This window comes from Streptomyces sp. BHT-5-2 (assembly GCF_019774615.1).
Lineage (GTDB): Bacteria > Actinomycetota > Actinomycetes > Streptomycetales > Streptomycetaceae > Streptomyces.
In genome coordinates, this window is the sequence record NZ_CP081497.1 from 2,520,518 (window position 1) to 2,575,482 (window position 54,965).

At 69.6% G+C, this 54,965-nt stretch carries 60 protein-coding genes and 1 pseudogene (2 of these 61 running past the window's edge); 27 read left to right on the forward strand and 34 right to left on the reverse strand.

Annotation, left to right across the window (positions count from 1 at the left end):
* The 8 genes from K2224_RS38810 to K2224_RS38840 form a co-directional block, all read right to left on the reverse strand.
* Positions 1-740, reverse strand: the 5' portion of a protein-coding gene (locus tag K2224_RS38810) for an NAD(P)/FAD-dependent oxidoreductase (RefSeq protein ID WP_221911783.1). It extends 709 nt beyond the left edge of the window; 740 of the gene's 1,449 nt are visible here — the first part of the coding sequence; it begins with the start codon at positions 738-740; the stop codon falls past the left edge of the window.
* The gene (locus tag K2224_RS38815; RefSeq protein ID WP_221911784.1) at positions 737-2,437 is read right to left on the reverse strand and encodes an ABC transporter ATP-binding protein; all 1,701 of its coding nucleotides are present in this window, start codon (positions 2,435-2,437) and stop codon (positions 737-739) included. The genes K2224_RS38810 and K2224_RS38815 overlap by 4 nt, the downstream gene beginning before the upstream one ends.
* Entirely contained in the window at positions 2,434-3,225 is a 792-nt protein-coding gene (locus K2224_RS38820) for a trans-aconitate 2-methyltransferase (protein WP_260693818.1), read from the reverse strand. Before K2224_RS38820 ends, K2224_RS38815 begins: the two co-directional genes overlap by 4 nt.
* Positions 3,222-3,383 carry a hypothetical protein gene (locus K2224_RS41250; protein ID WP_235094866.1) on the reverse strand — a complete coding sequence of 54 codons (162 nt, stop codon included), beginning with the start codon at positions 3,381-3,383 and terminating at the stop codon, positions 3,222-3,224. The genes K2224_RS38820 and K2224_RS41250 overlap by 4 nt, the downstream gene beginning before the upstream one ends.
* Positions 3,384-3,523: 140 nt before the next feature.
* On the reverse strand, positions 3,524-4,135 hold the full coding sequence (locus K2224_RS38825; protein ID WP_221911786.1) for a hypothetical protein: 612 nt from the start codon (positions 4,133-4,135) through the stop codon (positions 3,524-3,526).
* On the reverse strand, positions 4,132-6,021 hold the full coding sequence (locus K2224_RS38830; RefSeq protein ID WP_221911787.1) for an alpha/beta fold hydrolase: 1,890 nt from the start codon (positions 6,019-6,021) through the stop codon (positions 4,132-4,134). The genes K2224_RS38825 and K2224_RS38830 overlap by 4 nt, the downstream gene beginning before the upstream one ends.
* A gap of 136 nt (positions 6,022-6,157) precedes the next feature.
* A complete protein-coding gene (locus tag K2224_RS38835) occupies positions 6,158-6,319 on the reverse strand; it encodes a hypothetical protein (RefSeq protein WP_221911788.1) in 162 nt (53 codons plus the stop codon).
* A 114-nt stretch (positions 6,320-6,433) separates the two neighbouring features.
* Positions 6,434-6,634, reverse strand: a complete 201-nt coding sequence (locus K2224_RS38840) for a hypothetical protein (protein WP_205369096.1) — start codon at positions 6,632-6,634, stop codon at positions 6,434-6,436.
* 239 nt (positions 6,635-6,873) lie between these two features.
* Between K2224_RS38840 and K2224_RS38845 the strand changes: the two genes are divergently transcribed.
* Genes K2224_RS38845 through K2224_RS38860 form a run of 4 tightly spaced genes read left to right on the forward strand, consistent with a single transcriptional unit; the run spans position 6,874 to position 10,401 of the window.
* Positions 6,874-7,827, forward strand: coding sequence for an ABC transporter ATP-binding protein (locus K2224_RS38845; RefSeq protein WP_221911789.1), 954 nt, complete (start codon positions 6,874-6,876; stop codon positions 7,825-7,827).
* Positions 7,824-8,591, forward strand: a complete 768-nt coding sequence (locus K2224_RS38850; RefSeq protein ID WP_221911790.1) for an ABC transporter permease — start codon at positions 7,824-7,826, stop codon at positions 8,589-8,591. The genes K2224_RS38845 and K2224_RS38850 overlap by 4 nt, the downstream gene beginning before the upstream one ends.
* Positions 8,588-9,799 carry a sensor histidine kinase gene (locus tag K2224_RS38855; RefSeq protein WP_221911791.1) on the forward strand — a complete coding sequence of 404 codons (1,212 nt, stop codon included), beginning with the start codon at positions 8,588-8,590 and terminating at the stop codon, positions 9,797-9,799. The genes K2224_RS38850 and K2224_RS38855 overlap by 4 nt, the downstream gene beginning before the upstream one ends.
* Positions 9,796-10,401, forward strand: a complete 606-nt coding sequence (locus K2224_RS38860; RefSeq protein WP_221911792.1) for a DNA-binding response regulator — start codon at positions 9,796-9,798, stop codon at positions 10,399-10,401. The genes K2224_RS38855 and K2224_RS38860 overlap by 4 nt, the downstream gene beginning before the upstream one ends.
* A 692-nt stretch (positions 10,402-11,093) precedes the next feature.
* On the opposite strand, the gene K2224_RS38865 is transcribed toward K2224_RS38860, so the two are convergent.
* Entirely contained in the window at positions 11,094-12,017 is a 924-nt protein-coding gene (locus K2224_RS38865) for a serine hydrolase (protein WP_221912252.1), read from the reverse strand.
* A gap of 571 nt (positions 12,018-12,588) precedes the next feature.
* On the opposite strand from K2224_RS38865, the gene K2224_RS38870 reads away from it, so the two are divergent.
* The 4 genes from K2224_RS38870 (at position 12,589) to K2224_RS38885 (ending at position 14,680) form a co-directional block, all read left to right on the forward strand.
* Positions 12,589-13,071, forward strand: coding sequence for a hypothetical protein (locus K2224_RS38870; RefSeq protein ID WP_221911793.1), 483 nt, complete (start codon positions 12,589-12,591; stop codon positions 13,069-13,071).
* 147 nt (positions 13,072-13,218) lie between these two features.
* Positions 13,219-13,473 carry a hypothetical protein gene (locus tag K2224_RS38875; RefSeq protein WP_221911794.1) on the forward strand — a complete coding sequence of 85 codons (255 nt, stop codon included), beginning with the start codon at positions 13,219-13,221 and terminating at the stop codon, positions 13,471-13,473.
* A 387-nt stretch (positions 13,474-13,860) separates the two neighbouring features.
* Entirely contained in the window at positions 13,861-14,028 is a 168-nt protein-coding gene (locus tag K2224_RS38880) for a hypothetical protein (protein WP_221911795.1), read from the forward strand.
* 88 nt (positions 14,029-14,116) lie between these two features.
* Positions 14,117-14,680 (forward strand): hypothetical protein, encoded by a 564-nt coding sequence (locus tag K2224_RS38885; protein ID WP_221911796.1) that lies wholly within the window; start codon positions 14,117-14,119, stop codon positions 14,678-14,680.
* A gap of 31 nt (positions 14,681-14,711) precedes the next feature.
* On the opposite strand, the gene K2224_RS38890 is transcribed toward K2224_RS38885, so the two are convergent.
* Entirely contained in the window at positions 14,712-15,584 is an 873-nt protein-coding gene (locus K2224_RS38890; RefSeq protein WP_260693821.1) for a hypothetical protein, read from the reverse strand.
* Positions 15,585-15,698: 114 nt separating this feature from the next.
* Here K2224_RS38890 and K2224_RS38895 point away from each other — a divergent pair, with 114 nt between their 5' ends.
* From K2224_RS38895 to K2224_RS38920, 6 genes are all read left to right on the forward strand, one after another.
* Positions 15,699-16,748 carry a hypothetical protein gene (locus tag K2224_RS38895; protein ID WP_221911797.1) on the forward strand — a complete coding sequence of 350 codons (1,050 nt, stop codon included), beginning with the start codon at positions 15,699-15,701 and terminating at the stop codon, positions 16,746-16,748.
* Complete coding sequence (locus K2224_RS38900; protein WP_399021176.1) at positions 16,739-18,070, forward strand: sensor histidine kinase; 1,332 nt, start codon at positions 16,739-16,741, stop codon at positions 18,068-18,070. The genes K2224_RS38895 and K2224_RS38900 overlap by 10 nt, the downstream gene beginning before the upstream one ends.
* Complete coding sequence (locus tag K2224_RS38905; RefSeq protein WP_221911798.1) at positions 18,067-18,723, forward strand: response regulator transcription factor; 657 nt, start codon at positions 18,067-18,069, stop codon at positions 18,721-18,723. Before K2224_RS38900 ends, K2224_RS38905 begins: the two co-directional genes overlap by 4 nt.
* A gap of 404 nt (positions 18,724-19,127) precedes the next feature.
* Positions 19,128-19,421, forward strand: coding sequence for a hypothetical protein (locus tag K2224_RS38910; protein WP_260693822.1), 294 nt, complete (start codon positions 19,128-19,130; stop codon positions 19,419-19,421).
* Positions 19,422-19,892: 471 nt separating this feature from the next.
* Complete coding sequence (locus K2224_RS38915; protein WP_221912258.1) at positions 19,893-20,555, forward strand: DUF4097 family beta strand repeat-containing protein; 663 nt, start codon at positions 19,893-19,895, stop codon at positions 20,553-20,555.
* 117 nt (positions 20,556-20,672) lie between these two features.
* Entirely contained in the window at positions 20,673-21,917 is a 1,245-nt protein-coding gene (locus K2224_RS38920; RefSeq protein ID WP_221911799.1) for a serine hydrolase, read from the forward strand.
* Positions 21,918-22,151: 234 nt separating this feature from the next.
* Here K2224_RS38920 and K2224_RS38925 read toward each other — a convergent pair whose 3' ends face one another.
* Positions 22,152-23,303 (reverse strand): hydrolase, encoded by a 1,152-nt coding sequence (locus tag K2224_RS38925; protein ID WP_260693823.1) that lies wholly within the window; start codon positions 23,301-23,303, stop codon positions 22,152-22,154.
* 625 nt (positions 23,304-23,928) lie between these two features.
* A complete protein-coding gene (locus K2224_RS38930) occupies positions 23,929-24,072 on the reverse strand; it encodes a hypothetical protein (protein ID WP_221911800.1) in 144 nt (47 codons plus the stop codon).
* A 520-nt stretch (positions 24,073-24,592) separates the two neighbouring features.
* On the opposite strand from K2224_RS38930, the gene K2224_RS38935 reads away from it, so the two are divergent.
* Both K2224_RS38935 and K2224_RS38940 read left to right on the forward strand, forming a co-directional pair.
* Entirely contained in the window at positions 24,593-25,438 is an 846-nt protein-coding gene (locus K2224_RS38935; protein WP_260693825.1) for a papain-like cysteine protease family protein, read from the forward strand.
* A 164-nt stretch (positions 25,439-25,602) separates the two neighbouring features.
* Entirely contained in the window at positions 25,603-26,358 is a 756-nt protein-coding gene (locus K2224_RS38940; RefSeq protein ID WP_221911801.1) for a hypothetical protein, read from the forward strand.
* 349 nt (positions 26,359-26,707) lie between these two features.
* Here K2224_RS38940 and K2224_RS38945 read toward each other — a convergent pair whose 3' ends face one another.
* The 3 genes from K2224_RS38945 to K2224_RS38955 form a co-directional block, all read right to left on the reverse strand.
* Entirely contained in the window at positions 26,708-27,151 is a 444-nt protein-coding gene (locus tag K2224_RS38945) for a DUF2267 domain-containing protein (protein ID WP_221911802.1), read from the reverse strand.
* Between the two features lie 59 nt (positions 27,152-27,210).
* The gene (locus K2224_RS38950) at positions 27,211-27,606 is read right to left on the reverse strand and encodes a DUF2267 domain-containing protein (protein ID WP_221911803.1); all 396 of its coding nucleotides are present in this window, start codon (positions 27,604-27,606) and stop codon (positions 27,211-27,213) included.
* Between the two features lie 98 nt (positions 27,607-27,704).
* Positions 27,705-28,136, reverse strand: coding sequence for an Hsp20/alpha crystallin family protein (locus tag K2224_RS38955; RefSeq protein WP_221911804.1), 432 nt, complete (start codon positions 28,134-28,136; stop codon positions 27,705-27,707).
* Positions 28,137-28,264: 128 nt separating this feature from the next.
* On the opposite strand from K2224_RS38955, the gene K2224_RS38960 reads away from it, so the two are divergent.
* Positions 28,265-28,897, forward strand: coding sequence for a type III effector protein (locus K2224_RS38960; protein WP_221911805.1), 633 nt, complete (start codon positions 28,265-28,267; stop codon positions 28,895-28,897).
* Positions 28,898-29,258: 361 nt separating this feature from the next.
* On the opposite strand, the gene K2224_RS38965 is transcribed toward K2224_RS38960, so the two are convergent.
* From K2224_RS38965 to K2224_RS38990, 6 genes are all read right to left on the reverse strand, one after another.
* Positions 29,259-29,510, reverse strand: a complete 252-nt coding sequence (locus tag K2224_RS38965; RefSeq protein ID WP_221912262.1) for a type VII secretion system-associated protein — start codon at positions 29,508-29,510, stop codon at positions 29,259-29,261.
* 92 nt (positions 29,511-29,602) lie between these two features.
* Positions 29,603-30,013 (reverse strand): hypothetical protein, encoded by a 411-nt coding sequence (locus K2224_RS38970; protein ID WP_221911806.1) that lies wholly within the window; start codon positions 30,011-30,013, stop codon positions 29,603-29,605.
* Positions 30,010-30,276, reverse strand: a complete 267-nt coding sequence (locus K2224_RS38975; protein ID WP_221911807.1) for a hypothetical protein — start codon at positions 30,274-30,276, stop codon at positions 30,010-30,012. The genes K2224_RS38970 and K2224_RS38975 overlap by 4 nt, the downstream gene beginning before the upstream one ends.
* Before the next feature lie 154 nt (positions 30,277-30,430).
* Positions 30,431-30,790, reverse strand: coding sequence for a hypothetical protein (locus K2224_RS38980; RefSeq protein WP_221911808.1), 360 nt, complete (start codon positions 30,788-30,790; stop codon positions 30,431-30,433).
* 106 nt (positions 30,791-30,896) lie between these two features.
* Positions 30,897-32,807 carry an ATP-binding protein gene (locus K2224_RS38985; protein ID WP_221911809.1) on the reverse strand — a complete coding sequence of 637 codons (1,911 nt, stop codon included), beginning with the start codon at positions 32,805-32,807 and terminating at the stop codon, positions 30,897-30,899.
* Positions 32,808-32,887: 80 nt separating this feature from the next.
* A complete protein-coding gene (locus tag K2224_RS38990) occupies positions 32,888-33,304 on the reverse strand; it encodes a hypothetical protein (RefSeq protein ID WP_260693826.1) in 417 nt (138 codons plus the stop codon).
* Between the two features lie 442 nt (positions 33,305-33,746).
* On the opposite strand from K2224_RS38990, the gene K2224_RS38995 reads away from it, so the two are divergent.
* The gene (locus K2224_RS38995) at positions 33,747-35,465 is read left to right on the forward strand and encodes a sensor histidine kinase (protein WP_221912265.1); all 1,719 of its coding nucleotides are present in this window, start codon (positions 33,747-33,749) and stop codon (positions 35,463-35,465) included.
* A gap of 57 nt (positions 35,466-35,522) precedes the next feature.
* Here the strand turns inward: K2224_RS38995 and K2224_RS39000 are convergent, their stop codons facing one another.
* The 5 genes from K2224_RS39000 to K2224_RS39020 form a co-directional block, all read right to left on the reverse strand.
* Positions 35,523-35,927: a peptidase inhibitor family I36 protein gene (locus tag K2224_RS39000; RefSeq protein ID WP_260693827.1), complete on the reverse strand. Its 405-nt coding sequence runs from the start codon at positions 35,925-35,927 to the stop codon at positions 35,523-35,525.
* Positions 35,924-36,439 carry a hypothetical protein gene (locus tag K2224_RS39005; protein WP_260693828.1) on the reverse strand — a complete coding sequence of 172 codons (516 nt, stop codon included), beginning with the start codon at positions 36,437-36,439 and terminating at the stop codon, positions 35,924-35,926. Before K2224_RS39005 ends, K2224_RS39000 begins: the two co-directional genes overlap by 4 nt.
* 45 nt (positions 36,440-36,484) lie before the next feature.
* Positions 36,485-36,862 (reverse strand): hypothetical protein, encoded by a 378-nt coding sequence (locus tag K2224_RS39010; protein ID WP_221911811.1) that lies wholly within the window; start codon positions 36,860-36,862, stop codon positions 36,485-36,487.
* Between the two features lie 376 nt (positions 36,863-37,238).
* Entirely contained in the window at positions 37,239-39,953 is a 2,715-nt protein-coding gene (locus K2224_RS39015) for a SpoIIE family protein phosphatase (RefSeq protein WP_260693829.1), read from the reverse strand.
* Between the two features lie 283 nt (positions 39,954-40,236).
* Positions 40,237-41,211 (reverse strand): aldo/keto reductase, encoded by a 975-nt coding sequence (locus tag K2224_RS39020; protein WP_221911813.1) that lies wholly within the window; start codon positions 41,209-41,211, stop codon positions 40,237-40,239.
* 90 nt (positions 41,212-41,301) lie between these two features.
* Between K2224_RS39020 and K2224_RS39025 the strand changes: the two genes are divergently transcribed.
* The 5 genes from K2224_RS39025 to K2224_RS39045 all read left to right on the forward strand — a co-directional run bounded on the left by K2224_RS39025 (position 41,302) and on the right by K2224_RS39045 (position 45,650).
* Complete coding sequence (locus K2224_RS39025; protein WP_221911814.1) at positions 41,302-42,204, forward strand: TauD/TfdA family dioxygenase; 903 nt, start codon at positions 41,302-41,304, stop codon at positions 42,202-42,204.
* 50 nt (positions 42,205-42,254) lie between these two features.
* Complete coding sequence (locus K2224_RS39030; RefSeq protein WP_221911815.1) at positions 42,255-42,521, forward strand: GNAT family N-acetyltransferase; 267 nt, start codon at positions 42,255-42,257, stop codon at positions 42,519-42,521.
* A 480-nt stretch (positions 42,522-43,001) separates the two neighbouring features.
* Complete coding sequence (locus K2224_RS39035) at positions 43,002-43,943, forward strand: ferritin family protein (protein WP_221911816.1); 942 nt, start codon at positions 43,002-43,004, stop codon at positions 43,941-43,943.
* Positions 43,944-44,184: 241 nt separating this feature from the next.
* The gene (locus tag K2224_RS39040; protein WP_221911817.1) at positions 44,185-44,865 is read left to right on the forward strand and encodes an ATP-binding cassette domain-containing protein; all 681 of its coding nucleotides are present in this window, start codon (positions 44,185-44,187) and stop codon (positions 44,863-44,865) included.
* Positions 44,862-45,650, forward strand: a complete 789-nt coding sequence (locus K2224_RS39045; RefSeq protein ID WP_221911818.1) for an ABC transporter permease — start codon at positions 44,862-44,864, stop codon at positions 45,648-45,650. Before K2224_RS39040 ends, K2224_RS39045 begins: the two co-directional genes overlap by 4 nt.
* Positions 45,651-45,764: 114 nt before the next feature.
* Here the strand turns inward: K2224_RS39045 and K2224_RS39050 are convergent, their stop codons facing one another.
* Positions 45,765-46,511, reverse strand: coding sequence for a phosphotransferase family protein (locus K2224_RS39050; protein WP_221911819.1), 747 nt, complete (start codon positions 46,509-46,511; stop codon positions 45,765-45,767).
* Positions 46,512-47,000: 489 nt separating this feature from the next.
* On the opposite strand from K2224_RS39050, the gene K2224_RS39055 reads away from it, so the two are divergent.
* Positions 47,001-47,540, forward strand: coding sequence for a hypothetical protein (locus K2224_RS39055; RefSeq protein WP_221911820.1), 540 nt, complete (start codon positions 47,001-47,003; stop codon positions 47,538-47,540).
* 49 nt (positions 47,541-47,589) lie between these two features.
* Positions 47,590-47,838 (forward strand): hypothetical protein, encoded by a 249-nt coding sequence (locus tag K2224_RS39060; protein WP_221911821.1) that lies wholly within the window; start codon positions 47,590-47,592, stop codon positions 47,836-47,838.
* A 158-nt stretch (positions 47,839-47,996) separates the two neighbouring features.
* On the opposite strand, the gene K2224_RS39065 is transcribed toward K2224_RS39060, so the two are convergent.
* The 3 genes from K2224_RS39065 to K2224_RS39075 form a co-directional block, all read right to left on the reverse strand.
* Positions 47,997-48,662 (reverse strand): nitroreductase, encoded by a 666-nt coding sequence (locus K2224_RS39065; protein ID WP_221911822.1) that lies wholly within the window; start codon positions 48,660-48,662, stop codon positions 47,997-47,999.
* Between the two features lie 158 nt (positions 48,663-48,820).
* The gene (locus tag K2224_RS39070) at positions 48,821-50,041 is read right to left on the reverse strand and encodes a M20 family metallopeptidase (RefSeq protein ID WP_221911823.1); all 1,221 of its coding nucleotides are present in this window, start codon (positions 50,039-50,041) and stop codon (positions 48,821-48,823) included.
* Complete coding sequence (locus tag K2224_RS39075) at positions 50,038-51,015, reverse strand: RimK family alpha-L-glutamate ligase (protein WP_221911824.1); 978 nt, start codon at positions 51,013-51,015, stop codon at positions 50,038-50,040. The genes K2224_RS39070 and K2224_RS39075 overlap by 4 nt, the downstream gene beginning before the upstream one ends.
* Before the next feature lie 231 nt (positions 51,016-51,246).
* Between K2224_RS39075 and K2224_RS39080 the strand changes: the two are divergent.
* Positions 51,247-51,462, forward strand: a pseudogene (locus K2224_RS39080) (IS5/IS1182 family transposase); the annotation flags it as partial.
* An 18-nt stretch (positions 51,463-51,480) separates the two neighbouring features.
* Here the strand turns inward: K2224_RS39080 and K2224_RS39085 are convergent.
* Positions 51,481-52,338: an MBL fold metallo-hydrolase gene (locus tag K2224_RS39085; RefSeq protein ID WP_221911825.1), complete on the reverse strand. Its 858-nt coding sequence runs from the start codon at positions 52,336-52,338 to the stop codon at positions 51,481-51,483.
* A 162-nt stretch (positions 52,339-52,500) separates the two neighbouring features.
* Between K2224_RS39085 and K2224_RS39090 the strand changes: the two genes are divergently transcribed.
* Complete coding sequence (locus tag K2224_RS39090) at positions 52,501-52,827, forward strand: helix-turn-helix domain-containing protein (protein WP_260693830.1); 327 nt, start codon at positions 52,501-52,503, stop codon at positions 52,825-52,827.
* Here the strand turns inward: K2224_RS39090 and K2224_RS39095 are convergent.
* The 3 genes from K2224_RS39095 to K2224_RS39105 form a co-directional block, all read right to left on the reverse strand.
* A complete protein-coding gene (locus tag K2224_RS39095) occupies positions 52,824-53,012 on the reverse strand; it encodes a GntR family transcriptional regulator (protein ID WP_260693831.1) in 189 nt (62 codons plus the stop codon). The two genes, K2224_RS39090 and K2224_RS39095, sit on opposite strands and share 4 nt — an antisense overlap.
* Before the next feature lie 228 nt (positions 53,013-53,240).
* Entirely contained in the window at positions 53,241-54,287 is a 1,047-nt protein-coding gene (locus K2224_RS39100) for an NAD-dependent epimerase/dehydratase family protein (protein ID WP_313904832.1), read from the reverse strand.
* Between the two features lie 155 nt (positions 54,288-54,442).
* A protein-coding gene (locus K2224_RS39105) for a thioesterase II family protein (protein ID WP_221911828.1) crosses the window boundary here: on the reverse strand, positions 54,443-54,965 show its 3' portion. The gene runs 185 nt beyond the window's last position; the window shows 523 of its 708 coding nt (coding positions 186-708); the start codon falls outside the window, past its right edge; its stop codon occupies positions 54,443-54,445.

Sequence of the window (54,965 nt, forward strand, 5' to 3'; positions counted from 1 at the left end):
AGTTCACGCAGGTCCACGATGTGCCGGCCGGTGTGGAACACCCCGCCGTGGGCGGTGATGTCGGCAGCGAGGGCATCGGCGATCCGTGCGCTGCCACCGCGCGGGAGCGGCCAGCCGGTGGTGTGTGCCAGATGGCCCAGGAGCAGGGCGACGGTGGCGCCGGCCAGGGTGGGGAGCCGGCCGACCGCGTGGGCTGCGACGCCGGCGAGGAGGGCGCGGGCGGGTTCGTCGGTGAACTGGCGGGTGGCCAGCGGGGTGCCGTGCGCGAGGAGGCGGGGCGCGAGACGGAGCGCGGTCGCCGCCGCTCCCGGCAGGGCCCGTGGCCCGGAGAGGATCAGATCGACCAACTCGCCGCTGTGGTCGAGCAGTGGCCGCATGAGGGACCGCCAGCGGGTCCCGTCCGGGCCGAGTGCCGCGCAGGTGCGTTCGACGTCGTGGTAGGCGATGGCGCTGCGGCCGCCGGGGAGGGGGTGGGCGTAGCCGGCCTCGGCACGCAGGAGGTCCACGTCCCGGCCGGTCAGGTCGAACTCGGTGAAGAAGGGGGATGCGGCGGCCATCGGGTGCACCGCGGCACAGATGTCGTGGTGGATGTCGCTGTCGAAGAGGGGCTCGGTGCGCAGCCCGCCGCCGATGGTGCCGTGTGCTTCGTACAGCTCCACCCTGAGTCCGGCGCGGGCGAGGGTCACGCCTGCCGCGAGCCCGTTGGGGCCGGTGCCCACGATGATGGCGTCGGGTGTCATGCCGGGGCCTCCTGGACTTCGGCGAGTCTGCGGTAGAGGCCGTTGCCCGCGTGGAGTTCGGCGTGGGTGCCGCTGGCCTGCACGCTGCCGCCGTCCAGGACAATGATCTTCTCGGCCTGGGAGATGGTGGAGAAGCGGTGGGCGATGGCGACGACGGCGCAGTGGCGGGCGATGATGTCGATGCTGTCGCGCAGCGCCGCCTCCGATTCCCCGTCGAGACTGGCGGTCGCTTCGTCCAGCAGGACGATCCTGGGCCGTTGCAGCAGTGCACGGGCGATGGCCAGGCGCTGGCGCTGCCCGCCGGACAGGCCCGCGCCGCGTTCGCCGAGCTCGGTGTCCAGGCCGTCGGGAAGGGCCGCGATCACGTCGGTGAGATGGGCCTTGTCGAGGGCGTCGGCGATCTCGCGGGCGGTGGCGTCGGGGGCGGCGTAGGTCAGGTTCTCGCGTACGGTGCCGCGCAGCAGGGTGTGGTCCTGGTCGACGTAACCGACGAGGGAGCGCAGCCGGCCGAGCGGCAGGGAGGCGATGTCGATGCCGCCCATGCGGATGGTGCCGGACGTCGGCGCGTAAAGGCGCTCGATCAGTTGGAACACCGTGCTCTTGCCCGCGCCGGAGGGGCCGACGACGGCGGTGAGTCCGCGCTCGGGGACGGTGAAGGACACGCTGTCGAGGACGGTGGTGTCGCTGCCCGGGTAGGCGAAGGACACCTTCTCGAAGCTGATGCGGTGCCCGTCGAGGGCCATGTCGGAGCCGGGGCCGGTGTCCTCCTGGTCGAGCGTGCCGAGCTCGGCGATCCGGTCGATGGAGGCCCTGCCCTGCTGGAACTGGGCGACGGACATGAACAGCATCACCAGCGGGGACACCAGGTAGAAGAGGTACATCATGAAGGCCGTCAGGTCGGCGGGTGCCATGTCGCCGGTGGCGACACGCGCCATGCCCCAGGCGATGACGACGGTCAGCGCGATCTGCGTGCCCACGTTCATGGCCGGGGTGAGCATCGCCGACAGGGCGGAGACCCGGATGCCGGAGCGCCGGGCCTGCCGGGCGAGGGCGGAGACGTGGTCGCTCTCGCGCCCCTCCGCGCGTGACGCCTTGACGGTCGGCAGGGCTCCCAGGACCCGCAGGAGGGCGGAGCCGAAGGCACTGGTGTCCTCGCGGTTGGTCACCGACACCCGGCGGACCTGGCGGGCGAGGAGCAGGGAGATCACACTCGCGAGGCCGAGACAGCCGAGGGTCGTGACGAGCAGCAGCGGATCGAGCCGGCCCATCATCGTGATCCCGCCCAGGACCATGAAGGCACTGGTGACGATCTGGGCCAGCGCCTGCGTCAGGCAGACCCGGGCCAGGGAGGTGTCGGTGACCATCCGGGTGAACACGTCGCCCTGGTCCCAACGGCGGTACGACTGAAGCCTGGAGCGCAGCAGCCGGGCGGCGAGGGTGTGCCGGATGTCGTAGACGACGTTCTCGCCGGCGCGGCCGATGGCGTAGGCGTGGGCGGTGGCGAGGGCCGCGTCGGTGGCGAACAGGGCGACGGCCAGGAGGACGGGTCCGGTCAGCGGCAGATCCGCCGCCACGGACTTGATCATCTCGCCGATGACCAGTGGCTGGGCGAGGGTCGCCGCCGCACCCGCGACGCCGAGGACCGTCCCGGTCAGCAGCAGGGCGGCGTGTCCGCGGGCGATCTCCCAGACGTTCACACCGCTGCCTTGACGTAGGTGGTGACGAACATGGGGGATTGTTCGGTGTACGGGGTCCCGTGCCAGTCGGCGCTGCGGTTCTCGGGCCGCAGGCCGGCGGCCCGGGCGTAGCCGTCGACCTCGTCCGGGGTGGTGAGCCGGGAGAGTTCGGTGCCGACGCGGGTGCGGCCGTCGGACTCGTACCAGATGTGCGAGCAGTGCCACAGGCTGCCCTCGGTCAGCAGGACGGAATGGGTCTGGAGACCGGTGCCGGGTTCCGGGTACGGGGTGAAGTAGGTGGTGCGGGCGCGGCCTTCGTGCAGCGCGAGGACGGCGGCCTTGTTGTGGGTCTCCACGACGAGGCGTCCTCCGGGCGCGAGCAGGTCGGCGGCACGGTGGATCGCCCGCTGTTGGTCGTCGGGGTCGAGCAGCATGGACAGGGTGCCGCAGACGCAGTAGACGAGTCCTGCGGTGTGCTCCGCCGTGTAGGTGCGGATGTCGCCGTGCACGGGCTCGACGGGGGTGTCGTGATGGAGGGCGGTGCGCAGGGCGGCGAGCATCTCGGGGGAGGAGTCGATGCCGGTGATCCGGCCGACGCGTCGGGCCAGCGGCAGCGCGATCCGGCCGGTGCCGACGCCGAACTCGACCGTTCCGGCGGCCGGTTCGGGGTGCAGGGCGGCCAGTCGCTCGGCGGTGACGGCGGCGGACTCGTCCTTGGGGAAGAGCCGGTCGTACCAGCCGTCGAACTGCCGCCCGTAGCCGATGTCGTCGACGGTACCGGCCGGCTGGGGGGTGGCGATCGTGTTCACCGGGTGGGCTTCTTCCGCTTGATCTCCACTCCGGCCGCGATGAAGAGGGCGACACCGGCGCCCATCGCGATGGGGATGTTGACGGTGCCGGTGGCGGTCAGGAAGCCGAGGACGGCGAGCCCGACGGCCAGGCATCCGGCGACTGCGGACTTGTTCATGGTTGTGCTCTCCTTGCTGCCGTCCCGGACGGCCTGTCCAGGCGGCTGGTACGGCTTTGCGGGCTACTTCTTGAGGAGACCGAGGGCGATGACGGCGGCGATCACGACTCCGACGGCGATGATGATGTAGGGCGCCATCCTCATGCCTCCACCGTGGTCCCGGCCCGTACGGCGGGTGGGGAGAGGGTCGCCCCTGGGGCGAACGGGATGTACGGCGAGACGAACACCATCTCGGGGGTGTGCGTGGTGTCGTAGCCGGTGGCACGGGCCAGTGCGAACTGGAAGCCGTTGATCTCGCGGGCACCTGTGCCCCGGTCCAGGAGGGTGGCGCGCAGGTGCTCGGTGAGTGTGCGGTATCCGGCGGTGCGGGTGACGACGGCGAAGCCCTTGTCGATGACGTGCAGGATCTCGCTGCAGATGTCGAAGATCGCTTTCTCGGGACGCCGCGTCGGGAACCAGGCGATCTGCCAGGGCTTGCGGCCCTCGATCACGTCAAGTCCCTGCCACGGTGAGGTGGTGCCTTCGGTGCCGAGGGTGCGGTACACGAAGTGATAGTCGTGCGTCGCCGGAGTCGGCGCGAAGAAGCGCCAGTTGGGCAGCATGGAGAAGGTGTCCTTGAGCTGCAACCGGTTGAACATGGGGTTCGGGTGCTGGATGGCGAGGGTGCTGACCAGCATGGCCGCGCCGGCGATGCGCCAGCCGGCGCCCTTGCCGGTGAACAGGTCCGCGGCGGCGGTGCGTGGGGTGGTCACTTGCCGGACTCCTTTCCTGTGGTCGGTTCGGCTGCTGTGCCGGGCGCGCCGGTCGTGGTGGTTTCGAAGAATTCGGTGATGCGGTCGGCCACTTGGTGGGCGTAGCGGCCCATGGTGAGGACCGTGTCGTGGCCGGCGCCCTCGATGACGACGGTCTTGGTCCGGCCGTCGCGGTGGGCGTCGGCGAGTTCCTTGTGCATCAACAGCTGGTCGGGGTCGCGGTCGACGGTCTGTTGGGCGGAGACGACGAGACCGTGTGCCCCGTGGATGGGGGCCAGTGCACCGGAGAAGGCCCGGAAGTCGGCTTCCACGGCGTTCCATTCACGGCGCCCCGCGTCCCACATCCGTACGTCGGCGTACTGGGCGAACACCTTCTTGCGGTAGGCGACGGGCAGGGACTCCATCCAGTCCGGGGGTGCCATGAGGATGCCGGTGCCCAGCCTCAGGTACCAGGTCATCTGGGTGAGTGCGGTGTGCAGTTTGCCGGCGGTGTCACGCTGCTGCTGCGAGCGGTTGAGCTCGTCGGGGTGCGAGGCGTCCAGGTAGACGACACCGTGCAGACGGTCGCCGAGCTGCTGGGCTGCGCGGCGGGCTATTTCGCCGCCGAGGGAGTGGCCGACGAGGATCACCTTGCGGTGTGGGGCGACGGCCCCGTTGACGAGGTCGACGAGATCGTCGACGGACTGCCCGAGGGTGAAGCGGCCGGGCGAGCGGTAGCGGCTGCCGGCGTACCCTGCGCGGGCGTAGGTGAGGACGCCGTGCTCGGTGTCCTGGGCCAGGCGTTCGGTGATCCATGCGAAGTGCTCGCTGGTGGAGACCATGCCGGCGGCGAACACGAAGACCGGTTGGGTGCCGTCGCCGGGGGACAGCACCTCGTACTGGAGCTCGTTGCCGTGGCGGGTGGTCAGCACGCGGGAGGTGTGCCATCCCTCGGTGGCGCGCAGCCGCCGCTGCACGGCGGTGCCCGCAGCGGCGGCGGTGGCCGCGGCGAGCAGGGCCAGCGCGGTGGGCAGCGCGCGGTCGTCCCGTCCGGCGGCGGCCGGGTGGCTGCGCGGGGTCGAGGTGTAGGCGACCATCGGGTGCATGGCGGTGAAGGCGGTCACGAATCGGCCGAGCCCCATGAAGTAGCCGTTGGCCAGGTGGAAGGCGGCGGCACTCGCGATGAAGGGGCGGGCCAGTCGGCCGCCGCAGGTATAGGCGAGCGGGAAGAGGCACTCCAGTGCCAGCACGCCGTGGGTGAGGTACTTGGCGGCTTTGGGGTGGTCCTGGGTCCACCGGAACATGCCGGGGTGACCGTAGGTGCGGGTGCGCATGACACCGCCGAGCGCACTGGCGTCGCGCCAGGGCTCGCCGATGAGTTTGACCCAGCCGGAGATGACGTACGAGAGGTTCGCCTGTAGCGCGACGTACCAGAGCAGGGCGTCCTTGGCCGGCGCGGAGCGGGTCAGCCGGGCGGCACCGGTGGCGGTCTGTACGAGGATCGCGACCTGGTCGGAGCCGTCGGTGCCGTAGCGGTGGCGCGGGTAGAGCAGTGCGGAGCTTGCGCCGAGGAAGGCGTTTCCGGCGCCGCGCCAGCGGGAGTTGCCGGGCAGCAGCATGCCGGCGGCGACGGTCGCGCGGGTGAGGTGCAGGGCGGTCGTGGTCCTCGGGCCGCTGACGGCGTTCAGCAGACGGCGGACGACCGGTGTGGATTGGGCCTGGACGTCCTTGACGATGTTCCAGTCGTTGAGGCCGCCCTGGCGTATCTCCTTGCGTTGCGAGAGGTATTCGAGGGACGACGTCAGCGTGGTGACGGCGGTGAGCCGCTCGGACAGGCCGAGGGCGCGGTCCCGGCTCACCGGTGCGGGGGCGAATACCGCGGCGGCAATCTTCTTGACGAACTTCACGTGATCTCTTTCGCAGTGCCCGTGGCACGGACGGACTGGGGGCGCCCGGCGGGCGCATCCGTGTCTGCCGGGCCGGGATCCGCCTCTGGCCCGGCAGACAGTCGATGCACCTGTTCCGGTCAGGGAACGGTGGGTGTTATCCGTTGCGGCCGGCCTCGAAGGCGCCGACGACGGCGGAGGAGATCGCAATGCCCCCCATGAAGGCGGCCGGGGTGGCCAGCACCGGAGTGGCCATGGGGAAGATGGCGCCCTCCTCCGGGAGCTCCATCTCGTTCGCTGCTGCGGCGACGTCGATCATGTTCGTGTCCTTTCGGGTGGCCGGGACCGGTGCGGTGCCCGGACGCGGCCAGGTGAATGCGGTGGTGCTGCGGAAAGGGAGCCGGCCGGGCCGGCAGGACGGGTGCGGCTCCGGTCAGCCGACCGCGCGGCCGAGGGCGTAGGCACCGCCGACCACGGTGGCGCCGCCGACGAAGGCGCCGACGGCCTTGGCGCCGCCGATGGCCGCGAGGGCGGCGGCGGGGGTCGCCAGGACCGGGGTCTGGTCGGAGTGGGCCTCGCCCGTCTCGATGGCTCCGAGGTCCAGGCCGTTGACGAAGGAAACGATCTCGGTCATGGGAATGCTCGCTTTCGGTGTTCTGGGATCCAAGCCGCCTGACGGATCGTCAGGAGTGTCCGGCGGCAGGGGGATACAAGCACCCATGTGCAGAAATGGGATATGGCGCAGGTCACAGGAAAATGCGGAGCGCGCCTCGGCGATCACTGACAGTTGTCACATGCGGTCGTGACAGGTGTCATGCGAACCCATGAGGCTGCTCACTATGCAAACCGTCTGCAAATGGCAAAGATTGAGCCATGGAAGTCAATGAACAGCAAAATGTGATCGATGTCACAGGGCTCTGGCGCCGGTACGGAAGTGATGGGGAGCGCGGATTCGACGCGGTCCGCGGCATCGACCTCACCGTCGCGCAAGGTGAGCTGTTCGCCCTGCTGGGCACCAACGGGGCGGGCAAGACCTCCACGGTCGAACTCCTCGAAGGACTGGCACCGGCCACCAAGGGCACGATCAGACTGTTCGGCAACCTCGACCCCGTACGCGACCGGGCAAGGGTGCGCCCCCGCACCGGCGTGATGCTGCAACAGGGCGGCTTCCCCAACGACCTGACCGTGGCGGAGACGATCCGGATGTGGGCGTCCTGCACCACGGCGCCCCGCCCGGACGCCGAAGCGGCCGCCATGGTGGGGCTGACCGGACGCAGGGACGTCGCGGTCAAGAACCTCTCCGGCGGCGAGCGACGGCGCCTCGACCTGGCTCTGGCCACACTCGGCCGGCCCGAGCTGCTGTTCCTGGACGAGCCCACCACCGGGATGGATCCCGAGGGCCGCCACGACACCTGGCGGATCATCGAGGAGCTGCGGGCCGAGGGCACCACCATCGTGCTCACCACGCATCACCTCGAAGAGGCCGAGCGGCTCGCCGACCGGCTGGCGATCATGCACGCCGGGCGGATCGCGGTCACCGGCACGGTCGCCGCGATCGTCGCCGCCCATCCCTCCACCCTCGGCTTCCGCCTCCCACCCGGCCTCACCCCCGACGACCTGCCGCACTCCGCCGTACTGCAGGCGGAAGTCACCGTCGCCACCGACCGCGTCGAACTCCTCACCGACCAGCTGCAACACACCGCGACCGAGGTTCTCAACTGGGCCCGGGACAGGCACCTCGAACTGGAGGAGCTGCACGCCAGTTCCGCCTCGCTGGAGGAGGCGTTCCTGCGCATCGCCCGGAAGGAAACGAAGGAACCCGTATGAGCAACGCCACCACGCACCTCGCCGCGCTCTCCAGGGTCGAACTCACCCTCTTCCTGCGCAGCAAGAGCAACCTGTTCAACGTCCTGGTGATCCCCGCCATGATCACCATGGGCACCACGACGGTCATGAAGCAGTTCGACCTCGAAGGGGCCGGGCTCGCCATGGGCCAGGTCATGATCTCCACCAGTGCCGGAATCGTCCTGGTCATGGCCTTGTACGCGCCGCTCGTCGGGACCTACGTACTGCGTCGCGAGGAGCACGTCCTCAAGCGCCTGCGCACCGGAGAAGTCAGCGACCTCGTCATCCTGGCGAGCCCTGCCGTGCCCATGACCCTGGCGGCCGTGTTCCAGTTCGCCCTGATAGCCACCGCAGTTTCGGTCATCGCCGGGCTCGGCACACCGGCCGCCCCGCACCTGGTCCTGCTCGGCGTGCTGCTCGGCGCGGTCCTCACCGCCGCCGTCGCAGCGCTCAGCACCGCCGCCGCCCGCACCGCGGAAAGCGCACAAGGCATCAGCACCATCGGCTTCCTGCTCCTCCTGCTCACCTCCGGCACGCTCGTTCCGCTGGAGGTGCTCCCCGACGCCATGGGCGACGTACTGCGCTTCTTCCCGCTCACCCCCGTCACCGAACTGGTGCGTTCCGGCTGGACGGGGCAGCACGCCGGCCCGGCCGACACCTTGATCGCGATCGTGACGCTACTGGCCTGGACCGCTCTCGCCGCCTGGGGCGCACACCGCAACTTCCGTTGGGAACCGCGCACGTGAGTACGGCATCGGGTGCTGCGCAGGCCCGCCACCAGATCGACGTGAAGCGGGCCACCGCCCACACCCGTTGGATGCTGTGCCTCATTCCGTGGCTACTGCTCGCCTCCCTGCTCTGGCCGCTCCTCTCCCACCTGGACCATGCGGACGCCGACCGGCTCCCGCCCACCATCGGCTGGGCCATCGCCACGGTCACCGCGCTGCAAGGGCTCGGCGCCACCACCGCCGTCGCCTACAGCATCGGCCGGGCCAGACACTCCACCGCGCTCATCGGCGCCATGGCGGCCGTGACACTGCTCGAACTGGCCCTGCTGCCCCGGGCCCACGACGTCGGCCTGCTCGACGGCACCCGCAGCCTGATCCCGGCCTCCATCATGGTGGCGCTGCCCCTGTCGTTCGCCCTGTCCTCCGCCATGGGGCGCCGCGCCTACACGGCGGTGGCCGTCGGCGAGTCGGTCCTGGCCGGCGGCGCAGTCCTGGTCGCCGACCGTGCCGCCGCCCCCGCCGTCCTGGCGTTCACGGCGGCCACCTGGGTCGTCATCGGAAGCCTGATGCGGTCCTCGATGTGGTTCCTCACCGTGCTGTGGCAGTTGAACGCCGCCCGCGAGGCGCAGACACGGCTCGTGATCGCCGAGGAGCGCCTCCGATTCGCGCGAGACCTGCACGACGTCATCGGCAGCGACCTCTCGGTGATCGCTCTGAAGGCGGAACTCGCGGAGCGCCTCGCGCAGGCCCCCGAGGCCCGGTCCGAGATGGCCCACGTGCAGAGCCTCACCCGCGGTCTTCACCACGAGATCAGAGAAGTGGTCAACGGATACCGCACCACCGATCTGACCACCGAGTTGCAGGGGGCCCAAGCCGTGCTGGAAGCCGCGGGCGTCTCCTGCCGCATCCGCCGGGAGGACGATGTCCCGCTGCCGCAGGAAGCCCAGACCGCCCTCGGCTGGGTCGTCCGCGAAGGCGTCACCAACGTGTTGCGCCATGCGCAGGCGAGTACCTGCACCATCCGGCTCACCGGGACCGGGGACGGTCCCACCCGCCTGGACATCGTCAACGACGGAACCGGCCAGCAAACCGAGTCCGAAGGCGGCAACGGCCTGGCCGGGCTCGTCGAACGGCTGGCACCGCTCGGCGGAACCGTGAACCACGGCCCCGCGGCCGGCCCCACCTACCGACTCACCGTGCACCTTCCGAGACAGGGAAACCGATGATCCGCATTCTCCTGGCCGACGACGAGCACCTCATCCGAGGTGCCTTCGCCGCGCTGCTCGCCCTGGAGGAAGACCTCGACATCGTCGCCGAGGCGGCCACCGGCCCCGAAGCCGTCACCATGGCGCTGCGCCACAAGCCGGACGTCGCCGTGCTCGATCTCCAGATGCCGGGCAAGGACGGCGTGGCCATCGTCGAGGAACTCACCAAGTCCCTCCCGGACTGCAAGACCATGATCGTCACAAGTCACGGACTGCCCGGCCCCCTCAAACGCGCCCTGACCCACGGCGTCAAGGGCTTCGTCCTCAAAACCGTCTCCGCCCACCAGCTCGCCACCATCATCCGCACCGTCAACGCCGGCAACCGCTACATCGACCCGGTACTCGCCGCCGACGCCATCAGCGCAGGAGCGTCCCCGCTCAGCGCCCGCGAGGCGGACATCCTCTCCTTGGCAACCGACGGCGCCCCGATCGAGGAGATCGCCGAACGAGCCGCCCTGGCACCGGGGACCGTCCGCAACTACCTGTCGTCCGCCACCACCAAGTTGGAAGCCGAGAACCGACATGCGGCAGCGCACATAGCACAGCAACGCGGGTGGATCTGATGCATGTGATGCATGTGATGCATACCCGTAGGCCCCAGAGGCAGTGGGATGGGGCTGCTGTGCAGGTGACCACCGCCCCGTCCCGGCCGTCAGCCCGGCCACGGACCGGCGCCGGCCTGTCGATCACGATCCCACGCGCCCTCGGCCCTGATGGTTTCTCGACGCAGCGGGACCCGAACGCATCGGCCACCGGCCACGGCCGCGGGGGAGCTCCGGTGGCGCCTCGACCTCCTTATCCCGGTGCGAGCACTTGTCGAGGCCGGTGGATTGAAGGTTGATCAGTCGACGCGGTTGGTTCCCCGGAGGACGTCCCCAGCATTGAAGTGAAGATCTTCTGCGCCTGCTCCGGTGAAGACGAAGCGGGCACCGCGAGGCGAGTCCACCTTGTCTACCGTCACGTTGGGGTAGCGGCGGAGGGAGTGCCCCGTTGCGCGAGTGCATGACCGTACGCGTCCGGCCGAGAGGGACTCCAGGAACCGCAGCCGCATCCCCGTACCCGCGTCAGGGTGTGCCTGGCTTCCAGCGCGTACTCGAACCATGAAGACGGGCGTATCCGGCCGAAATCGGCCGCGGTAGCCGAACGCATACGTCGCAACCTCCCTTCGCCACCACCTCGTTGCGGATGCCCCTTCCTTGGGGTGCGGAGCCCGTTTCGCGCACGCTCAAACCTCCGGATCGGAGCCGAGGCGGGTTCACCGGGCGTTCTCGGGCGTGAGCGAGCCGTCGGAGGTGCCGAGCAACGGTTGGCTGTGGAGGGGCCGGCGGGTGCTCACGGGGGTCTCATTGATGTCCGCGTGGATCTTGCCGGCGAGGTTTTCGATGGCCTCCACGCCGGCGGGCATGTCGGCGTGGTCCGAGGTCAGCACCACCAGCCCGTAGTCATGGCCGTTCCCGGTGAATGCGCCGACGCTGTGTACCCGCCAGCCGCCTCCGGTGCGCTGGAGCCAGCCGTTCTTGACGTGGACTCTTGCTTCGCTCGGTGCGCCGGCTGGTACGCCCCAGCGTTGACTGGGAATCACCTGGTTCAGCAGATCCAGCGCGTACGCCCGGGAGTCGTCGTCGAGGACGGGGTTCGTGGCGGTGAACAGTGCCATCAGTGTGAGTTGGTCGGTGGCGTTGATCTGGGTCAGTCCCCAGTATCCGTGGGGGTCGGGAACGGTGCGTTGCATGTCTGCGAGGTGCAGGAACTCCTTGATGCGGGTGAGGCCGAGCTGTTTCCACAGGGTGGTGGTGGCGTCGTTGTCCGACCTCGTGATCATTTTGGTGGCGAGGGAGCGCTCGGTTCCGGTCAGGTCACGGTGCTCGTCCTGGGCCTGGCGCAGCAGTGCGCCCAGCACGATGACCTTGACGACGCTGGCCGAGTCGTGTTGTCGGTCGGCGTCGTAGGTGCAGCTGGTCTTGGTGGTGCGGTCGTACAGGGCGATCGAGGTGTGCGCCTTCGGGTGTGCGGAGTTCACCAGTGTCCTGATGTCCTGGGTGAGTCGGTCGGCGAGACCGGGCTTGGCGGAGGTGCACACGACGTCGGGTGCTGACCCGTCGTTCGGGGAGACGGGGGCCGCGTTCGCTGGTACGGCGGCCACGAGGATCGAAGAGCACGCTGCGGTGAGAGCGGTCACGACCGCCGCGCCCCGCACGCCGCGGGCAGGGGTGCCTATTTGGTAGTACAAGGGCGGTGTCTCTTTCGGGTCATGGTCGTGAGTGCCCCTGGCGGTGGTCTGGCCGGCCGGGGTCTTCACGCCGGTGATACATGCCCGTCGAGCATGCCAGCACCCCGCGCGTGGTGCTGGAACTGCCAGCCCTCCGCGTGCGGATGCGTGCGGATGCGTGTGGATGTTCCGGGGGCTATGGGCCTATCGCCCGGGATGCCTGCGGCATGGTGGGTCTTTCCCAGCACTCACCCGGGATTCTGGATGTTCGACGTCAGCAACCGGCGACCGGGGGCCGGAACGTGCCCTGGGCCGTTCACCTTCAGCATTCCAACGGTGGGAGCGCACCGGAAGCCGGAGTCGTAGGACGTCCAGGTGTTGGTCTCGGTGGTTGCCGCGGACTGCGTGAAGGTGCTGCCCCAGTCCTCGTGGCCAGGGCCCGGACGGCCTGCGACGCATCTTCAGTCGAGCTCCGTCTCCAACCTGACCATGAACCGGGGCGGGGAGCCGCATTTCGCCACCGCAAGGTAGAAATGCATGCATGACGGTCTTCTACTGCTCGAAATGTGCCACCCGGCTCACACCGGAACTGCGGCAGCTGCCTGCCGTTCCGGAGGTTTTCGATCACGATAAGGACCGTGACAAGAAGACGCTTCTTGCCCCCTCGACGGTGCCACGGGGCCACTACGCGATCGACCCCGAGCCCTGGGGCGCCCCCTTCGAGCCCGCCGGGAGCGAGCCCAGGCGCCCCGCAGGGAACCGCGCTTTGCTCATGCGGGCAGATCAGCGCGGCCTGGTCTCCGCCGGCCCCAGGAACTCGGCGATCGTTCACCCTGACGACGTCCCCGGCCTGACTGTGGTCAACACCGACAGCAACCACTGGGGCTGCTGCGGCCCCCTGGGCACCGGCGGTCGCAACATGACCTGCGCTTGTGGGACCCTCATCGCGACGCTTGTAGCGGACTGCCTGGGGCCGCACGAACTGCACCTCGATCCGATACGCGTCTACGCCTGGTCAGAGTGAGAACGGCTGCCGGCCGCCAGCCGGCAGCGACCGAGGCGCGCACGCAGCCGCACGCCGCGCCGAGGACGCAACATTCCTACGGGAGAGCGGAGTTGTGTCCGCCAACGCCGCGAACTGCGCTACGGGGAGCTGCGATCATGGTTCGCTATGGGGATCGGACTCGCGCTCGCGTACATAGCCATCGGCATCGTCGTACTCACCGACTGCGGAGGCTTCATCCGCCGCTGGTGTGCACGGGTGCAGCACAAGGCGGCTGAGCGGCACCGCGAGATGCTCTGGCGAAACGGCCGTATGGAAACACCGTACGTGCCGACGCCCAACGCCCGGCCGGGTTGCCTGCGCGCCATGGGAGCACCGCTCCTGGTCCTGGGCTGCCTGCTGCTGATGCTGAAACTCGCGTAGACCGGAGAGGTCGCTGGGTACTGCCCTGCGTGTCGCTCAACGGTGGATTCTCTCGCCCGTCCCCGGACATGTCTGCGGTGGCGTGGTGCGAGGTGCCGGCGGACGTCGTCGATGTCGTGCCACATCGTGGTGCGGCGCCACTTCCACTTGATGCGGTCGAAGAGTCCGAGCCGTTGACGCCGAGAGCCGCGAAGGCGGCAGCGTCGGATCGTGGTCGCCCACTGGGTCGCCCACAGGGTCGCGTTGGGACCGAGCTTTCTGCACGCGGAACTGTCGGGCGGCATCCGCCCGATGGGGGAGGGGGATACGGCCTGCGCGGGATCTGCGGGGAGGGAGTGACGGCGAGAGTGGGGGTTCCTGACATGGGACGGGGAAAGCGAGCCCTCAATGGATCGGTTCGACCGGGCCGGACGGTTGGCGTCGTATGCGGCCGCTGCCGTGATGACGCCCTACGCGTTGATCAAGGTCACATGGGTGGTCGGCGCGATAGCGGAGCTGCTGCCGGTCGGCGACGGGTTCGGCCTGGCCGGGTGGGTGGCCGAGGCCGCCCGATGACTGATCTTCGTGGCGCCCCGGTCGTCTACGCTGAGGTGGCCACCGCTGGCCTCTCCTGGCCACCCCAGCCCCGTCAAGGAAAGACCAGTTGACTCCGCATTCCCTCGCGTTCTACGTGGACGTGGTCACCACCGGAACGGTGCTCGGAGCCAAGCCGACCGACAGCCCCGACCGGGTCACCGCGATCCTGGGTACCGACTTCGCCGAGAACTCCCTCGACGACCACAACATGTGGCGCGACTACGGAATGGTGGAATTCTTCTGGATCCGGGAGTCGCCGGACCACCCGTGGGAGGGCCACCACTTCACCCTGCATGTGCATCGGCTCTCGTACTGGGGCGGCAGTATCGTCAACGGAGCGATTCGCGAACGGTACGGCCGTTTCGACCGCCATCTTCGGTTCGACAAACTGGAGCGGCTGCTGGCGAAGCGCGGCGCGCGCCTGGAGGACGTCCCGGACGTGAACGCTCCGGCGTTCACCCTGCACTGGCAGCCGGATTCCCAGGCATCCGTCATGGCGTTCCGAGCCCATGAGAAGGGGGAGCGTCAGCGCGGCAGCGACCGTGTCGGTGACGTGTATGTCATCTCTTCACCGATGAGCGCCGAGCAAGTGGAGTGGAACAGGGAGCGCTACGGCGGTCAGGACGCCTGAGGCGTGTCCGGAGGGCGGCGATCGGACCGGATCAGGGTTTCCAGGGGAGGCGGAGGGCCTCGAGTCCGGGACTGTTGAGGAGGGCTTCGATCAACGGGGTGGGGCCTGCGACCTTGGTGCCGTGCAGGTCGAAGTCGGTGTAGGTGACCCAAGTCCGGTCTGCCGGCCAGATGTTGGAGGGGCTGTAGGCCCTCAGGTCGGGATGGTGACAGAGGTCGCGGGCGTCACCCAGGCGGCCGGTCAGCACCGTGGGGACGTGGTAGTAGAACATGTTCAGACAGAAGTGGACCAGGCAGCGGGTGTCCGGTCCGTCCGGGCTGTACTCGATAAGCACGTCGAGCAGCTGGTGCCAGGTTTCCCAGTCGAGACTGCCTTCGTTCGACCACAGGATGTTGTCCGGCTTCCGGCCCGTCTCAGTACGGCACGAGTGCAGTTGGTAGCGGTCGGGGTAGGAGCCCTCCTCGATGATCGGGTCGCCGACGCGTTCGGCCAGCTCGGACCAGCGCAGGCGCTGCCAGTGGGGTCCTGGGGGTACGGCCCAGTCCGTTTCGTCTTCGTCGTCCCCGTCGCGAGTGCCTTCCTTGCCCCCGGTGCCTTCCTTGCCGGCCACGTCATCCGCGTCGGCCGATATGACTGGGAACCGCAGGTCCTCGTACATGGCGTGCAGGATCCAGGCACTGTCGGGGCGAGCCGGCGGTTCAAAACCGACGAGGCCGTCGTCGCCGGACAGCGCGGCCAGCCAGCGCGTCTCGGCCTCGGCGGAAACGCGCGTCCAGTTGGCGAACGCCGCGGCCTCCTCAGGGGTCAGGACCTGCGCCGCACGCTCGGCCTTGTCTTTCGCGAGGACGTCCCGCAGTACGGAGGGCACGTCGTCCATGTCGGGAAAGCCGTAGATGTCTTGCATACGACCATTCTTGCAAGCCCTCGATCCGACGGGCGATCCTCCTCCGCCGCACGGGGGAGGAGGATCGCCCGTCGGATCGAGGCGGTGTGGGATCGTCGGCGGGAGTCTGGCGGTATGACGACGACACCGCGCACTGCCCCGATTCCCGTACCGCGTATCCCGCCGGCCGTCTTGCGGACCGTGGCCCTTGCCGCCTGCGTTCCCTACCTCACGCTGAAGGTCATATGGCTCTCCGGCGGCCGCCTCGGCATCCCCGTGCACAGCCCGCTGCGCCAGGACGGCGACTCCCTGATGGCGCTCAACGGGCTCACCGTGGCGATGGACGCCGCGGTGATCGTGCTGGCGTTCCTGCTGACCCGGCCGTGGGGCGGGCGAGTGCCGGGGTGGCTGCTCGCGGTGCCGATGTGGTGTGCGACCGGCCTGTTGGCGCCGATCGTGGTGGTCTTTCCCGCCCAGGCAGTGGCCGGGGCGCTCGTCGGCCGTACCGGGGCGGTGTCCGGTGGTGGGCCGGACGCGCTGCTGGAGCCGTGGGTGTGGACCGTGGTCTACACCGGGTTCATCGTGCAGGCCCTGGCACTGGGCACGCTCTTCGTGCGCTACGCCCGCCACCGCTGGGGCCACCTGTGGCGTGGACCCCTGGCCGGACTGCCGGACAGTCCCCTGCGGCCGGCGCGACGCCTGACCGCGGGAGCGGTGACCGTGCTGTCGGCACTACCGGCGGCCATGCACCTGCTGTGGGCGGCGGGCAGCTCTGTCGGCCTCAGCCCGGTGCGCGTGGCGGACCGTGACCTCGACGCGCGGTTGAACGACGCCGGGTTCGTGTTGTTCGCGAGCGTCACGGTGGTCGGGGTGCTGCTGCTCGCGCTCGGCGGGGGCCCGCGGCGCCGGGGCGGGCGGCTGCCGCTCCTGGTGCCGCTGACCGCAGCCTGGCTCGGCTCGGGCACGCTGGCCTGCTGGGGTGGCTGGCTGGCCCTGACCGGACTGCCGGTTCCGGCGGGAGACCCACGGCAGCCGGCACCACTGATGAGCCTCACCTACGCTGTGCAAATGATCGTGGGGGTAGTTGTGGCCGCTGCTGGTGCACATTTCTTCGCTGAGCGCGCGGCAGGGTGCGCGGTGCCCGGGCAGGCCGGGGACCGTTCCGGAGCCGTCCGGTGCGGCTGACCGTCGGCCGGGTGGCCCGGCGCTGGGCCCATCTGGTACTGGGCGGCGCGCTGTTGATGCCGTTCTACCTGCTGACGTTGGTGGCGCTGCCGCTCCTCGTGGACGCCGCCGATCCGCTGAGCGACCTCGGCCTGCAACTCGCCGCGTTCGGCTGCGCACTGCCGCTGGCCGCGCTGGCCGGCCTGCTCTTCCCGGTGCTGCGGCCGCTGGAGGCGACCGCCGTCCGGGCGCTGTGCGCGGTGCCTGCGGAACGGCTGGCCGACGGGCCGGCCGTGTCGTGGGCCGCCAGGCGGCGCAGTGCACTGTGGTTCACGGCGCACCTGGCGGCCGGCGGGATCGTCAGCGGGATGACGCTGACCGTGCCACCGGCCGTGGTGCTGCTGCTGGTCATGCCGTTCGGTGGCGTCGCGTCGGGGCTCAAGTGGCAGCAGGAGTTCGGTGGTTGGACCGCGCCGGCGGCCGGGCTGGCCCTGTTGGCCCTGCTGTTGGGAACCGGCTGGGGCGTGGGGGCACTACTGGCCCGTTGTGCGCCGCCGCTGCTGGGCCCCACCCCTGCCGACCGGCTGGCCGCCGCCGAGCGCCGCGCGGCCGAACTCGCGGCCCGCAACCGGCTGGCGCGCGAACTGCACGACGCGGTGGGCCACGCACTGAGCGCCGTCACTCTCCAGGCAGGGGCGGCCGGCCGGGTGCTGGACACCGACCCCGGGTTCGCCCGGCAGGCACTGGCCGCCATCGAGGAAACCACCCGCGAGGCGGTCGCCGAACTCGACACCGTCCTGGGCCTGTTGCGGACCGACGAGGAAATCGATGGAACCGGTGAATCCGGTGAATTCGGTGAATTCGGTGCTTCCGCGGCAGCCGGGACGGCCGAGGCGGCCGCCTCCGCGCCCACTTTGGACGGCCTGGAGGCGCTGTTCCGTGGGGCCCGCGCGGCGGGCGTCCGCATCACGGCGGAGCTCTCCGGGGACCGTGCCGGGGTGCCGCCGGTGGTCTCGCGGGAGGCGTACCGGATCGTCCAGGAAGGGCTGAGCAACGCCCTGCGGCACGCCAGTCCGGCCTGGGTGACCGTACAACTGCACGTATGCGAAGGAGAGTTGAGACTGACTGTGAAGAATCCGATGGCCGCTGCGGTGGAGCCGGGCGGGGCCGCACGTGCGGCCGGCGGGCGCGGGCTGCGCGGGATCACCGAACGCGCCCGGCTGCTGGGCGGGACGGCGTCGGCCGGGGCCACGGACGGTGTCTGGCGGCTGACCGCCCGGCTGCCGGTGGCCGGACCTGCCGACGGACAGTCGGTCGGCCGCGGGGACGGGGGCACGGCGTGATCCGGATCGTGCTCGTCGACGACGAACGGATGGTGCGTACCGCACTGCGGGTCATTCTGGGCGCGGAGGCCGATATGGAGGTGGTCGGCGAGGCGGCGGACGGCGCGGAGGCGGTGCCGCTGGTCCGCGAGGTGCGCCCGGACGTGGTGCTGATGGATGTCCGGATGCCCGGGATCGACGGGATCCGGGCCACCGAGCTGATCCTCGCCGGGTCGGCCGACCCGCCCCGGGTCATCGCCGTCACCACCTTCGAGAACGACGCCCACGTCTACGACGCGCTACGAGCCGGCGCCAGCGGATTCCTGCTCAAGCGCGCCCACGCGGACGAACTGGTCCAGGCGGTGCGACTGGTGGCGCGCAGCGACTCGCTGCTGTTCCCCTCCGCGGTACGGGCGCTGGCCGCCCGATACGCCGGGGAGCGGGCCGCGGACGACGCGGCACGGGCGCTGCGGGACCGGCTGTCGGAGCGGGAGGGCGCGGTGCTGAGGCTGATGACCGCCGGGCTGACCAACGCCGAAATCGCCGGCCGACTGGGAGTCGGCCCGGCCACCGTGAAAACGCACGTCGCCGGGGTGCTGGCCAAACTCGGAGTGCGAGACCGGACCCAGGCGGTGATCGCCGCCTACGAGTGCGGATTCGTCCGGCCAGGGTGACCCCGGGACCCGCCCCCGTCCGGGCTTGACCACTCCCACCAGTCCCGCCGATGCGCAAGGCTCATCCCGGGCCACGGCGGCGGCGCCCGACGGGCAGATCGGACGCCGTCGCCGCTCACCTCAGGCCGGTGAGGTGACTGGCCGGCCAAGATGCCGGGCGAAGAACCGGACCGCGCTGTCTGCCTCGAAGCGGGGCAGCTCCTTGGCGACGGTGTTGCCTTTCGGGAGTGCCTTGTTGTCGTTTTCCCCACTGTGCGCTCTTGACGGTGACTTCGCAGTCGGGCGAGATGGTGAATGCGCGTTGGTCATGACTGTCGAGTCGGGGGTATGCAGTGGCAGACGGCGGTGTTCCGGCCCACTTCGAGATACTGGAGCGTTGGAGCCGAGGCTTACAGATGCTCCACGTGGCTCACAACATCGCCTCGGAGCGATTCGATCGCTGGAACCGTGTCACCGGCATCTCCACAGCCATGCTGTCCGCGGTCGTCGGTACAACGCTCTTCGCCTCGCTCTCGACATCCGGCCTCACCGGTGTTCGTGTGATAGCCGGCACCGCCAGCCTGTTGGCGGCCGCGCTCAGTGCCGGGCAACTCGTCTGGAACTACCCCGACTCGCCTCGCGCCACCGAGCCGCCGCTGTGCGCTACGCAACCCTCCGTCGGCATGTGGACATGCGCTTGGCGAGCCGCGACCAGGTGACCGAGGCGGACGTCGACGTCACATCGTCCGAGTGGGAAGACATCGAGCAGTCGGCCCCACAGCTGCCGATAGGTGTCCGACGCCGTGCCAGGAGAGAGATCGCCAGCATCCCGCAGCGCGCCTGACACCGCGTCTGAAGCCGTGCTGGCGCAGGCTCTTGCGCTGAGGGCCTGGATCTCTGAGGTTTCCTCGGCGGTGTCGCGGGTCGGCCCACGGGTGCCTTGCGGCGGGTTCGGTGTTTCTCAACGTCTCCCTCATAGCGTTCACCTTCAATGTATTGCAACGTTCGGTCGTGCCGTCATTGCGTTAAGCGAGAGGGTGTTGCAATGATTCCCGCTCATCTACCAGCAATTATGCGGCGCTTGGGGGAGTAGGTTGTTGTGGGACATTGGAAAGCAACGTAGCTTTTCCATCGTTCGGAAACGCCGGGTCGCCGGAGGCGGCGAGCCGCATATCCACAGGGAGAGCATGATGCAGAAGTTCGACACCCCCGCCCCGATCGCCGTCGTCCTGGACGTCCCCGCCGGACGGGTCCAGTTGATCGCCGCCGACCGTGCCGAGACCACCGTTGAGGTCGGGCCGGTGAACGCCTCGAAGGGGCGTGATGTGAAGGCCGTGGAGCAGACCACCGTGGACTACGCCGACGGCGTCCTGCGGATCGTGTCCGCGGTGAAGGATCAGTACTTCGGCCCCTCCGGAGCCATCGAGGTGACGGTCAAGCTGCCGGCCGGTTCGCGGGTCGAGGCCAAGACCGCCAGTGCGGAACTGCGGACCCTCGGTCGCCTGGGCGACGTCGTCTTCGAAGGGGCCTACCGGCAGGTCAAGTTGGACGAGACCGCGAACCTGCGCCTGTCGGTGGTCGACGGTGACGTCGAGGTCGGGCGGCTGGGCGGGGCTGCGGAGATCAGCACCGCGCGGGGCGACATCCGCGTCACCGAGGCCATGGGCGGCACGGTCGTGCTGACCACCCAGTCCGGTGACATCACCATCGGCGCCGCCACCGGCGTCTCGGCCACGCTGGATGCCGGCACCAGCCACGGCCGTATCAGCAACGCCCTGAAGAACAACGGCATCACCGAACTCGACATACGCGCCACCACCTCCAACGGCGACATCACCGCCCACAGCCTCTGAACGCCACAGCAGGTGTAGCCGCTGCGTGCCTGGCAGGACCGCCTTCCCCCTTCGTCCGATCAAGACCGTTCCAGCAAATCCAGCAAATCCATCAATCCGTCAAAGGAGTGCCCCACCATGTCCAACACCACTCTCACCGACCAGCACGGCGGCTTCTCCGAAGCAGGGCTGTCCCGACTGCACGACGTGCTGGCCAGGCACGTCGACTCCGGGAAGATTCCCGGGCTCGTCGCCCTGGTCAGCCGAGGCGGCCAGACACACGTCGAAGCACTCGGGACGATGCGCCACGACGGCGGCGCGCCGATGCGCCGGGACACGATCTTCCGGATGGCCTCGACATCCAAGCCAGTCACCATGGCGGCGGCGATGGTCCTGCTCGACGAGTGCCGGATACGCCTGGACGACTTGGTGGAGCCATGGCTGCCCGAGCTCGCCGACCGGCAGGTGCTCAAGCAGATCGACAGCCCGCTGGACGACACCGTGCCGGCACGGCGACCGATCACCGTACGGGACGTGCTGACCTCCACCTTCGGACTCGGCGTGGATCTGACGTCGATGGGCACTCCGATCATGGACGCCATCTTCGAGCGGGGTGTCTTCTCCCAGAGCGCGCAGGAGGCGCCCGGGCCGGACGAGTGGATGCGCCGCCTGGGCACTCTCCCGCTGATGCACCAGCCCGGAGAGCGCTGGCAGTACCAGATCAGCAACGACGTGCTCGGCGTGCTGGTAGCACGGGTCACCGGCCAGTCCTTCGAGGCGTTCCTGCGTGAGCGAATCTTCGACCCGCTGGGCATGAAGGACACCGGCTTCCACGTCCCCGCCGACAAGATCGACCGACTGCCAACCAGTTACGTTCCCGACCCGCAGACCGGGGAGTTCACCGTGTGGGACGAGGCCGCCGGCGGGCAGTACAGCCAACCGCCCACCTTCCAGTCAGGCGGTGGTGGCCTGGTCTCCACCGTGGATGACTACCACGCCTACTTCCAGATGCTGCTGAACGGCGGAACGCACGCGGGCGAGCGGATCCTGTCCCGGCCCGCAGTCGAGCTGATGACCACCAACTGTCTTACGCCCGAGCAGAACGCCGCCCGCAGCGCCATGGCCCGGGACAACGTCCACATCTCCTTCGGCCAAGGCCAGCACGGCGGTTGGGGCTACGGCATGGCAGTACGCACCTACCGCGGCGACTACGCGCCCATCGGCCAGTTCGGCTGGGACGGCGGAACCGGCACCACCACCTACGCCGACCCCCACAACCAACTCGCCGGCACCCTCCTCACCCAGGTCGGGATGTCCACCCCGGACTCGGCCCGCCTCATCCACGACTTCTGGACCACCGTCTACCAAGCCATCGACAACTAGGCGCTGGACGAGGGGGCGTTGGAAGAGTCATCGCAGGAGGTCAGCCGACGGCACGTGGGAAAGGATCCTGCTTGTGGTGGTTCGTGGATTCGGCTCGTCAAGCCCCCTCCAGCCATTCCCAGCCAGCAGCGATGACCGGTTCGGTGTCGGTGGCATCGCCTGATGCGGAAGTAGATGTCCGTATGGAGGGAGCAGGCTGCGCCGCCGACAGACCAGGCACACTGCCTGCCTGATTCAGCGCGCGAAGGAGACCTCCGGATAGTGCTGGGAGGGGCCGTTGAGCAGGTGGCCGTGCCGGTGACGCAGTTCCTTGTCGAAGAAGGCTGCGAGGTAGGCACGTTGGATCTCGATGGCGCGCTCGGGGGCGATCGTGCCGAGTGTCTGGACGAGTTGGGCGGGCGTTTTCTGGAAGGGGCCGGGCGCCTGCTGGAAGAAAGCCTCCCAGTCCAGGAAGGAGAGGTGCTCGGCGCCGCGCAGTTTCAGGTCGTACCGCTCGCCGTGGAGGTGTTTCCAGAACCTTGCCCAGCTCCCGTCGGTGTCGCGGTTGTGGTGCTGGGAACTGAACAGCAGGAAGGGGCGGTTGAGGCCCCGGGTGATCTCCGGCCCGAAGAACTGTCCGTCCAGGTCCGCACCGGCGCCGATCCGGTGGTCCGCCTGCATGGCCGCCGGCACCGTTCCTCCGCCGAGCGAAGCGCCGAACATTCCGATGCGGTTCATGTCTATCGCGTGGGACAGCCCGTGGGGGAGATGCGCATGGTCCACGTCCGGGTTGCGGCCGTGTGCGACGGCGGCCAGTTGGTCGATGACGAAGCGGGTGTCGGCGACCCGGACGGCGAACACGCGGGTCGCGGGGGTGCCTGGCGGCATGGCGCTCACTTCCACCCGCCCGCCGGGGAACTGCACTTCGCCGCTCTCGTGGGTGTCGTCGAGGGTGACGACCAGGTAGCCGCGGCTGGCCAGGTCTTCGACGAGCGCGGTGCTCGTCGTGCGGTCCGAGCCCCGGCCGGGCGAGTACAGCACGACCGGCAATTTGCCCGCCCTGTGATCGACCGGAGCGCCGGTGTGTCCGGCGGTGGTGGGCAGTGTCACCGTGTTCGGCGGCACCTGCATGGCGGCCAGGAGGTGCGCGGCTGCGGCGGACTGCATCCAGGGCGCGGCAGGGTAGTGGGCGGTGTGCGTGGCCGGATACCACAGCGAAACCATCAGCTCGCGCGGCCGACTGCCCGGCAGCCACGGATCCGTGCGATGCGGATCGACCAGATGGAGGTCGACCGTCCCGACCCGATAGCGCCCGGTCGGGGCGGGAAGCGTCAGCTGGCCCGGGACGTTCGCCTTGCCAGGCCCGTTCGCCTCGTCCAGCGGCACTGCCTTGGCCGCGGGCGCCACTGTGTTTTTCCCGGCAGCGGCGGCTGATCCGATCCCGGCGCTCAGGAGGACTGCCAGGGCTCCCGTGGTACCGGCGACTCGGGCCCGCATCCGGCTGCGGGGTTTTCTCCGTGCGTGTTTCACGCGCAGCCCTCCCTGAGGGGGTATCGCTCCGTGTTCAGCACCTGGCGGCACCCGGCGGCGACCGCGACTGTCGCCAAGCCGCTCCTGGGTGTGGAGAGTCGGGGAGAGCGCATGTCTCAACTCTTTCGTGCGGGGGATACGCAGGGCATGCCAGGGGAGTCTTCGCAGGTGAACGCGATGCGGGAGGGAGAAGCGCAGGTCTATGCCCTGGGGTAGGGAATTATTACAGCCCTGATAGCCCCTATGGCAATGATGCTCCATCAACCCCCTTGATCTACCGGAGAGTAGGTTGGGTAATGCATTACAGCACCGTGTTGATTACCCACGCTCGGTAATCAACACGGCGACGTAGCACCTGATTTGGGATTGGTTGTCGGGTGGCATTACTGGCCGCAGTCGCTAGTGACGGCGCATCAGTTCATCGGGTGGGCCGTTTCGAGTTGTTGAGCTGCCGGTGGGCGTCGAGCCGGTCGACGGTGTCCGTGGTCATGTGCGCCCAGGGTCAGTGGTGGATGCGACGGAGGTAGCGGTGGCGTCCGGCGGTGATGAGCTGGGCGCCGCCGTGGATCTTCTCCGGTCGGGCCAGTCGGCGAGCCGGGCGGACGAACGAGGAACGGGCCGCCGAGGCGCCGAGGTCCCACGCCATCGCGATCACCAGAAGGCGCGAACCGACCGATCGCCCAGTGTCGTCGCGGGCGCCGCGCGGCGACCGGCGCGAGGGCTCTGCGACCGCGACACGTCGAGCGCGCCATCAACGGGAAGCCCTGCCAAGGCATCGCTACCAGCTACGGCAAAACACCGGAGAGTTACCCGCGGGACTCCGTCTCCACGCGGCGACCATCCGAATCCAGCCTCATGCAAGCCTATTGTTCGCAGTCGAAGGCGCCGCAGAAATACCACCCGGTAACCGGTCTCAAATCGGGCGCTAAGCCGCCGCGTTGATCACTGAGCGTGGGTAATCAATGCGGCGGCGTAAAGTCTAGTCCAGCCCTACCCTCTGGTAGCACAAGCCTGTTTGATGGAGCGTCATTGCCATCGCGGCTTCAAGTGTTGTAATACTTCACTGCCTCAGGGCATAGACGTTCGCTTCCCGACTCTGGATCGCATTCAACTGCGCAGACGCCGTGGCATGCCCTGGGTAACCCCCCACACGAAAGAGTTGAGATATGCGCTTTCGCCGAGCCTTCACGCTGAGGAGAACCTCAGCGACGGTCGCGGCGGCCGTGGTCGCCGCCGGACTCCTCCTCACCCTCGGAAGCCTCGCCCAGGCGGGCTCTGCCACCGGAACCATCACCGGTGGCCAGGACCACTACGGCACCGTCAACAAACGCCAAGCACCCAACCTTTCCGCCAAGATAGTGGGAAGGGCCGACGTCGGCAGCACGGTCTCCATGTCCTGTCAGGTGCGGGGCGACAGCGTCAAAGGCGACTCCCGCTGGATCCGGTCCGACTCGGGATCCTTCTACATAGCCCATGCGTTCATCAAGGAGAACACCGACCACCTGCCGGCCTGCTCCTCGTCCGCAGGCGGACGGGTCACCCTCAACATCTCCATGCAGAAGCAGGTCCAGAACCAATGGTGCTGGGATGCCTCCGGCCTGACCATCGCCAAGTACTGGGGATACAACCAGTACAGCCAGAACGACTTCTGCCGGCTCGCCGCCCAGAACGGCAACCTCGACTGCAACAACCAGCCCGCCACGCTCGACGACATGGCCAACGCCTGGTCCAGCATGGGCTTCTCCAACACCGGAAACGACCTGTACGGAAGCGCGTCCTTCTCGGAAACGGGCAACGAGATCAGCGGCGGCCGACCGTTCGCGGTACGCATCGGATGGAATTCCGGCGGCGGCCACATGAATGTCATCTACGGGTACGACCCATCGTCAAACACCATCGCGGTCGGCGACCCCTGGCCTTCCACCCAGACCTACACCTGGTGGAACTACAACGACTACGTCAACAACTCGTCGTTCCGGTGGACCCATTCCCGCATCGGCATTCACAAATAGGACGGGCAGCAATGCGCAGCAAGAAGACTTCCATAGCCCGGGGTGCTGCTCGCTTCGCAGGAATGACCCTCGGCGCGACGCTCTGCACGTCAGCATTCCTCGGTACACAGGCACAGGCCGCCGACGGACCGGCGGGCGCACCCGACTACCAAGGCGCTCGCCAGGTGCTGCAGTCACCACAGGTCCACGACACTGTCAACCGCTTCCTCAACGCCGCGGACTCCAATGGGAATTCAGGTGCGGACGGCGGTCAGGAGGCCACCGCACCCCTGGCCACGGGATCACACGACGCCTCGCAAGCCTTCAGCCTGAAAGAACCGGTCGCGATGTATGAGATCACCCCCGATTTCATCAGCGGAAAGGCAAAAGCCACCCCGGCCGGCGCGCTCCGGGTGTCACATCTGGCCTCCGAGGTGAACGGCGCGAACGGCCATCGCGCCACCGTCCTGCTAGCCGACCAGACGTCCCCCTCGACGGGTGGGAAGTCGTCCCCCGTCACGGGCGGGAAGTGGCATCTGGCTGGAATTCAGGACGGCAACACCGACATCGGCTACGCCAAGCAGGCCACATCGGACTCGACGGTGTTCAGCGAGCCGCAGATCCACGCCTGGTACCGGCTCGCGAACGGCACGGTCCACCCTCTCAACCAGGAAGCGGTCTCCGGCCTCGGCGGGCAGCGACCGATGTCGCTCACCGCCTACCAGAAGCTGGTGCACGACCGGTACGCCGACAAACTGCCGGGGTCGACATACGACCGCAAGGGCCTGGCCGGCGGATACAAGCTCGCCGCCCCGGCGCACAACGCCCCGTCCTCGACACCGACGCTGCTCGGCGCCTCGGGATCGCTCGCCCTCGCGCTCGCCGGCGGTGCGTTCGGGTTCCGCGTCCACCGCAAGCGGACGCGCACCCGGACCAGTTGACGCGTACACCTGCAACACGATGTGCGCGCAGGAGAGTTGAACGTCGGTCCATGCCTTGCCGCCCATGGGCGGATTCAATAGATTCTCGCAACGCGTGAGGTGAGGTCGTTCTCCAGAAGCCTGGAGAGGCGCTCGGCTGGGCTGTCCCAGCCGATTCCCCGAGTTCGCGCATCAACGGGCCGCCCGGATCGTCCGGGGAGCGCGCCGAGGGTTGGCTGGCGCGGCCGGGACGGTGACCAGCAAAAGCGGAAGTTCCCGATCGCGCGGATCGGGGACTTCCGCCTTTGCGAGCACGGCCGGAGGGCGTCGGGGCGGACCCCTGGTGCGGCCCCGGGTGCCGGGTGCCCGTTTACGCGGCCGGGGTGAGTTCGGCGCGGCCGAACAGCAGCGCGTAGCCGGCGGGGAGCTGGTGGAGGATGCGGGTGATGAGGTCGGGGCCGGCATGGGCGGCGACGGCCGCGAAGACGGAGCCGGTGTCCCACCGGGTCGTGGCCAGGGAGGCGCCGGAACGGACAGCGAGGTCCTTGACGAAGGCCCAGCCGGTCAGCGGCTGGGTGTCAGGGATCTGCGCGGTCAGGACACGTGCGGCCTCCAGGGGCAGGCAGGCGGCCAGGGCGACGCGTTCGTCGCCGGTCAGCTGGCGTCCCAGCCCCGAAAGGACCAGGCGGACGGCTTCCTCGGCTCTCTCGCGAGTCGGGTACGCGCCTTCGTAGCGGACCTTCTCCAGCATCTGCTCATACGCCGTCCCGTACGGCTGCTGGTGCTCAAGCGGTACGCGCACGTCGGAGATCACTGCGGTGCATGCCTTTCGTGAAGCCAGGGTGGAGTGGTGCCGGTGTGCGACACCGGTGGTCAGGTGAGCCGGGGGCGGCCGAAGAGGAGGTCGTAGCCGGCGGGGAGCTGGAGGAGGACCTGGCCGAGCAGGTCGTCACCGATGGCATCGGCGACCGTGGACAGCACGGCGCTGACGTCCCAGGCGGCGGTCCGCTCGGTGGCGCCCTCGATCCAGGCCGCGGTCGCCCGCACGAACCGCTCCGGCGACAGCGGCTCGGCGCTCTGCAGCGGGTTGAGCAGGATCAAAGCGAAGCCCTCCGGCAGCCGTGCCGCGAGCTGGGCGCGTACCTCGCCGACCAGGTGCGCGCCGAGCAGGGCGAGCACCACACGGGCCGCACGCTCGGCTTCCTCCACAGTGCCGTACTCGCCGCGTTCCTTCACGTGGTCGAGGAACGCTTCGCGTCGCAGAGTCATCTCGACCGCCACCCCTTCTTCTTCGGACTGCCCACGGGGTGCGGAGGGCGGGCGAGGGGGAGATCCGGTGCCCGTCCTCCGCACCCGTCCGGCCGGTGTCAGCCGGAGATCTCCTTGTGGCCGGACCCGACGCCGATGGAGATCTTGCGGGGCTTGGCGCGCTCGGCGATCGGGATGCGCAGCGTGAGCACGCCCGCGTCGTAGTCGGCCTCGATGCGCTCGGTGTCGAGGGTGTCGGCGAGCACGATCTGGCGGGAGAAGACTCCCAGCGGCCGCTCGGACAGTTCCATCTGCACGTCGTCGGCCTTCGTCACCGGCCGGCGCTCGGCCTTGACCGTCAGCATGTTCCGCTCGACGTCGATGTCGATCGCCTCGGGGCTGACGCCGGGCAGGTCGAAGGCCACCACGTACTCGTCGCCCTCGCGGTAGGCGTCCATCGGCATCGCCGACGGCCTCGACCAGGTACCCGGGCCCACCAGCTGCTGCGCGAGCCGGTCCAGCTCACGGAAGGGGTCAGTGCGCATCAACATTGTGAAAACACCTCCAGCAGGTTCAGGCAGTTGCTGCCAATGCGCCTCACTGACACCGTTGTAACATGTCATCCAATGGATGACAAACAAGATGTCGTCAATGGGACGACAACACGAGGGAGGTGCCCGTGACCCCGGCCGACCAGCCGTCCTCGTCCAGCACCGACGCCCACAGCCCGGCGTCGTTCCTCGCCGCAGCGGCGGCCCTGCACGCCATAGACGCCGCCCTGCGCGCCGCCCGGCACGAGACCCCAAACGCCCCCGACGCCCTCGGGCCGGGCCCGGAACAGGCCCTGGCCTCCTTGTCGCTGCTGCGGCAGGTACGCGAGCAACTCGCCGGGTGGGAGACCGGCCTGATCGAAACGGCCCGCGACGCGGGCGCCAGTTGGGCCGACCTCGCCCACCCCCTCGGTGTCGCCAGCCGCCAGGCAGCCGAGCGCCGCTATCTGCGCGGCCGACCCGGCGCGGCCGGCACCACCGGCGAGCAGCGTGTCCAGGCCACCCGTCAGGCCCGGGCCGCCGACCGCACCGCCGCCGCCTGGGCCCGCCGCAACGCGGCAGACCTGCGCCGCCTCGCCGGGCAGATCACCGCCCTCACCGACCTTTCCCCCGCCGCCCGCCGCCCGCTCAGCGAGCTCCATGCGGCCCTCGCCCACGACGACCCCGCACGCCTCATCGCCCCCCTGGCCGCCGCCCGCCCCCACCTGGCTGGCGCCCACCCCGACCTCGCAGCCTGGCTCGACACCCTCGCACCCCCCTGACCCCGCCCGGCGCATCGCAACAGCAGCCCGGTCAGCCGCTGCCCCTGGGCGAACGAACGGGGCCCGGCAGACGGGAGTTTGACGACAGGGCCTAGCAGGGCCTGGGGGCAAGGGCGTGGCCAAGGTGCCGAGGCGCCGGTTCAGGCCGGGCTGCCGACCGGCCCCGGCCTTTCAGACGGCCTGACCGAAGTCGGCCGTGGCCGGGTCCTGGTCGCGCAGCGGGGAATCGGCGTCGAAGCTGCGTCCGCCAGGCGCTTCAGGTCGCCGCCCAGGTGTCGGGGGCGTGGGCGGGGTGGGTGAAGGCCGGGACGTAGCGGCTGCCGTCGTCCTCGACGACGGTGTAGAGGCCGGTCTGTCCCTCCTAGGCGAACAGGATGAGCGTGGCGTCGCGGAAGGCCGTGAGGAGTTCCTGCTCGCTGCCATAACCGGTGACAGCGCGCTGCAGGGCTCCGTCCAGGGCGGTGACAGGGGGCGGGAACTCCAACGGCATCGGCGACGGGCGGTAGTTCGGGTTGTGCTTGAAGGAAACGAGCCGGCCGGAGCTGTCGACGGACCAGCCGCCCACGATGCCGTACGGGGGGACGGCGCCGTTGGGGTCGAAGTACGGGTCGATCGCTTACACGTAGCCGTCGCGCTGCCGTGCGGCCTGGGCGCGCAGAGCCTCGGTGACCGGGGGAACGGCGGCGGCAGGGCTGGACGGGGTGGTCACAGCGACTGGCTCCACTGCTTTTCGAAGGCGATCTGCTCGGCGACGGTGGCCAGCGTCTCGCGGGGTGCGTCGTGGAAGGTCTGGATGAGATCGGCGCGGGTGGGGCGGACGCCGGGGGTGAGGCGGCAGACCAGGAAACCCCCGGTATCACGGCAGGTCCCAGAGGGCCAGGTGTCGCGACGGGCGCCGTTGACGCCCAGAAGCCAGCCCTGCGGTTCGATCTGCTCGCGGACGCGAGAGAGCGCGTCGAAACAGTCGTCTGCTCTACCGGTGACATTTCCCCAAGGGCCGTCGGCGGTCACGGTGAAATCGTAGTTCTCGCCTTCCCAACGCAGGACGGTGTCGGCCTGCTGGTCGCCGTTGAAGGCGAGGACTTCGAAGCGGTCGGGGAGCAGGTGGCCACTCATCGGGTCCATCCTTCGGGTAGCTGGCTGGCGGGCGGCGCTTCAGAGGCAGGAGCGACGGGCTGTTTGGGGGTATGGGGCTCGTAATAGGGGTTCGGTATCCATTCTCCCTTGGTCCCGTCGCGGAGGTCCATCTCCCAGGCACCCTTGATGTGCGTTGCGGTCAACGCCCCCGGGGCGTCGACCTCGTACCGGTAATCGGTCACCCAGTTGGCACCTTCGTCCCTGGTGGTGCCCACGAAGGCTGATGCCTGGTTGCCCTTCACACTCGCCACTCCATACGACGTCCTCACCGAGCACGATGGGGCCGGCGGCCTCGACGCGCCCCTGGTGGTAAGGCTGGAGACCCTTGGCGCGCCCCGCATTCGGGAGGTGAGCAAGGGGCCGGCCGGTCACGGGTGGATCAATGCCGGGCGACTGTCATTCGTCGAGGCGCTGAAGGATCTGGGTGAACTCGCCGGTCTCGATCAGTCCGGCGAGGACCTGGGTCATGTTGCTGATTCCGGCGTCACGGACGATGAGACCGTCCGAGCACCAAAAGTAGCGGCCGCCAAGAGCTTCCCCGCTGGCGGCCCATCTCTTCATGAGGATCTCGACTTGGGCGAGGGTGATGATGGTCGCGCTCCACCGGGAGCCGTCCTTGAGGTCCACGAACACGTCGACGTTGTCCACGCTCTCCGGATCCTCGCCTGCGTCCGGCAGGAAAGCGGCTTGGAACTGCTCCGTCTGGACTCGGTACCAGGGTCCGTCCCAGTTGCCTGGTGGTGTGCTGTGGCTCATCAGGAGAGTCTGTCTGGTGGAAACATCCGGCTCAACCACGTTGTTCCGGCGTGCTTCTGGCGTGAACAGTGGGCGTACCGAGACTGCGTACGACGTGGCGATGTGGTCAATCCAGGAGTTTGGGGCAGACAGGGTAGATCACTTGGTTGTCCTTCAGTCGCTCTTGGAGCGCTGTGTTGCTGAGAGGGGAGGCTCTGACGTCGGGATGCACATCGTTGCCGAGGCCGTCGCCATTGCGCTCCAGGGTGTCGGCCGCGGTGCTTCTCTGGTCGGCTCGGGTCTGGATCGCGGATTTCACCTTCGGGTCGGTTGCCTTTGCGGCGGCGGCCCTCAGGCCGGCTGCTACTTGCCTGTCCTCGCCCACGAGATCTCGCACCACTCGTGTGTCGTGGTGGGCGTTCAAGTCCACGACCTGTTTGGCCTCGGCGCAGCCGGCGGGCGTGTCGGGTCCCTTCGTCGCCACCACCACGACGACGGTCGTGGCAGCGGCCGCCACGGCCACGGCCCCTGCGGCGACGGTGAGTTTGGCGGTGCCGAGTTTGGCGATGTGGGCGATCAGGCTGCCGATCTTCGCCGTCGGGGCGACGGGCGCGGAGAGGAGCGCCAGGGCCGCGACCACGGCGGCCTTGTCGCCGGTCAGCACATTGCGGGTCTGTTCCTCGGCAAGGGTGTAGTAGTCGACGTCGTTGGGCCTTCCGCTTCGGGTTGCTGCGATCTTGCCCAGTGCGTAGAGGTGCAGGGCGATCTGCCCGCGGCCCGCGGTCAGGGCGATCGGCGCAGCAACCTTGACGAAGCGTACGAGCAGCGCCCATTCCTGTGTGTCGTACAGCGCGCGGGCGACGGACAACAGTAGGTACGGTTCGGGCGCCGGTGGCTCGTCCACCGTCGTCGGCTCTGACACCGGCTCTGACGTCGGAGCTGGCATCAGTGCTGACAGCAGCCCTTCGGCCGCGGTGGTGGCCGAGGTGGGGGCCCAGTTCTGGCTACGGACGGCGGAGGCGGCTTCTTCCGTGATCTGGTAGGCGCCGTAGCGGTGCACGACCAGGCGCCGGTCGTGAAGTTCCGGCCCCGCGTCCGCGGCCCGGGGGTCCCCGGTGACCGGCGCGAACCAGGCCGCGGCCAGTGGCGCGCCGAACGTCGCCAGCGCCACCATCACGCGACGGGCCGGCTCGCTCAGGGCGATGGCCAGGGCCTCGGCCTGATGCTGTGGGCTCAGCTGGTCCGGGTCGACCGGCGGCGGCTGGTCATAAGGCTCCCGGGTCGCCCTGGCACGCCACTGGTCGGAGCCCTTGATGAACTGCGCGTACTGGAACAGACGTTGTGGCCGGCCCTCGGCCATCTCGTAGACGTGATCGAACTGGAGGTGCTGCAGGCCGACCGGGCCCAGTGCCAGGCCCAGTTCGGAGCTGAGCAGTTCGATGGCGGCTCCCCGGCCCAGGGGCTGGATGTGGTGGGCCGCCCCTGGGGCCGGCAGGGTCGGATACGGAGCGGTGAACAGGAACGTGCACCCGGAGAAGGTCTGCAGTACACGGGCCACGTCCGGTTGGTCCAGTGCGCAGTCGAAGACCGTGATGTGCACGTCGGAGACGTCGGCGAGAGCTGCCCGCAGTGCGGTTTCGTCCACTTCGCGCAGGAAGGGCTTGCCGAAGAAGACCTCGGCCAGCCGCTGGTAGAGGATCGCCGGCGTGAGCGTCTCCCCGGGACGAGGCCAGAGGATGTGGCCGCGTCGTCCCCGCTCGGCCAGTTTCCGGTGCACCGCCTCCGCGATGGCCTGTTTCCCGACGCCCGCGGCCCCGTACAGCTGGACGCTGGTGCCTTCGGCCAACTCCCGGGCGGCCTGCGCCACGATGTCGTCACGGCCGAACAGCGGGGTCGGGGCGGGGGCCGCCAGTACGGGGGCTTCGTGCAGCGGAAGCTCCAGCACGCTGTGGGTCTGGACGAATCTGCCGTCGGAGTAGCTGACGTTGAAGGCGAAGTTACCGGTGCTGACGATGCCGTGGACGTCTCCGTGAACCACGACCGATTTCTCGGCACCGGACGGTTCCGCACTCGGGCTGTTGGGTGCCGCAGGCCCGTCCAGCGGGCCGGACCCGCCGCTCACCGGCTCTGCCCCTGGATGTTCACCGCGTCGTCCCCGGTCGAGACGATCCCGGATACGTCCCCGCCGACCGTCACACTCCGAGGGCCGCCACCTGGGACGGCGGGCCCTTCCGGAAGCAGCGCCGCCAACTCCGTGGCCAGAGCGGGGTCGGCCGCCAGTACGCGCCTGATCTGAAACCGGAGTGCGGCCAGCGCGTCCGGGTCGTCGACGGCCCCCGCCAGGTCCGTCACCGCCCCCTCGATCGGCGTGGCGTCGGGCGTGCGGTGCAGGATCCGGTCGAGCAGCCGCTGCCCCAGGTGCACCGTCGCATCGGCGGCCTGCTCTTCGGCCCGGTTCAGCACGGCGACGCCGTAGGCCCCCACCGCCGCGCCGATCGCCGGTACGACCTCACCGAGTAAGGAGTTGATGTCCACCCTTGCGTTCCCCCGTAGACGGCATCGCGGACAGCGGCCACGTCCACGATGGTGACGCCGGCCGCCAGTCTTTCCAGTACAGACCCATCAGCCCCAACTCGGCAACCATTTCAGCGAGTTGGCGGGAACGGAAGGTCGGCCGTTCGCGCCAACCGGCTGATCAAGTGGATCAGGGGGTGTCTGGCGCTCCCCGCCGGTGCCAGGCCGATGCCAGTGGCCTGGCACCGGGCGTAGCTGCCGTATGCGCGACTTTCGTCGTCGGCTGTCGCGACCAATGGCGCAAGCGTGTCCCGCTGCGGTCGCCTAACGTGGCCGCGTGACACGCGTGGAACGTACGGACGGTCGGGCCGCGGCCCGCCGGACATTGGCAGAGGGGTTGCGCTCGGCGCCCCGACGGCTGGCCGGACTGGCCGATCCGGTCAGGGCGCTCTTCGCCCCGGGGATGTGGACTCCCGGGCGCATCGTGGGCGAAACGCTGCTCTGCGCGGTGCTCGGGCTGCTGGCGGCGGCCGCCGAGGTCCCGGCAGGTCTGCTGTCCGATGCCGGCGTCGTACGGGTCGTCGCCGTGGGGCTGGCAGCCGCGCTGCTGTCGCTCCTGCGCCGGGTCCTCCCTGCGACCGTGCTCCTGATCACCGCCACCGGCATGAACGAGTTCAGCGGCCTCACCGTGCTCGTCGTGGTCGCCGCCTGGTCGGCCGGCCGGCGGATCGACGGTGTCGGCAAGGCGGCCGGCACCTTCGCCGCCGCATACGCCCTCTCCCTCGGCCTGACCTTCCTGAGGGATCCGCTCTCCCTCACCATGACCCTCACGTTCGCCGTCCCGCTGCTGCTGGTCATGATCGTCGTCCCTGGTCTGATCAGCCGCTACTGGTCGCAGCGCCGCACGCTGACGGACATCCTGCGGGAGTACAACGCCCAGCTGCTGCGCGAACGCGCGATGATCGCCGGGCAGGCCCGGATGCGGGAGCGGCAGCGCATCGCGCAGGACATGCACGACAGCCTCGGCCATCACCTCACCCTCATCTCGGTCCACACCGGGGCGCTGGAGGTGGACCGGGAGCTGACCGGGCGCCAGCGGGAGGCCGTCGGGGTGTTGCGCGAGGCGTCGGTGGCCGCGCTGCACGAGCTGCGCGAGGTGGTGGGGCTGCTCAAGGATGGCATCGAGAGTCCTGGCACAAGCCCCGCCACCCCTGCCGTACAGGCCCCTGGAGAAGGGCATGCCACGGTGCCGTCCCGCGGGGTGGCCGGCATCGAGAGTCTGGTGGCAGCGTCCCGGACCGCGGGGACCGCCGTGGAGCTGCGGCACTCCGGCGAGCCCCGCCCGCTCCCCCCGACCGCGGACCACGCGGCGTACCGCCTCGCCCAGGAGGGCCTGACCAACGCCCACAAGCACGCCCCGGGCGCCGCGATCACCATCGAGCTGCGGTACGAGCCGGACGCACTGGTCGTGGAGGTCGCGAACGGCCCCGCCCCGGAGACGGCGGAGACCGGGCGGAGCGTGGTGAGCGGCGGGCAGGGCCTGACCGGGATCCGGGAACGGACCTGGCTGATCGGGGGCATGGTCCATGCGGGCCCGACGGCGGACGGTGGTTTCCGGCTGGCGGGCGTGCTGCCCTACGCCTCGCCGGAAGGCTGTGCCCCGAGCCGCCCACCGGGGGATGCGGAGACGACGTTCGCCGGTCCCACCGGCGACTTTCGGGAGCAGATCCCGGCCGGCCCCCTGGGCGAAGGTGTTCCGGTCATCGACGGGAACGGTCTTCCGAAGGAGCTGGCCAGGGCCATGAGCAGGAAAACGAAGCGAAGCGGCGTCGCCATCGGTTGCGGGATCGCGGCACTGATCCTCCTACTGCTGGTGGTCTTCGGGGTCGTCGCCGCGGTCTTCCTGGTGGGCGAGACCGACAAGGCCATGATCGAGCCGAAGCAGTACGACGCGGTGCGGGTGGGCCAGCCGGAGACGGCGGTCCGCGCGAAACTGCCTCGCGGGAACTCGTTCCTGGCCGAGGGCCTGGACAAGGGTGCACCGCCCGCACCGATGGGCGCCGCATGCCTCACGCTGATGTCCACCGAGAACGGCAGCAGTTGGAGCACGGAGCCGGTGTTCCGGTTCTGCTTCAAGGGCGGCAAGCTGATCGAGAAGAAGTCCTTCGAGATCACGAGGTGAGGGGGAGTCCGCGAACCGAGGGGGAACCCGCCGCTCACCGACGGGTTCCCGGGAGCCTCAACAGCCCATCGTCCAGGTGTGGGAGGCTCCCTTGTCGTTGGCGGCGGCGTTGTAGCCGATCTCCTGGCCCGGGGCGAGGCAGATGGTGACATGGCCGAGGAGTTCGCGGCCGGAGTAGACCTTGACGTGGTCCTTGACGCCGGGGCCGGAGATGCCGTGGTTGGCCCAGGACGAGTCGTGCCATGCCATGTCGCCCTCCCACCAGTGGTCGTCGCCGCTGTGCTCGATCTTCAGGCCGGTGTAGTTCGCGTCGGTCCAGACGCAGAAGTTCCCGCTGCCGCACGGCACCGCCTCAGCGGAGGCGGAGGTGGCGAGCACGGCGCCGGCGGCGAGGAGGGAGGCGGCGAGGAGGGAGAAGACGCGCCGGGCGGCGGTCGACCGCGGCTTCATCGTGACGTTCATCGGGATGGTGTTCCTTTCGCGGGACGGTGGTTGCGGAGCAGGCCGACGGCGGTCGTGACGGCGTGGGAGCGCATACGGCGCCAGTCGGCGAGGTCGGCGCTGTGGCGGGCGCGTACCACGGCGAGCGGGAGATGGGCGTGTGTGGCCTCGGGCCCGAGGTTGTTGACGATCGCGGACGTCCGGAACCAGCGCCGCTGGTCCCCGTACAGCCGCTGCTGTGCCGTGGCGAGGCAGCCGTCGCTGTGGGCGCGTACGACGAACCCGGTGGGCAGTCGGACGGAGAGCTGGGCCGGTCCGGTCCCGAACAGGGCCTCGGATACGCGCTGTTGCGCGGCGGGCGGCGGCGGACTGCGGTCCGGCCGGGGCGCAGTCAGGCCCCGGCGGCTGAGGCAGTCGTCGGTGAGGATCTGGGTGGCGGTCTTGATGAGGTCGTCGGAGGAGACGCGGTGAGCGGGGGCGGCGGCGCAGCCGCTCACCAGCACCGGCAGGGCGAGGACGGCCAGGGCCGTCATACGCGGACGCATCGTGACGGAGGAGATCGATGTCCGGGGTGTGTCTCAGCCTGCCTCGCACCCCATCGTGGTGTTGCTGACACCGTCGAACTTGCCCGCCCACTCCCAGTTCTCGGAGTAGTCGTCCGGATGGATCGCCCGGTACAGACACCCACCGCCGTTCTCGTAGCTGATCGCGTACACGGTTACGGACGCGTGTGAGTCGAAGGACACCGCAGACCGCTTCACCGGTGGCGTGGCCTCCTTGTACCCGGGCGGGGAGTAGTCCCAGGCGCCGCCCATCTGGCCGGATTTGGGCCAGAAGTACACATGTCCTGTCGGCACGGCAGCGATCCGCGCACTGCGCGCTACGGCTGGATGGGCCGAGGCGGTGGTGGGCAGGAGCGCGCCGAACAGGGCAGCGGCGACGGCAAGTTGACGCATGCGGAGACCCCCCGGGGAAGCGGCGCACTGTGGCTGCGCCGTGCAATGCCACGATCCCCAACATCGGTAGCGCTATGCGCGGAATCAGAATGGTCCACCCATGTAGGTGAGCAAAGATCGGCCAGGGCCGCCTCCCGGTCGCCGAGGCGGCACGGGCGATCGTCACGCGACGCAGGAGGGTCCGCGAAGAAGGACAAGGCGACGCCGCGATCTCGAAGTCACGGGCGGACACGCCATCGTGGACGTTCCCCCGGCGACCCGGCGACCCGGCGACCCGGCGACGTCCGCTCTACGGGCACGGACTGCGCTGCCTCTCCCACGGCACCGTCTCCCAGGTAACCGTCCTCCGGGTCGCAGTCCTTCAGATCGCTGTCTCTCAGGTCACGGCCTGCTCCGTCCAGATGGCCTTGCCTCGGGCGAAGTAGCGGGTGCCCCAGCGTTCGGTGAGCTGGGCGATGAGGAACAGGCCGCGACCGCCCTCGTCCTCGTGGGCGGCGTAGCGCAGGTGGGGCGAGGTGCTGCTGGTGTCGGTCACCTCGCAGATCAGCGTCCGGTCGTACAGGAGGCGGACCTTGATCGGGCCTGGGGCGTAGCGGATGGCGTTGGTGATCAGCTCACTGAGGATCAGCTCGGTGGTGAACGCCTGCTCTTCCAGCCCCCAGCCCGTCAGCTGTCGGGTGACCTCGGCGCGGGCGCCTGCCACGGCCGAGGGGTCGGGCGGCACGTCCCACTCGGCGATGCGGTCGGGGTCCATGAGGCGGGTGCGGGCGACGAGGAGGGTGATGTCGTCGCGCCGGCGGTCGGGCCGCAGTGCGCTGATGACGACGTCGCAGGTCTCCTCCGGCGGGCGGGAGGGGCGGGCCAGGGCCGTACCGAGGATCTCCAGACCGGTGTCGACGTCGCGTTCCCGGTCCTCGACGAGGCCGTCGGTGTAGAGGACGACGCTACTGCCCTCGGGAAGGCGTAGCTCCACGGCCGTGAAGGGGAGACTGCCCACGCCGAGCGGTGGGCCTGCGGGGAGCTCGGTGAACTCCACGGTGCCGTCGGGGCGGACGACGGCGGGTGGCGGATGGCCGGCCCGGGCCATGGTGCAGGTGCCGGTGGTGGGGTCGTAGATGGCGTAGAGGCAGGTGGCACCGGTGATGGCGAGTTCATCCGTCGCCGGGCCCGCCTCGATCGTCGCCGAGTCCGTATCGGTTTTCGTGTCCGTGTCGGCGTCCGTGGCCGTGCCCACGGCCGGGTGCACGGCCGTGTCCGTGGCCGTGTCCTGGTCGATGCGGGCCACCAAGTCGTCGAGCCGGGCGAGGAGTTCGTCCGGTGGCAGATCCAGGGTCGAGAAGTTCTGTACGGCGGTGCGCAGCCGGCCCATGGTCGCGGCTGCGTGCAGCCCGTGGCCCACCACGTCGCCGACGACGAGCGCGACCCTGGCTCCGGGCAGCGGGATGACGTCGAACCAGTCCCCGCCCACTCCGGTCCGGGCGGGGAGGTACCGGTAGGCGACGTCGAGGGCGGTCTGTTCGGGCAGGCCGCGGGGGAGCAGGCTGCGCTGGAGGGCCACGGCCATGGAGTGTTCGCGGGTGAAGCGGCGCGCGTTGTCGATGCAGACGGCCGCCCGGGCCGCCAGCTCCTCGGCCAGGGTCAGGTCGTCCTCTTCCAAGGGCGGGCTTTCCCGCTTCCGCCAGAAGTTGGCGACGCCCATCAGCACACCGCGCGCCTTGAGCGGCACGGTGATGAGCGACCTGAGGCCGTGTTCGATGACGATGCGAGTGCGCTCGGGGTCTCCCGCAAGCCATTCGGAGGCGGCGAGCAGATCGGGTACGAGCACGGGCCGTTCGCTGACGAAGACGGTGGCCATCGGCGTGGCGGGGACGTACCGGTACACCTCGCCCACCCGGTACTGGGGATGGGTGAACGTACCGCTGAGCGCCACGCGCCGCAGCTCCGGCGCCTCCGTGTAGGCGCCGGGCGGCGGCTCCTCACCGCGCAGGACGGGCTCGGCGAGGTCGACGGTGACGTAGTCGGCGAACCGGCGTGCGGCCACCTCGGTGAGCTCCTCGGCGGTGCGGGTGACGTCCAGGGTCGTGCCGACGGCCACGCTCGCCTCGTAGAGCAGCCGGAGCCTGCCCTGGGCGGCCGCGGCCTTCCCGGCGAGGGCGCGCAGCTCGGTGGAGTCCCGCAAGGTGGCGACGCTGCCGGGCGGACCGCCGTGGCGGTCCGTCGACCGGTTGTTCACCGCCAGGAGACGGTCGCCGACGGGGATCACTTCGTCGGAGGCATCGCGCCGGGAGAGCAGCAGCTCCGTCGTCCTGGCGTCGAGGTCGAGGCTGTCGACCTGCCGCCCCTCCACGTCCGGGGGCAGCGCGAGGAGCCGGCGTGCCTCGTCGTTGGCGAGTACGACCCGGCCCTCGTCGCCGACGATGACCACGCCCTCGCGCACGGCGTGCAGCACCGCGTCGTGGTGCTCGTACATCCGCGTCATCTCGGCCGGTCCCAGACCGTGGGTCTGCCGCCGCAGCCGCCGGCTCACCAGGGCCGTTCCGGCTGTGGCCAGGGCCAGCGCGCCGGCGCCCGCGCCGATGAGGAGCGGGAGCAGCCGGTCGGCGGAACCGCTGATCTTGCTGATCTTGAGCCCGGACGCGACCATGCCCACGACTCGGCCCCCGTCCAGCACCGGGACGACGGCCTGCATCTCCTCACCGACGGGACCCTGGAGGCTTTCGATGGTGACGTGGCCGGCCAACGACGGCCCGATGGTGCCGATGAACTTCTTGCCGATCCGTTCCGGCCGCGGGCTCGAATAGCGGGTGCCGTCCCGGTTCATGACGACGATGAAGTCGACACCGCCCGCCTTGCGGGCCGCTTCGGCCAGCGGCTGGAGCACGGCAGCCGGGTTCGGGCCGCGCAGCACGGCGGGTAGGCCGGGGGCGTGGGCGAAGCTCTCGGCGGCGGCCAGCGAGCGGGCTCGCGCCGCCTGGAAGCGGTCGTTCCGAGCCAGCAGCGCCAGCGCGGCCACCGCCGCCGCGATGAGCAGCACGATGATCAGCGCCTGCAGCACGAACATCTGCCCGGCGAGGCTGCGCACGCTCGCCATGGGTCGGAAACGCCGCTTCGAAGGCGCCGGAGAGCCTGGTGGCCGCTGTCGACGCGCACGCGCGAAGCGGCCCGGGACGCGGGCCATGCCCCCTGTCTAACCTCGCTCCGGCGCGGACGGCACACACCACGCCGGGCACTCGCACGGCTTGCCCAGTCCTGCGGCCGGCCCGGGCCCGTCGGCTCCGTCGGTCCCGGTCGGTCCTGTGTGGCCCGCAGACATCAGGGGTGGTTTGCGGTCCTGCCCTCGGTCCACGAGTGTGCGGACGCTCCCGGAGCACGGCCTACTTCTCCAGCCGTGACACATCAGGTGCTCGTTCGCCGGCGGCTTCCGGTATCGCGTCGGCGATCGACTGCACTTGTTCGGCCGAGAGCGGGACCGCCAGTGCACCGGCGTTCTCGTGGAGGTGCGTGCGGCGTCGCATGCCCGGCAGGGGGATCACGTCGTCCGGCTGTGCCAGCACCCAGGCCAGCGCCAGTTGCGCGGCAGTGCAGCCGAGGTCCGCGGCCAGAGTCCGTAGGCGATGGACCAGGCGCAGGTTGGCCGCCAGGTTCTCGGTGCGGAAGCGGGGGTGATCGCGGCGAACGTCGTCGGTGGCCAGGGTGTCCACGCCGGTCAGCGCTCCGGTGAGCAAGCCGCGGCCGAGCGGCGAGTACGCCACCAGCGTGACGCCGAGTTCGCGGGCCGTGGGCAGGATCTCCCGTTCCAGGCCACGCGTCCACAGCGAGTACTCGCTCTGCAGCGCGGCGATGGGGGCTGTCGCACACGCACGGCGCAGCGTGTCGGCGTTCACCTCCGACAGACCGATGTGGCGCACCTTGCCCTGGGCCACGAGCTCGCTCATGGCCCCGACGGTGTCCTCGATGGGTACGGCCGGGTCGCGTCGGTGCAGGTAGTAGAGGTCGAGATGGTCCACCCCGAGTCGGCGCAGCGACGCGGTACAGGCCCTCTTGGCGTAGGCGGGCGTGGAGTCGACCCGTCGCGCGCGGCGGTCGGTGGAGCGTACGACGCCGAACTTGGACGCCAGGAACACCTCGTCGCGGCATCCCGCGATCGCTCGCCCCACCAACTCCTCGTTGGTGTACGGGCCGTACATGTCGGCCGTGTCGAGGAAGCCGAGGCCCACTTCGAGTGCCCGACGGATCGTCGCGACCGACTCCGTCTCGTCGGCGGGGCCGTAGAAGTCGGACATGCCCATGCAGCCCAAGCCGATCGCCGAAACCAGCGGGCCGCCACGTCCCAGCCGCCTGCGCAGCATCCGAGCCTCCTGTCGGGGGTCTGTTCCGTGGTCACCCCGGCTCCTACCCTGAAGGGCAAGTGTCGGTGCGCAACCGGAAGGAAGACGCCGATGACCCGGGATGCCAACAACGGCTGGACGCGGCAGACCTTCATCTCTCCCACCGCCTTTCGGATTCCCTACAGCCCCGACCATGCCCTCCTGGCCCGCCGATTGCGTACCGAGGTACTCGACCGGCGCGGCTTCGCCGTCGTGTCGGGCACGCCTGCCGGCACCATGAGCACCCCGCAGGCCCAGGAGTTCGCCACGTCGATGCTGCGCCACTTCGGCGAACCGCTCATGCAGGGCCGGGGCCCCGACACCGCCCTGGGATGGCTCGTGCGGGACGAGGGCGCCTCGGCGTACACCGACGACCGTCGCTTTCACGAGAACGCCTACACCTCCGAATCCCGCGGCTATCTGCACCTGCACAACGACCGCGCAGTGCAGCCCTTCGGCCAGGCCCCCGACTGCATCGCCCTCCTCGCGCACCGCAAGGCCGCGCAGGGCGGTGCTTCGGTCCTGGTGGACGGCTGGACGCTCCACCGCATCCTGCGCGAGACCTCCCCGCACGCTCTGGACTTGCTCAGCACGCCGTACCCGGTGGACCGCCGCCACGTCACGCCCCACGGCGAGAGCCCCGTGGTACGAGTGCCGGTATTCGAGCACGCCGACGACCGCGTCCAGGTCCGCTGCAACCTCAAGCGCATCCGGACCGCCGCCGAACTGACCGGCGCGCCACTGCCACCGGAGCAGCGAGCGGCTCTGGAAACCCTGGGCCAGGTGCCGGCCCGCCCGGAGCTCAAGGTGACGATCCCGCTTCAGGAGAGCGACTGCCTCGTCATCGACGACCGGCGCGTCCTACACGGCCGGACCTCCTACGTGGACCACCCCGACACCGCTCGCCGGCGCTGCCTCATACGAGTCATGCTGCGGGTACCAGCCCGCAGAGTCCCTGAGAGCGAGGCCGACTGACCCAGCCGACGCCACACCACCAGCGTGGCTACAGCACCGGCGCGCACCGTGTGATTCTCGACCTCGCCTTCCAGGAGCTCGGGGTACAGCGCGTCGCCGGGTGGATCCCCCTGGACAACGAACAGAGGATCAAGGCGCTCGACGAGCACGGCGCGCTCGGCAAGTTGGGGTGCGCCACGGACGAAATACGCCGCAATCACGTGTTCATCAACGGTTCCTGGCGGGACTGCGACCTGAACTCCGTGAGCGCGGAAGAGTGGAGCCGACGTCGCGAGCGGATCGTCGCGCGACGCGAGGAGAGCGGGACCAGCACGTAGAGGACGGCGTGGGCCGGAGGGGAGGCCACAGAGCCTGGAGGCGGTGGCCCGGCCCGCCGGCCGTGTCCACGATGCGGTTCGGGACACCCTCCCGATGAACAGTCGCCGCCCACACCGGAACGAACGGGCGTACACAGCAACTGGGCAGGTAGAGATGTACGGCACCGGGGAGTTGACCTTGGCGCGCCATCAAGTGATCAAGATGTTCGGCGCCGGCGTCAGCCCGGCGTCACGGGCGGGGGCCGAGCGCGACGCGGCATGCCGGCCGGTAGTACGCCCTGAGTCCGGCGGCGTTCAAACGGCCCACGTCGCGGATTCGGTCGCGGCGGACTCCGGCGTCCAGTCGCACCCCGTCTCACCTGCGGTCCGTCGCAGCCGGTGACGGGGCGCGTCACCTGATTGCCACATGGTGATGGCCCCTCGCGTCACTCGTTGGTGTGATGCATTGGGAGGTTCTCCGGTCCGAGTGTGGAGGTCCGAATGATCCCTTTCTCGATGCGTGTCCGGTCGATGGGCATCCTGGCCTTGATGGTCTGCGTACCCGCCGGTGCCACCGTGGCGGTGGCACCCGATGTGGCTTCCGCGTTGCACGCGCAGACCCGCGCCGATCTGGACGCGTCGATGCACGGCGAGGCGTACGCCTATGCCACCTACTCCTTGTTCGCCGACCAGGCACGTGCCCAGAACCTGCCGTCCGTGCAACAGCTCTTCCAGCGCACGGCCCAGGTGGAGCTGGGCGAGCACTTCGCGGAGGAGGCCAAGCTCAGCGGTCTGGCCGGCAGCGACGCGGCCAATCTGCAAGCGGCGATGAAGGGCGAGGACTACGAGTCGCACACGATGTACCCCACCTTCGCCAAGCAGGCCCGGCAGGACGGCGACACCGCCGCCGCCGGTCTCTTCGAGGAGATCGCCAAGGACGAGTCGGCCCACCACGCCGCGTTCGCCAAGGCGTTGGAGGTCCTCCGCACCGGCAAGGGCACCGTCCCGGCACCTCCCGGTGTCAAACCAGTGACCGTCCAGGCCGGGGAGCCCAGGGTCCGTGCGGCCCGGACGAAGCAGAACCTGGGCACCGCGCTGAACGGTGAGGCGCTGGCGTCGGCCAAGTACACCCAGTTCGCCCAGGCCGCCACCGCGCACGGCAACCAGGCACTGGCCCGCCTGTTCACCGGCACCGCCGACGTCGAGCGGCGCGAGCACTTCGCCGGCGAGGCGCAACTGGCCGGCATCGTCGCACCGACGCGCCAGAACCTCACCACCGCGATCAACGGCGAGCAGTACAAGTCCCGCATCATGTACCCCACCTACGCCCGCCAGGCCAAGACAGCCGGCGACGCCGAGGCCGCGAAACTGTTCGCCGACAACGCCAACGCCGAGGCCGGTCACGCCCGCGCCTTCGAGAACGCGCGCGACCAACTCCACTGACGGCACGACCGGACGACCGGACGACCGGACGACCGGACGATGGGACGACGGACCACGGCGCGACGGCCGGAGCGGGCACTCGCAGGTACGGGCCCGCCCGGCCGTCGGTGTCCGCCCGCACCGGCGTCCGCTACGCTCGCGTGGCCGCCATGGTGGTCCTGTTCACCGACGTCTACCTGTACTGACCCTGCTCGTTATCGGGAAGAACTGCGGTCACGGTCGAGCGGCATGAAGGGGCGGCATGGTGGGTGGCGAACTGTTCGTCCTGGAGGACGTGACGGTGCGGCACGGCAACACGGTGCTGCTCGGGCAGGTGACCTGCACGGTCGGGGCCGGGATGTGCACGGCGCTGGTCGGTCCGTCCGGCGCGGGGAAGTCCACGCTGCTACGGCTGCTCAACCGGATGGCAGAACCCACCAGCGGCCGGGTACTCCTCCACGGCCGACCGCTGCCGGACTGGGACGTGCTGATGCTGCGGCGCCGTGTCGGCCTGGTCGGGCAGCAGCCGGTCCTGCTCACCGAGCACGTCGTCGACGAGCTGCGGGTCGGCCGCCCGGGGCTGAGTGAAGACGAAGCACGCGTGCTGCTGGTCAAGGTGGGCCTGTCGGCCGCCCTGCTCGCCCGGCCGACCGCCGGGCTTTCCGGCGGGGAGGCACAGCGCCTGTGTCTCGCCAGAGCCCTGGCCGTCCGTCCCGAGGTGCTGCTCCTGGACGAGCCCACCTCGGCCCTCGACGCCGCCAGTGCAAGGGCCATCGAGGAGTCGGTCCGTGAACTGCTGGCCGCCGGTCTGTCCGTCGTGCTGGTCAGCCACAACACGGCCCAGGCCCGCCGCCTCGCCGACCGCGCGCTCGTCCTGCGCGAGGGCCGGCTCGTCGCTTCCGGCCCCGCCGACGAGGTGGCCTACCTCAAGGAGGAGCGATGAATCCCGCCGTTCCCAGCTGGCCCGGCGTCGCCGCCTCGGCGGCCCTGGTCCTGCTCGCCATCGCCGTGGCCTGGTACCGGCGCCTCCACCTGGCCCGCGAGATCACGGTCGCCGCCATCCGGGCCGGGCTCCAACTCACCGCCGTCGGCGCCGTACTCGTATTCGTCTTCCAGCACACCGGACTTGCCGGAGCCGCCGGCTGGCTCGCCCTCATGGTGCTCGTCGCCGGCCAGGTCGCCGCCCGCCGCGCTCGTGGCCTGCCCCACGCGCTGCCCGTCGCCACGGCAGCCATCACCAGCGGCACCGCGGCAACCATGGGGTCCCTGCTCGCGCTCGGTGTGATCGCCACCCAGTCCCGCGTGGTCATCCCGGTCGGCGGCATGGTCGTCTCCGGCGCCATGCAGGCCACCGCGCTCGTCCTGATCCGCCTGCGCGACGAGGCACGCACCGCCCGTCCGGCCATCGAGGCCCGCCTCGCCCTCGGCCTGTCCGCCGCCGACGCGTTCGCACCCCACATGCGCTCCACCCTGCGCACCGCGCTCATCCCCGCCATCGACTCCACGAAGACCGTCGGCCTGATCAGTCTGCCCGGCGCCATGACCGGCCTCATCCTCGCCGGCGTCACCCCGCTGACCGCCATCCGCTACCAGATCGTCGTGATGTACATGCTTCTCGCCGCAGCCGCCCTGGCCTCCCTCACCGCCGCCCGCCTCGCCGAACACACCCTCTTCGACCCCGCCCACCGCCTGCGCCCACTGGCCCCCGAACCTTCCAAGCCCCGCTGACCCTGTGAACCCGCTCAAGAGGCCCGATGGCTCTCCGCCGGGGCGGAAGTGCGGAAGCCGCAAGAGGCGGGGGGGGCTCCGGCGATCGCGCCGGCATTCGGGCCCGTGCAGACTTCACAGCCGGGCTTTGAGCACGTCGACCTCACAGCCCGGCGCGGACGGGTCGAAGCCGTGCTCGACCAGCCAGCGAACCGCCAGCAGGCTTCGCAACGACCACCACGCGCGGATCACATCGAGGTCAACGTCGGCGCCATAGCCGGCGACGACGTCGCCGAGGTGCTCCTGGTGTCCGAGAGTCAAGATGGCGAGGTCGAAAAGGGCATCACCCCGGCCCGCCTCGGACCAGTCGATGATGCCCGTGATCTCGTCGCCGTCGACGAAGACGTGGGCGATCTGTAGGTCGCCGTGGGTGAACACCGGAGTCCACGGCCGGAGCGCGGCCTGGGCGACCTGGCGGTTGCGGGTGACCAGGTCGGCAGGCAGGACGCCGTTCGTCACGAGCCACTCGCACTCGCCGTCGAGATCCGCCGCCAACTCGTCGAGGCCCTTGCCCGCCCGGCCGGGCCAGGGCGGCAACGGCGCGTCATGCAACTTCCGGATGACGGCACCCGCCGCTGCCCACGCCGCCGGTGAGGCGGTCGACGGCTCGCCGAGGCGGCCGAGCGCCGTCCCCGCGACCGCCGCGACCGCCAGCACGGGCGGCCTGCGCCACAGGACCTTCGGGGTCGGGACCGGCGCCAGGGCCATCGCCTCGACCTCGACGTCGATGCGCGTCTGATCGGCGTCCACCTTCAGGAACACGTCGCCGACGCGCAGGGTCGCGCGCTCGGAATGGGCGACGACCACCTCGACCTCATCCATGGCGACCAGTATCCCGAAATGACCGTCGACGTCACCGGGTTTGTCCAGGAGCGCCGCGATGCTCTGCAGGGCACCGGGCCCAGGGAAGGCCCCACCGCTGATCTCGTGGTGGATCTCATCGCGTATCTCGTCGCGCGGGCCGGTCCGGCCGGCTCCGCTCCTCGGACACCGTTGCCCCATGGATCGCTTCTGTCATCCCAGTACCGCTCCAGGGCGGCAGTGGGTTGGGAGCTCGACGGTGGTTGGCCGTTGGCCATCGGACGAGCCAGGGGTAACCACCTTGACTGAACCGGCGCCGCCGAGGCGACTCGCAAACCCTTGGTAAACGCTTCCCCAAGTCGGTAAACGTGCTTTGCGTGGCACTGGACGTAAATGTTGATCTTGATCTGCGCACATCGGACAGCGGCGCATGTGTCCTCTTCCAACGGACTTGAACAGGAAGGTCATGACTTTATGCATATGAAGGCACGTCAGCGAGCAGGCATAACAATGGCGTTGGCGGCTGGTGCCGCATTCATCGCCGCGACTCCGAACGCCTCCGCTGCGGCGCCCTCAGGGCAGACGCTGGACAGGGTCCTCGCCGAATCCGGCAAGACCACGACCTTCGCTCGCGACACCGCGTGGACGTTCTCCAAGCTGAAGGGCGACCACCACCTCGCCGCCGACAAGGACGGTGGTGTGTCCATCGAGGACGGCGGGGGCGAGAAGCTTCTCACCATGTCGCCCAAGCCCGTCAAGGACGCGGAAGGTCACCTGCACAAGGTGACTTGGACCGTGAAGGGCAACACCCTCTACCAACACGTCGACACCCCGAACGCCACCCTCAAGGGGGTCGTAGCCCCCACTGTGACGGCCTACGGTTTCTGGGACTGGGCCAAGTGCGTCGGCAAGAAGAGCCTCGACACGGCTGAGCTCGGCGGCGTCGCCGGGTGCATCGGAGACCTTGAGACCGGATGCGCTCCCGGTGCCGCCGTCGGCGGGTTCGGCGGAGCTGTCGCCGGCATGGTCCAGGGCGCCCACAAGTGCTGACCCACGCATCGGAAGTCAGGGTGTGGGGATGCTGCAAGGTGGTGTTGCGATGAAAGAGAAGGAACTGCGCCCGCCGAACGGCCGATTGTTCTTCTCGGGCGCGGTCGCCGTGGCCATCTGCGTGGGCACGGTCATCAAGGCGTCCTTCTCGGGTTGGGTGTCGACCGTGGCAGGTCTCGCCGGCGCCGTCGTCGTCGCTCTGGCGGCGCGACTGTGGCACCGGCAGGCCGACCTGAGGTACCGACGGGCACGTGCTCTCGCGGAAGAGCAGAACGGCTCCGGGGACACCACGCTGTAGGCCCGGCGAGAAGTCGGACAGCATGGCCCCTTCCGGCGGTACTCGCCGGCACACGGCGGACACGGCCGGAAGGGGCTTCTCGGCCTCTGTCGCCCGGTGTTGGCGACTCCGCGCCCGCGCTCTGGGTGTGCTGTCCTGTCGGTCTCGGCCGTCAGCGGTCACACTCCGATGAAGCTCACCGTTTCCGTCATGTCCGCCCGCCCGGTGCGCAGCCGTGGCACGCCTTCCTTCTCGAATCCCACCGAGACGCCGCAGAACAGCACGAGCTCGTCATCGGCTCCGACTGTTCGGCTGACGGTCTTGCGGTACATGGTCCACATCACCTGGGGGCAGCTGTGCAACCCTTCCGCCCTCAGCAACAGCATGACCGTCTGCAAGTACATCCCCGCGTCCCCCCACTGTCCGGGCCCCATCGTCCGGTCGAGATAGCAGAACAGTACGACCGGGGCCCCGAACGCCTCCGAATTCAAAGTAGCTATCTTCTTGGGCCGGTTGGGGTCGTCGCGCTCGATCCCCAGCGCTTCGTAGCGCTGAGCTGCCGCGGCGGAGAAACGGTCCAGATACGGCGAGGTCAGTTCGTCCGGGTACATCGGATACTGCCGCTCGTCACCAGGGTCTCCCGCCAGTGCCCTGGCCGTCGCGCGCCTCTTCAGTTCGGCCAAGGGTTCGCCGGTCACGACATACGTGTGCCACGGCTGGAGGTTCCCACTGGACGGAGCCCGCGTCGCCGCGGTCAGTACTCGTTCGAGTACCTCCTTGGGCACCGGCTCATCGCTGAACGCCCGCACGGCCCGGCGACTGTCCACGGCCTCATACACATCCACGTGTTCGCTCCCCCTCATTCAACCGGGCCCCTCCACCGTATTCAGCGGCCGGCACCGAGCATCGCCGGGGCCTGGACGGCGTCCCGACGCACAGTCAGTCGTCATACGACACGTGGCGATTCCATATGGTCCGCTGGGTGGTTGTTGGAGGTGGCGTTCTACTTGCTGGTTTCGGCGAGGAACGCCTCGGCGACGGCGCAGTGGAGGGCGGTGCCGACGGCGAGCGCGTCTTCGTCGTACGTCACGTGGTTGGAGTGGTTGTCCGGTGCCGTCTCGGGTGCGCGGTCCGGTGGGCATGCGCCGAGGAAGGCCATCGCGCCGGGGACGCGTTGCAGGATGTAGGAGAAGTCCTCGCCTCCCATGGTCGGGTGCGGCAGTTCGTGGAGGTGAGCGGGGCCCACGACGCCGGATGCCGCGGCGCGTACCGTAGCGGTGAAGTCGGGGTCGTTGTGGAGTGCCGGGTAGCCGTCGGTGAGCTCTACGTCCGCGGTGGCTCCGTGGGCGGCGGCCACGCCGTGGGCCACGCGGGCGATGCCGTCACGCACGGCTTGTCGGCCCGGCTCGGAGAGCGTGCGGTAGGTGCCGGTCAGCTCGGCGGTCTCCGGGATGATGTTGACCGCACGCCCCGCCGTGATGCTGGTGACGGTGACGACGGCGGGCTCGAAGACGCCGATGGTCCGGGTCACCATCGTCTGCAGGGCTTGGACGATCTCGCAGGCGACCGGTACGGGGTCGAGCACCTTGTGGGGCGCTGCCGCGTGCCCGGCGCGCCCCCGCACGGTGATGCGTAGCGTGTCCGCGGCCGCGAACTGCGGTCCCGGCCGGAGGTGCACCGTGCCCGCCGCATGACGCGCGGTGATGTGCAGGGCGAAGGCACCGTCCACCGGTGAGCCGTCGACGTGGTCGAGGAGCCCCTCGTCGATCATCAGCGCGGCGCCGCCGCCGAGTTCCTCGCCTGGCTGGAACATGAACACCACGCGCCCCGCCAGCCGGTCACGTCGGGCCGTGAGCAGCCGGGCCGCGCCGATGAGCATGGCCGTATGCGTGTCGTGGCCGCAGGCGTGCATGACTCCGGCCGTCCGGGAGGCGAACGGGAGCCCGGTGGCCTCCTGTTGGGGCAGCGCGTCCATGTCCGCGCGCAGCAGGAGCGTGCGCCCGGGGGAGGCGCCTTCCAGCACCGCCACGACGGAGCTGAGCCGCTCGCCGACGGACACCGTGAGGCCGAGGTCGGCGAGTGCCCGCAGGATCGTCGCCTGTGTGCGCGGCAGGTGGATGCCCACTTCCGGGGCGCGGTGGATCTCGTGTCGTACGGCCAGGATGCCGGGAAGCAGGGCTCGGGCCTCCGACAGCAGGGGAGAGGGGCGAAGGTCCTCGGTCATCGGCCGGTCACCGCCTTGAGCAGGGCGCGGATGGTCTGCGGGGTCCGGTCGGGCAGTGCGAGGTCGAGGCGTTCGTCCAGGCCGCCGGGGTTGACCATGTTGAATTCGAATACGTAAGGATAGGCGAGGTCGATGCCGGCGAACCGGATGCCGTGGCGGAGAAGTTGCTCGCCGATGTCCAGACACAGCCGATGCTCGTCGGCGGTCAGTTCGGTGTCGGTGCACTGGGCGCGGTGGGCGGTGTTTCCTCGGTGCTCGCCGGGGGCCAGCCGGTGGAGTTGCTGGGCCACCGGTCGGCCGGCCGCGAGCAGTACCCGCTTCTCCTCAGGGTGCGGCACATACTCCTGGAGGACGCAGTACCGGTTGCGGAGGCCCATCAGACCCCCCTTGGTGAGGAGGTCGGTGATCGCGGCGTTGCCGGTCATGGACTGGAGCAGGACCCGGTTGTTGCTCGAACCGGGCTCCAGGAGATAGACGTCCGCGCCGGCGTCGCCGGCAGGTGGCTTGATGAGCCAGGTGGTGTCGGGTGCGGTCTGGTATTCGTCCCACAGTTCCGTGAAGGAGTTGGACACCAGTGTGCGCGGAAGGTGCCGGGGTGGGACGACCGCCGGGAGGGCGGTCTTGGTGTTGAGCATCAGGATGCCGGTGACGTCGTTCACGAACGGCACCTGCTGGTTGAGGCACCACAGGAGCTGCCAGGCAGCTTCCTCGACCGACGGATGGGGGTAGTTGAGCACCCACACCGCGTCGATGTCCGCGAAGTCGCGCTGTTCCAGCTTGCCGGGAAGGGGGGCGAACGCCTCCACGGTTCCGTCGGGCCTCCCGAGCGGGCAACGGATCTCGGTACCCAGCGACGACAGGCCGTTCACCGTGCCGATCCACACCTCATGCCCCTCGGAGACCAGGGTGTTGGCGTACAGGGCGTGGCAACTGTCCAGTTCCGCGGTGGTGCCGATGAGCAGCGCAATGCGCACTGGCGATCCCTCCTCAGCCATCCGTATGCTGCGATGCTCCTCCTTGCGAAGGGGATACGGTGCGGATACCGGGATCGGGGCTCGTCAGCATCGGCCAGACGTCCGGAAACGCTCCCTTGCCCGACGTCTCACCCCGGCTGGGCCCGGTGAAACTCCTGCACCGGCCACTTCGGTGCCTTGCCCGCCCGGCGACCGGTACTTCCGGCCGGAGTTCTCGTACAACGGGCGGTAGAGCCGACGAATCAGCAGGCCGACCGTCGACGTCGCGGTAGCAGTGGAGGGCGGCCGACCGGCTCTGGCCGTCATCGGTATGTCCGCAGGAACGAGGTCGAGCGGAATTCCTGGCGCTCAAGGGCTTCCGGGCCGTTGCCACGAGGTATGCGAAGTGGGGGGTATGTCTTCCACGGCACGGTGACCCTCGCCGCGATCCGTCTGTGGCTCCGTTGACGTTCTGCCGGGGTGGGATCACGCCCCTGTGAGCGTGGTGAGACGAGCGAGTTCCCAGGGGTCGTGCGCGCTGAAGACGGTGACCTGTTCTGCGTGGTCGCGGCGGAGGGCGTGTAGCCGATCGCGGGTGGCGACGCTGGCCGCGATGTCGGTCCGGGCTCCGTCTTGGATCGGGGCGAAGACGGGGTGGGGCAGCGGCGGGGTCTGCTCGATCTCGCCGTGATACATGTACGCGTCGCCCGCGTGCAGGAGCCACCCCTCGGCATCGTCGCGCACGGCGACGCCCGAGTGGCCCGCCGAGTGGCCCGGCAGCGGCACCAGCAGCAGTTCGCAGGCAAGTCCCTGCGGACGCGCCACTCCTGAAAAGCCGTACCACTGTTCGCCGTCGTCCGCGACGGCGGGCGTCAGCAGCGGGCCGTGCGCCCGGTGCGCCGGCATGAAGCGGTCGAGGCTGTGCCGGTGGTGCGGGTCCGCGGGGTCGGTGACGGCCGAGTACTCGGCCGGGTGCACGTGCACCCGTGCGCGGGGGAAGTCCGGCAGCCCTCCGGTGTGGTCGCGGTGCAGGTGGGTGAGCACGATGTGCCGCACGTCCTGCGGTGCGTAGCCGAGGCGGATGATCTGCCGCAGCGCGCTCTCCTCGGGATACCGTGCGGGCTGGGCGTAGGCCACCCAGTCCGCGCCCAGTGTCCCTTCGGGGTCGTGCCGGTCAGCAGTGCCAAGGCCGGTGTCGACCAGAACCAGCCCGTCCGAGTCCGTCTCGATGAGCAGGCAGTGGCACACGGTGGCCAGTTGATCGGTCGCGGTACCTGTGCGGCGTTCCTCGCCGAGCAGGGGAATCGTACGGAGAGAACCGCAGTTCAGGTGATGGATACGCATGAGGACCCCCGAGGGAAGCGGGCGGGCTGTTCACACGAGACGTTAGGAAGGGCCGTCGTGACTCACCAAACCGTTGGACACACAGGGCCGGTTGACCGCGGCCCGCTGGCGGACTGTCCTGACAGCGACCTTGTTCCGCCAGGCCACCAGCCGCGCTGCCCCGTGGACATCACCCTCGCCACACTGGCCGGCCGATGGACGCCCCTGGTGCTCCGCGAATTCCTGCGCCGCGGCCAGGCCACGTACTCGGAACTGTCCGCCGCCCTGCCCGCCCTCTCGGACAAGGTCCTCTCCGACCGGCTGGCCCAGTTGACCAGCGCGGGCGTGATCGAGCGCCACCGCACCCCCGGTTGGCCTCCACGAGTCCGCTACACACTCACGGCGCAGGGCCGAGCGCTGGAGCCGGTGGTGCGCAGTATGTGGGAATGGGGCACCGCGCGACGGCAGGACACCCGCGGCCAATCGCCAGACCCGTCAGACGGGCTCTAGTCCAGATCCTTGCGGACGGCGGCCGGGATGGCCTGGGTGTCGGCGCCGACAGCCCGGGCGACCGAGGCGAAGTCCCGTGCCAGCGCGGCGAGCTGACGCACGGTCGGCAGGCGTTCGCCCTCGGTCAGTCGGCCGGTGACGATCAGGGCGGCGAGCTGGGCGCGGATCTGTTCGTACGGCGGCACAGGGCTGGTGGTGTCGACGTGAACGGCGGGGCCGATCGCCGTTGGGCTGCCCGGGGGGGGCCACCACGGTATGGGTATTACGGATGGTGCCGGCCTCCGGTGTGGGTTCGCGGTGCGTGGTGGATTCCGAGCGGTCGGCCGGTCCGTTCCTGAGAACCCCTCACTTCGTGTGCCCGCGAACCCAGCCGTACAGGGTGCGCTAACCGAGCGCCGCTCTCGTCCGCAGGCTCACGCGCTCTCACTGCCTCGACGTGCGCCCCACTCGGCGAGGAGCCGCTGCTCCTGCTCCGGTTCGAGGCCCAGCAGCGTCGTTCCCTGCTTGTACGGCCCGGCGGCCGGTCCCCGGTCCTGGAGCCACTGCCAGGTGTCGCGGAGGGTCTCGGCAAGGGGACGGCACCGCAGGCCCGCGGCGAGGGCCTTGTCCGAGGAGGCCAGCCAGGTGCCCGCCATGCCGGGCTGGTCGACGGCCCACAGTGGGAGCCCCGTCCAGACGGCGACTTCCTTGTCCAGGAGGAAGGTTTCGTCCACCCAGACCACCTCGGCGTCGGAGCCGGTCACCTCGGCGCAGCCTGCCAGCAGGTCGCCGAACGAGGTGGCACCGACGGGCCCGGTGACCAGGAAGCGGCCGGTGGCCTGGACCTCCAGCTGGTCGAGCCCGAACGCGGCGATGTCGCGGGCGTCGATGACCTGGACCGACTGGTCCGCGCGGCCCGGCGCCAGCACCTGTCCGCCGCGGGCCATTCGTTCGAGCCACCACAGGAGCCGGCCGGTGCTCTCGTGCGGGCCCACGATCACACCCGGGTTGAGGATCAGGGCGTCACCGGCGAAGGACTCCTCGACGGCCCGCTCGCAGCCTGCCTTGAGGGCGTTGTACGTCACGTCGTCGGGTGCGGCGTCCGAAGCACACGCGTGCCGGGGTGATGTCTCGCTCACGATCTCGGCGGGCCAGCCTTCGTAGGCGTGGAAGGACGAGACGAACAGATACGCACCGGCATGCCCGGAGAGCGCCCGGGCCGACTCGCCGACCACACGCGGGTGCATCCCGCTGGTGTCGACGACGGCGTCCCATGTGTGGTCCTCGGCCAGCCGCCGCAGATCGTCCGCGACCTCGCGATCGCCGCGCACCACCTCAACACCCTCCGGGTCCGTACCGGACCGGCCACGGTTGAAGACCGTCACTTCGTGTCCGCGGCGCTGAGCTTCCGTGACGAAAGCACGCCCCAAGAAAACCGAACCGCCCAGAATCAATATGCGCATGCGCTGATGATCTGCCATTTGCGGTCGCGCTTGCAGATCGTTCGCGGTCGGCGGAAGTTCGGATTCAGGTGCGTGGCCGTGCGCACGGAACGGACCGGGACGGACCGGGCCTGGCGGGGTTTCGGGCCGATGCCGTCGCGCTGTACCGGTCCAGCCCGGGGCACTGGAGGTGGTCAGCGTGCGCGGAGTATGAGTTCGTCGATCGTGCTCCACAGCTTCGGCCAGTTGTCGGAGAAGTGCATGTGCTCTCCGGGGACGTCGATCAGTTCGAAGGAGGCCGTGGTCGCCTCCGCCCACTGGGCCGATTCGTCGCGGGTCACCAGTTCGTCGTCGACTCCTCGGAGCGCGCTGATCGGGACCGGGAGAGGGCGGGCGGACTCTGCCGTGGGCGGTGCTTCATTGATGCCCATGTCGGCCCGTAGCGCCGGGATGACCAGTTCGCGGAGCTCGGGGTCGTGGAGGGCCTCGTGATCGTAGCCGACCAACTCGCTTGTTCGAGCGGCCAGTTGGGCGTCCGAGAGTGTGTGTACGCCGATGTGGGGTCGAGGGAGCCACGGTGCTGCCGCGCCGCTGACGATCAGGCGGTGGGGGAGCGGGAGGCCCTTGCTGCGCAGGAGCTGCGTGGTCTCGTGGGCCAGGAGTGCGCCGAAGCTGTGGCCGAATAGGGCGTACGGGCCGTCTCCGGATGCCTTGAGG

Coding starts and splice junctions, on each gene's coding strand:
- K2224_RS39005 (WP_260693828.1), bottom strand. CDS start 36,439: ATGACGGCCCTGGCCGTCCTCGCCCTGCCGGTGCTGGTGAGCGGCTGC.
- K2224_RS39035 (WP_221911816.1), top strand. CDS start 43,002: ATGATCCCTTTCTCGATGCGTGTCCGGTCGATGGGCATCCTGGCCTTG.
- K2224_RS39050 (WP_221911819.1), bottom strand. CDS start 46,511: ATGGATGAGGTCGAGGTGGTCGTCGCCCATTCCGAGCGCGCGACCCTG.
- K2224_RS38895 (WP_221911797.1), top strand. CDS start 15,699: ATGACGACGACACCGCGCACTGCCCCGATTCCCGTACCGCGTATCCCG.
- K2224_RS38850 (WP_221911790.1), top strand. CDS start 7,824: ATGAGCAACGCCACCACGCACCTCGCCGCGCTCTCCAGGGTCGAACTC.
- K2224_RS39100 (WP_313904832.1), bottom strand. CDS start 54,287: ATGGCAGATCATCAGCGCATGCGCATATTGATTCTGGGCGGTTCGGTT.
- K2224_RS38880 (WP_221911795.1), top strand. CDS start 13,861: ATGGATCGGTTCGACCGGGCCGGACGGTTGGCGTCGTATGCGGCCGCT.
- K2224_RS38950 (WP_221911803.1), bottom strand. CDS start 27,606: ATGACTCTGCGACGCGAAGCGTTCCTCGACCACGTGAAGGAACGCGGC.
- K2224_RS39055 (WP_221911820.1), top strand. CDS start 47,001: ATGGCGTTGGCGGCTGGTGCCGCATTCATCGCCGCGACTCCGAACGCC.
- K2224_RS39020 (WP_221911813.1), bottom strand. CDS start 41,211: ATGCTGCGCAGGCGGCTGGGACGTGGCGGCCCGCTGGTTTCGGCGATC.
- K2224_RS39025 (WP_221911814.1), top strand. CDS start 41,302: ATGACCCGGGATGCCAACAACGGCTGGACGCGGCAGACCTTCATCTCT.
- K2224_RS39000 (WP_260693827.1), bottom strand. CDS start 35,927: ATGAACGTCACGATGAAGCCGCGGTCGACCGCCGCCCGGCGCGTCTTC.
- K2224_RS39085 (WP_221911825.1), bottom strand. CDS start 52,338: ATGCGTATCCATCACCTGAACTGCGGTTCTCTCCGTACGATTCCCCTG.
- K2224_RS41250 (WP_235094866.1), bottom strand. CDS start 3,383: ATGAACAAGTCCGCAGTCGCCGGATGCCTGGCCGTCGGGCTCGCCGTC.
- K2224_RS38835 (WP_221911788.1), bottom strand. CDS start 6,319: ATGATCGACGTCGCCGCAGCAGCGAACGAGATGGAGCTCCCGGAGGAG.
- K2224_RS38890 (WP_260693821.1), bottom strand. CDS start 15,584: ATGCAAGACATCTACGGCTTTCCCGACATGGACGACGTGCCCTCCGTA.
- K2224_RS39070 (WP_221911823.1), bottom strand. CDS start 50,041: ATGACCGAGGACCTTCGCCCCTCTCCCCTGCTGTCGGAGGCCCGAGCC.
- K2224_RS39045 (WP_221911818.1), top strand. CDS start 44,862: ATGAATCCCGCCGTTCCCAGCTGGCCCGGCGTCGCCGCCTCGGCGGCC.
- K2224_RS38915 (WP_221912258.1), top strand. CDS start 19,893: ATGCAGAAGTTCGACACCCCCGCCCCGATCGCCGTCGTCCTGGACGTC.
- K2224_RS38930 (WP_221911800.1), bottom strand. CDS start 24,072: ATGGCGTGGGACCTCGGCGCCTCGGCGGCCCGTTCCTCGTTCGTCCGC.
- K2224_RS38935 (WP_260693825.1), top strand. CDS start 24,593: ATGCGCTTTCGCCGAGCCTTCACGCTGAGGAGAACCTCAGCGACGGTC.
- K2224_RS38920 (WP_221911799.1), top strand. CDS start 20,673: ATGTCCAACACCACTCTCACCGACCAGCACGGCGGCTTCTCCGAAGCA.
- K2224_RS38845 (WP_221911789.1), top strand. CDS start 6,874: ATGGAAGTCAATGAACAGCAAAATGTGATCGATGTCACAGGGCTCTGG.
- K2224_RS38870 (WP_221911793.1), top strand. CDS start 12,589: ATGACGGTCTTCTACTGCTCGAAATGTGCCACCCGGCTCACACCGGAA.
- K2224_RS38875 (WP_221911794.1), top strand. CDS start 13,219: ATGGGGATCGGACTCGCGCTCGCGTACATAGCCATCGGCATCGTCGTA.
- K2224_RS38970 (WP_221911806.1), bottom strand. CDS start 30,013: ATGAGTGGCCACCTGCTCCCCGACCGCTTCGAAGTCCTCGCCTTCAAC.
- K2224_RS39010 (WP_221911811.1), bottom strand. CDS start 36,862: ATGCGTCAACTTGCCGTCGCCGCTGCCCTGTTCGGCGCGCTCCTGCCC.
- K2224_RS39060 (WP_221911821.1), top strand. CDS start 47,590: ATGAAAGAGAAGGAACTGCGCCCGCCGAACGGCCGATTGTTCTTCTCG.
- K2224_RS38955 (WP_221911804.1), bottom strand. CDS start 28,136: ATGTTGATGCGCACTGACCCCTTCCGTGAGCTGGACCGGCTCGCGCAG.
- K2224_RS39040 (WP_221911817.1), top strand. CDS start 44,185: ATGGTGGGTGGCGAACTGTTCGTCCTGGAGGACGTGACGGTGCGGCAC.
- K2224_RS38980 (WP_221911808.1), bottom strand. CDS start 30,790: ATGAGCCACAGCACACCACCAGGCAACTGGGACGGACCCTGGTACCGA.
- K2224_RS38860 (WP_221911792.1), top strand. CDS start 9,796: ATGATCCGCATTCTCCTGGCCGACGACGAGCACCTCATCCGAGGTGCC.
- K2224_RS38995 (WP_221912265.1), top strand. CDS start 33,747: ATGTGGACTCCCGGGCGCATCGTGGGCGAAACGCTGCTCTGCGCGGTG.
- K2224_RS38840 (WP_205369096.1), bottom strand. CDS start 6,634: ATGACCGAGATCGTTTCCTTCGTCAACGGCCTGGACCTCGGAGCCATC.
- K2224_RS39015 (WP_260693829.1), bottom strand. CDS start 39,953: ATGGCGAGCGTGCGCAGCCTCGCCGGGCAGATGTTCGTGCTGCAGGCG.